Genomic DNA, 51473 nt, shown 5'->3' on the forward strand with positions numbered 1-51473 from the left:
GCACCCTGGAAGGGAACCCTCGCCGTGAGGGGGATGGTGACCTTGCATCTGGTCCGTACCGGTGACGAACCGGTCACCGCCCGCAGCCCCCTGCGCCTGCGGCTCGGCCTGGCGCTGTTCGGCCTGGTCTGGACGACGGCGGGCACCATCGCGTTCCTCCTGGCCCATCGTCCCTGGTGGGCGCTGGTCTGCGGAGCCCTCTGGCTGATCACGACGATCGACCCTTCATGATCACCCGCCATATCCGCCAGGGCCCCCACTACCAACCGGGCCGGGACGTCCCCCGTACCGGAAAGCCCCGTAAGGGCGCGGGGGAACGGCGCGAGCGGCGACGGCGGACCCGCACCGCCGCTCAGCGACCGGCCCGGGAGACGGCAGGCGCTCAGTCGTCGAACCGGGCCGCCGCGACGTACCCGGCTGCGGATCGAGCGCGGCCGCCAGCCGGAAGTGCCGGCGGGCCTGCTGCGGCTCTGGACCACCGCTCGTACGTCCGTGCTGCGCGAAGTGCGCGAACGCGTTGTCCGGTTCGCGCTCCAGCACGATGGAGAACTCCAGCTCGGCAGCGCAGTTGAGCGGCGGCGAAGAAGGCGCGGGCTCTCAGCAGCCGGGCCGCCGTGTTCTCCGGGTGGGGCTGCGATGACGTCGTCCAGAAGCTTCACCGCACCGGCGCGGATCGCGTGCGGCGAGCAGTTGCTCGGCGGCGCGGTAGTCGATGACGTGCGTCTCCGGGGTGGCGTCGGCACGGTGAACTCCCTTCTGGTGCCGACCTGTCGATCACGCCAACACCGTGGACCGCGCTGGCTCCTGCCCCCTCCTGAGCACGCGAACACGCGGCCCGGCGCACTGCGGCGGGGGCCCGGACCGGCTCGGGCAGCCTCGGTCCGGCTCAGCTCATGGAGACCGCGAGCACCATGCCCGTCAGCATCGAGGACACCGCCCGCGATCATGAATCCCTGGTCCACTCCGGGCCGTTCTGCCGAGGACGACTGGTCCCGCGCGGGTCCCGCACGTCGTAATGCGACGCTGACCAGGGCCGCGCTGGCGGGCAGCGGCCGCCGCTTGGTGGGCGGCACCGGCGAGACGACCTCTATGACCCGCTCCGTCGTCCGTCTCGCTGAACTGCAGCAGCGGCCGCTCGCTGCCCGGCTGCGGCGGCTTGACCAGCCCGACGATTTCGCTGCCTGCCGCCTGGATCGCGGCGGGTGCGCTGGAGCCCGTAGGCCCCGGCGAGTAGCAGGCGACGAGACCGCCCATGGCGCGAACGCGGCGAGGACGATCACGCCGACGCGAGCGCCCGGCGCACCAGGGTCCGCCCAGACCGCGTCGACCTGTACCCGTGGCCGCTCCAGGCGGCACGTCGCGTTGCCGATCACGACGTCGGCGATCTCGCGGCGCTTCTCCCGGGTGGCCTGCGCGGCCATCCGCCCTGGCGTCCTCCTCGTTCCATGCCGCGCAGCCGGGTCAGCCGGTCGAGCCAAGGTCTCCGGGCGGCGTCACTGACGATCACGAGTAAGGTCGTAGAGCGGGCCAGTCCGTTCTCGGCGAGCAGCGGTACGTCGTGGATCGCGACAGGTCAGGGCCGGCGGCGGCGCGTCGGCTCTGTCTTGCGAGCGGGCGCCGACCAGCCAGGGTGCACGCGTCTTGTTGAAGCACGGCCACAGCTTGTCGGCGTCGGCGAAGACGACGGAGCCCGAGTTTCGGCCGGCTCCGCGCTGCGTGCCGGCGCGAGCACCTTGCTCCCCGAAGGCCGCCACGACGGCCGCGAGCCCCGGCGAACCGGGCTCGACGACCTCCCGGGCCGATCCGGTCCGCGTCGATCAGGACGGCCTCCCGCGCTCCACCAGGAGCCGGGACACCTCGCTCTTGCCGGCAACCGATGCCGCCGGTCAGCCCCACCACCTTCAACATGAGCGGAAGCTTAGGGCCCTGTCAGGCCGTCGCCCCTCCCCGTTCGGCGGGAACTTCTCGAACTCGAGGCCGATCTCGTCCGCCGACAGGACTCTCCACCGGCTCGGCCCAGCATGTTCCTCCGGGACTCGGCGCCCGCGGCGGCGCGTCGTACTGGTGCTTTCAAGGCCCTGTGGACTGGCGAGGCGAGACGAGCTCCTCGTCGCCCTCCTGGATCTGCCGGTCGATCTCCGTCTGCGTGCGGTGCGCCCGGTGCGCAGACCGTGGGCGGCGCGCCGGGCAGCACGAGGCCCGGTCGCTCCCGGTGATGGCTTCGGCAGGACGCGAAGCGCGGCGTCCGGGTACGCGCGCCGCGACGTGGTGCGGGACGCGCGCTGCGACCCGGGGACGTCGTGCCCGGCCTCCATCGGAGGCGGGTACTCGACGAGCGCCTCGAGAGCCTGCGGCACCGGCGCCTCGCCGGACGGGCCGCGGTGCCTAGGCACAGGTCCATTAAGCTGCCGTGCAGGGTGAGGCCGACGCGCGCGCGCAGGACGCCCATCGGGATCCCGTGGAAGTTCACCGCGAGCCGCACGCGAGCCGCTCCACGATCTGCTTCGCGGCCTTCCGCGAAGCGCTCCCACTCGACGTCCGGGCTCGGGACCCGTCAGCAGCAGGAAGGGCGCCCCGGTGGCGTCCTGCACGAGTCGCACCTCGATGGAGGGCACCTCGTACTCCGGTCCAGCGGTCGCTAGCTAGAACGTGAGCAGCGGGCGCCGCGCTCCCGGTAGTCGACCAGCCGGTCGTGGTCAGAAGCGCGCCACGACCTGGTGGGACCCAGCGGTCGCACGGTCGACGATCTGGCCGCCGGTCTCACCCGCACGTCGATCGTATCCGTCGAAGTGGTAGAGCATGACAAGGCCGGCCGATTCCTGGGCGAGCGCCATGCCCACCACGGCGAGCCCCTTCGGCTCCCATGTGTACACAAACTCCTGCGCATCAAGCACTGTGACCGCTCCTCCTCGTGTTCACCAGAGAAGAACGCGTGAGGAGGGCGCGGGCGTTCCACGCCCGCGCCCTTTTCTCGGCCGTCTCTTACCGACGCTGCGGCACTCAGCTCGCGCATCACGCGCGCGCGTGCAGCCTGGTCGCGGCCCAGCGCGCGGACGTGATGAACGCGCCGTGCTTGCCGCGCGTCGGTGTAGCTGAGTTTCAGACACCGGCGAAAGTAGACGCGTCCGGCGGGCCTCGTTCAGCGGCTTGTGGCGCGGGTCGTCCGACCGCCGTGTCGTGCCAGGCGCCTTCGAGGTGCGCTCCGGCGCCCGGTGGTGCGAGAAGGCGACGAGGCGAGTTCCGGTCCGGGTACTTCTCGCCGTAGATCTTCACGCCCTGGGCGACGGCCCGCGCCTCCCAAGCTGCGGCGGCGTGAGCTTCGCGTACGCGTCGGCGTCTGACGGTCGTGGTTGGCGTAGCCGATCAGGACGCCGCGCTCGCCGTGGAAGCCAAAGAACGACGGGTGTCCAGATGTTGGCTTTGTCCAGGTCGGTCTCGGTGATGCCGCCGTAGATCCGGTGGTCGGTCTCCACCAGCGGGACCGGTACTCCAGGCCGATCTTCCCCGCGGACTGCGGCGTGATGGCCTCCAGGGCGCTCTGCATGCCGGAGCCGAGGTTGTGCGGGATCTGGCGAGGATGTTATGCAGCGCCGACGCAGAAGTCGGCCTCGACGGCCTTTGGTCCGGACCGCCTCTGCGTGTACGTGACGCGGACCCCGCCACCGGTGTTCGGTGATCCGGCTGACGACGCGCCGGTGTGCACCCGCCGCGTCCCGACGGCTCTGGTGAGTGCCTTGGGTGCCTGGTCCATGCCGCCCACCGGCTGGAACATCAGCATGGCCTGGTCGAAGCCGAACTCTCGAAGGAGCAAAGAAGCGTCCGACGCCGCTGGCGAACACCTTCCGACGCGGAGGGCACGTCACCGAGCAGCACACCGGGTGTGCCGTCGCGGCGGGTCGGTGGTAGCCGCGGCGTTCGCCGCCCCCGGTCAGCTTGTCCCCCAACGCGCCGAAGTCCTTGGAGGAACTCGACGAGCCGCCCCGGTCGCCGCCGGTCAGTTCCCGGTCCAGCGCCCCCTTGGAGGCCTTGGCGAGCAGCTCCGACACGTACCCGTAGTCGGCCTTGCGGTCCGGTACCGCATCGGTGCGGTCATGCCCGCCGACTCGTTGAAGAGGTAGGCGTCGGCGTTGGTGTTGGTGAACACCTCGATGGGGACGCCGAGTTCACGGCAGTAGTCGAGCGTACACCATCCACTGAGGCAGCCGCGCCGGCCCGGCGCGTTCACATGTACTCGCCCGCCGCCGAAGCGCGCGTGGTCTGCTCGTTCCCGCACGTGTCCACGGTGCGGTCGCCGCCCCGCACGGTGAAGTTCCGCCGCCCGTGCGGTCCCTGGGCCTTCCGCAGGGACCGTACAGTCGTAGCCCGCCTTGCCCAGTTCTGTATGCGGTGCGGCGAGTCCGGCGATGCTGCCGCGCGATCACCCACCTTCGCGGCTCGTCTCGCTGAGCGCGCAGTCGGCGCCGCGGTGCGCGGTACGGGAGTTCACGCTGGGCGGCCTGTCGCCGTCGGGCGAGTCCGAGCTCCATGCCGCGAACATCGCGCCCGCTCCCCGGTGACCCCTACGTTCCGCAGAAACGCCCGTCGACTGGTCCCCACTACCTGCCATGTCCGGGCTCCTCTCAGCATCGTGCGCGCGATCTTCGCTTGATCCGATGGTGGCAACGCCCTGCTAGCGGCACGGCAGCTACTGCCGTATCCACCCACGCTTTCTTCTTGCTCGAGGACGCGCCCGCCAGGGCGCGGGGAACGGCGCGTGAGGAGCCCCACACACAGCGCGCACTTGCTGCGCGGGGAGAAGCCTCCCGGCGGGGACGTCGCGGAAATACCCGGCACCGAAACGGTGCGGGCCCACTCGTCAACTCGCCACTTGCCAGCGCAGAGCGTTTCAGCTCTGGCCGCCGGCCAGCTTCTCGCGCAGCGCGGCGGGCGCCTCGTCCGACGCCAGCGCCGGAGTTGTCGTCCGACTCGAGGAGTACGAACCCGCCACCGGACGCGGGCCGGAGCCGCACTGGCGCCGGCGACGGCACCTCGGCCTCGGCCTGGGCGTCGGCCCGCGGGGACTTGATGACCTTGGCCTGGTGCTGCCGAAGCGCCGCCGCGCCTCGGCGTACTGGGTCTCCCAGGCCTTCGCGCTGGTCTCGGCCCGAGCCAGTCGTTGGTCTCGGGGTCGAAGCCCGGGTAGATGTAGTTGCCCTGGTCGTCGTACGACGCGGCCATGCCGTACAGGGTCGGGTCGAACTTCAACGGCCGAGGGTCGGCGCCGAAGCCCTGCTGGCCTGCACGCTCGAGGTCGATGTCGATGACCTTGACGAAGATCTCGTCGTTGACCTGGACGACCTGCCCGGGATCTCCACGTGGCGCTCGGCCAGCTCGGAGATGTGGACCAGACCCTCGATGCCCTCGTCCACGCGGGACGAACGCACCGGAACGGAACCAGCTTCAGTGACCTCACCCGACGACCTGGCCGATCTGGTGGGTACGGGCGTGAACTGCTGCCACGGGTCTTCTCCTGCGCTCTTCAGCGACAGGGAGACGCGCCGCGTCCATGTCGATCGACCCGATGGTGACTCCTGGCCGACCTCGACAACCTCGGACGGGTGGTCGATGTGCTTCCAGGAGAGCTCGGAGACGTGGACGAGACCGTCGACGCCACCCAGGTCCACGAAGGCACCGAAGTTGACGATCGAGGAAACGACGCCCGGAGCGGACCTGACCCTTCTGCAGGGTGGTGAGGGAACGTCTGGCGAACCTCGGACTGGGCTCCGCTCGAGCCAGGCACGGCGGGACTGGGACCACGTTGTTGCGGTTCTTGTCCAGCCTCGATGATCTTGGCCTCGAGCTCCTTGCCCACGTAAGGCCGGAGGTCGCGGACACGACGCATCTCGACGAGTGGGAGGCCGGCAGGAAGCCACGGAGGCCGATGTCGAGGATGAGACCACCCTTGACGACCTCGATGACGGTACCGGTGACGATGCCGTCTTTCTTCCTTGGATCTTCTCGATCAGGCCCCAGGCACGCCTTCGTACTGGGAGCGCGCTTGACAGGATCAGGCGGCCTTCCTTGTCCCTCCTTCTGAGAACCAGGGCTCCTCGATCTGTCACCAACCGCGACGACCTCGTTCGGGTCGACGTCGCTTGGATGGAGAGCTCGCGGCTCGGGATGACACCTTCGGTCTTGTAACCGATGTCGAGGGAGGACCTCGTCCCGGTCAACCTTGACGATGACGCCGTCGACGATGTCGCCATCGTTGAAGTACTTGATCTCGTCGATGGCGGTGAGGAAAGCTTCCTCGTTACCGATGTCGCTGGACTGCAACCTGCGTGGTATGTAGGCCCTGGTGCTGCCCGTCATGTGGGAAAGGGCTCCAGGACATTGAAAGTCGCAGGGTACTGCTACGCCGGGAGCCTGTTTCTGCACCGGAAGAAGCCGGACAGCTCTAGGAAGCGCCGAACCTGCGGGAGAACGGTGGCGCTCTCGACAACCGAGGGGACATGCAACAGATGCGAGCACAGCCTGCTATGCGTCTGAGGTGCGCAGGCCCGCAGCGCAACTTGTAAGCATACGGGGGCTGCCGGCAGGGGTCAAATGCGCGAAGGCGCACACCCGCGGATCGCCGCATACCCGGCACAAAAACCCTGTCGCACGAGGCTACGAGGGCCGCAGAGCCCGCAGATTAGTACCAGGGAGCCGATCATCAAGGGGTCCGACCAATGCAAGCGTACGAGCCGCCCGTCCCGCCGTCGGGCACGGCGGCCTCCTCGGTCGACGACGACTCGACGGCCACCCGCCGTGACGCGGGACACCACCGAGAGTTCGCGCCAACCTGCGGCTGGTGGGACCGGAACGCGGACGAGTACTCCGATCGAGCAGCACGGCATCGCTCCTCGGCGACGACCGTTTCGTGTGTCCCGAAGCGCCTCGACGAGGTGGGAGGCCGAGCTGCTCGGCCCGGCGGAGTGAGCTGGCCGGCAAGGACGTCCTGAGATCGGGGGCGGGCGCGCCCAGTGCCTCGCGCTGGCCGGCCGCGCAGGGCGCACGGCCCGTCGCCCTCGACCTCTCGCACCGCCAGCTCCAGCACGCGCTGCGCATCGACGGCGGCAAGGTGCCCCTGGTCCAGGCGGACGCGGGCGTCCTCCCTTCCGCGACGGCTCCTTTCGACCTGGCCTCGTTCCGCGTACGGCGCCCTCCCCTTCATCGCGGACCAGGTCCAGGTGATGCGCGAGGTGCGCCGGGTGCTGCGGCCCGGCGGGCGCTTCGTCTTCTCCGCCACGCACCCGATCCGCTGGGCGTTCCCGGACGAGCCGGGCCCGAGGGGCTGGACCGCTCCCGCCTCCTACTGACCGCACTCTATGTGGAGCAGGACGACGTGAGGGGCGGGCCGTATATGTGGGAGCACCACGGATCGTCGGCGACCGGGTGCGGGACGTGGTGGCGGGCGGCTTCCGGCCTCGTCGACGTCGTGGAGCCGGAGTGGCCGGCCTGGAACACGCAGGAGTGGGGCGGCTTGGTCAGCCGCAGGCGGGGAACCTGATCCCCGGTTCGGCGATCTTCGTCTGCGAACGCGACTAGGGCCTGGGAGACAGGCGCTGGCCGGGACCTCCTCCCGGCCGGGCGCCAGGGGAGAGACTGGGCGCGTGATCCGGTGACGAGACGCGCTCCAGGCTCTGCCCGGGTCCGCTCCGCGCTGCCCGCCCTGCGGTCCGCGCTCGACGCGGACGGGGCCGTGGTCCCGCCGCCCCGCCCGGCACCGGGAAGACGACGCTGGTGCCGCTGGTCCTCGCGGCTGCTCGACGAGGACGCGCCCGCCCGGCCGGGTCGCCGTCGCCGAGCCCCGGCGGGATCGCGCGGCACGGGCGGCCGCCCGGCGGATGGCGTGCTGCTCGGCGAGAACCTCGATCAGCGCGGCAGGCGCGACGAACACAACGCGGCCTGTCGGTGCACGGTGCGCGGCGAGCGCGCGCGTCGCCGCAGCACCCGGGTCGAGGTGGTCACGACGGGGTGCTGCTGCAGCGCTTCTGCAGCGGGACCAGGGAGCTGACCGGTGTCGACGCCGTGATGCTCGACGAGGTGCACGAGCGGCATCTGACGCGCGGACACGGTGGCCGCCTTCCTGTGGGACGCGGCAGGCGCTGCGCCCCGATCTCCGGCTGGTCGCGGCGTCGGCGACGACGGACGCCGAGGGTGGGCCGGGCTGCTCGGGGGCGCCCGGGTCGTCGAGGCCGAGGCGCCTCGCACCCGGTGGAGGTGGTGCGGGCGCCGCCCGCTCGTCCGAGTGCGGCCGCCGCACGGGATGCGGGTCGATCCGGCGCTGCTGACGCATGTGGCGGGGTGGTGCGGCGGAGCTGCGCGAGCGGGCCGGGGACGCTCTGCTTCCTTCCCGGGGTCGGCGAGATCTCCCGGGTGGCCGGGCAGCTGGGGGGCTCTGGGCGAGGACCTCGAGGTGCTTCAGGTGCACGGGCGGGCGCCCGCCGCAGTGCAGGACGCGGTGCTGTCGGCGCGCGCGGCGGCGGGTGGTGCTCGCCACCGCGGTCGCGGAGTCGTCCCTGACGGTGCCCGGGGTGCGGGTGGTGGTGGACGCCGGGCTCGCGCGGGAGCCCCGTGACCATGCGCGGGGGCTGAGCGCGCTGACGACCGTGCGGTCCTCGCGGGGCGGCCGACGCAGCGGGCGGGCCGGGCCGGGCGGGAGGCGCCGGGCACGGTGTACCGGTGCTGGGACGAGGCGGAGGACGGGGCGGCTCGCCCGGTTCCCTCCCCGAGATCAAGGTGGCGGACCTGACGGCGTTCGCGTTGCAGGCGGCGTGCTGGGGTGACCCGCCGCGGCGGGTCTCGCGCTGCTCGACGCGCCGCCCGCCGGGGCGATGGCCGCGGCGCGTGAGGTGCTCACGGCGGTCGGCGCGGTGGAGCCGGGTTCGGGGGCGGGCCACGGAGCGCGGTGCGGCTGGCCCGGCTCGGGCTGCACCCGCGACTCGGGCGGGCGCTGCTGGACGCGGCCCCGGTGGTGTCGGCGCGGCGGGCGGCCGAGGTCGTCGCGCTGCTGAGCGAGGAGCCGCCGCGGGAGTACGGGGACGATCTGGGCACGGCACTGCGGACCGCGCGGCGCGGCGGCGACGCCTATGCCGGGCGGTGGCGCATCGGAGGCCAGACGGCTCGCGGGGCTGCTCGGGGACGACGGAGGCGGCGCGGGCGGCGCGAGCGGCACAGGCAGCGCAGGCAGCGCGAGCGGCACAGGCGGCGGCGCAGGCGGCGCGATGCGGCGCGGGCAGCGCAGTCGGCACAGCCAGCACAGGCGTCACAGGCGGCACAGGCAGCACAGGCGGCCCAGGCGGCGCGAGCGGCACGAGCGGCGCGGGCAGCGCAGGCGGCGCGGCCACGCGGGCGGCTCAGGCAGGCGCAGGCCGCGGGCGTTCGGTGAGTGACGAGCACGCTGTGGGGCTGGTCGCCGCCCCTCGCGTTTCCCGGGAGCGGGTGGCGCGGCGGTCGGGCGGCTCGTGGCTGATGTAGCCGGACCCGGGCCGACGTCGGGGACGGTTCGGCGCTGCGGGACGCCGCCTGGGTCGCCGTCGCCGTGGCCGACCGGCCCGTCGGCGCCGGGCACGCGCGGGTGCGGGCTGGGGCCGTCGTCGACGAGGACGTCGCCCGCCGGGCGGCGGGCTGGCTACTCGCCGAGGGCGACGAAGTGACGTGGGCCGACGGCGAGTTGGTGGCCCGGCACGTCACCCGCCTCGGCGCGGTCGAACTCTCCGTACGGCCGCTGAAGGGACCCCGCCCCCCGGCCTCGTACGGGACGCTCTCCTCGACGGGCTGCGGCGGGAGGGGCTGGGGCTGCTGCGCTGGGACCGGGACGCCGAGGGGCTGCGGCAGCGGCTCGCCTTCGTGCACCGGCAGCTCGGGGAGCCGTGGCCCGACGTGAGCGACGAGGCGCTGTTCGCGCGGGTCGACGACTGGCTGGAGCCGGAGCTGAGCCGTGCGCGGCGCCGGCCGACCTGGGCCGGATCGACGCCGGGCAGGCGCTGAAGCGGCCTCTGCCGTGGGCGAGCGGGGATGCGGCGCGCTTTGACGAGCTGGCGCCGGAGCGGGTGGAGGTGCCGAGCGGTCGCGGGTGCGGGTCGACTACGCCGATCCCGGGCAGCCGGTGCTCGCCGTGAAGCTGCAGGAGATGTTCGGGCTGCAGCGGACGCCGCGGCTGGCCGGGGTGCCGCTCCTCGTGCACCTGCTGTCGCCCGCCGGGCGGCCCGCCGCCGTCACCGCCGACCTCGCCTCGTTCTGGCGCGACGGCTACCGGGCCGTACGGGGCCGATCTGCGCGGCCGCTACCCGAAGCACTCTGTGGCCCGAGGACCCGGCGGCGGCGGAGCCGACCCGGTTCACGAACGCGCGCCTCAGACGCTGACCGGTTCCGGCTCCCGTGCCGGCGTCCCTCCGGGTCGCCTGGCCTCCTGCCGCGCGCCTCCAGCCAGAGGGCGAGCGCGAGCAGCAGCGTGCCGAGGGATCAGGAAGCCCCAGGGCAGGTAGGAGGTGAGGAGGAGGACCAGGGTGCGCTGGGACTTGACCAGGTCGACGGTCGACCTGATGAAGTCCTCCCGCATCTTGACGTCGCCGGCGAACGCGGTGACCTTGTCGCGGTCACCGAGCAGGGTGCCGCCGCGCATCTCCCTCCTTGTGCTGCTCCTCGCCGTAGACGGGGGCGCCGGTGGTGGGGTCCACGAGGAAGGTGCGGACGGTCATGTACCACATCTGGGTGCCGGTCTTGGCGACGGATTCGGGGGTGATGCCCGCGACCGGGAGCTTTCTTGGGAGAGGCACCCTGGTCCAGGGGATCGTCTGCTCGAAGCGGTAGACGGTGACGCCGCGGAAGTCCTCGGTGCCCTTGTAGTGGATGGGGCGGGTGATGCGGGCGCGCGTCGAAGTACTCGTAGTCCCGCTTCTCGGTCAGGAAGGGCCACTTGAACTCGATGCCGTCGCGCTTGACCGCGTCGCCGTCGACGGACTCACCGGTGGCGTGCACGGGTTCCTGGCTGTGGGCGTCGAAGATGTAGCGCTCGGGGATCTGGGAGACGAACTTGCCGTCGGGGGCCCACGATGTAGCTGAGGCCGTCCCAGACGACGACGTCCCGCCCGGCGCTCTTCTCGATCTTCTCGGACTCCTCGACGTTGCCCTTGAGCGTCTGTACGACGGTGAGTCGGGGACCTTCTCGGCCTGCATGGTGCCGTGTAGTCGATGAGGGGTCGCGTCCTTCGCCTCCAGGACCATGGTCTGGTACTGGCTGGGCGGGATCTTTGGCGAGGCGCGGGAACGCGTACCAGCGCATCAGCGGGGACAGCGCCGTGAAGAACACGGCGAAGGCGAGCAGGATCAGCCGATCTTTGCGGCGCATCTCGGCGGCCTCCTCTACGGGTGCTTCGGAACGGTCGTGAGCAGCGGTTTCGGGGGACGTCTCGCCCGGCGGTGCGCCGATCGCCGTCATCGTGAGAACGAGGGCGAACGCCGCGGCCAGTCCGATCGCCGCCGCTATGAGGGCACGCATGTCCGGCCTCCCGAATCTGCATCTGATGGGGCGTCAGGCCTTGCGGTCGGTGCACCGTAGCAATGCCGGGGACAGATGAGAACACGTTGCACAGGACGTACCCGCGATGCACCGAGCCCCCGGCCGATCGTCGGCCGGGGCTCACGTGCGGTGCGTGCCGCGGGAGTTACGCGGAGGCCTCGCGGACTCCGTCGGGGTCTCGCTCGCGCCGCCGGACGGGGCCGCGGTCACCTTCAGCTCGACGGTGAGCGTCGCGCCGCCCGTGGTGTTGATCCGCAGCAGGAACGTGCCGGTCGCGTCGTCCGCGTACAGCTTCGGTAGCTCCAGGACGCCGTCGGCGTCCGTCGTGAGGTCCTTGAGGGTGCGGACCGCCTTGCCGTCGGCGTCCTTGAAGTAGGGGCCCTTGTCGGCCTCGGTGGCGTCGTCGGCCGACTTGATGAGCGTGGCCGTCGCCGCGACGCCGTCGGCCACGGCGCCCTTGTACGTCGCCTTCACCTCGACGGCGTCCGCGAACGTGCCGCCCGCGACGCAGCTGAGCTCCTGTCGCCGGTGCGGGCCAGGGCGTCGGCCTGCCGCGCGGTGACCGTCGCCTGTAGTCGAGCCCGGCCAGCGAGCGGCCGACGACGGTGGCGCGGACGGTGAACTCGCCGGTCTGCTCGCCCGCCTTGATCGCGGGCGCCGTGGCGACACCCGACGTGCTCGTGGTGACGGTGGCGCTCGTGCCGCCGCCGGAGAACGTCGCCTTCGTGTCGCCCACGATCGCGAACCGCACCTGGACGGAGCCGACACCCGCCCCCGACTTGTTCTTCGCGCGCACCTTGACCCGGTCGGCGAAGGTGTCGCCGGCCGTCGCGGAGAGCGTGCCGGTGCCCGCGCGTCGGCGAGCGCGGTGACCGACTGACGGGCGTGGTGGTGGGCGGGGGGCGTCGTCGGGTCCGAAGGGCCGGGGCTTCCCGTGCCGCCGCCGGATCCGCCGCCCGAACCGCCGCCGGGTGTCGAACCGCCGCCGCCCGAACCGGGCTTGACGCGCTGCCGCCACCCGGCGAGCTGGGCGACGGGGACGGCGAGGGGCCTCGACCCGGCGGTGCCGGTGCCGCCGCCGCTGGGGTGCTTGCAGGACGCCGGTGCCGTTCGGCACCCGTGCGTGCCCCTTGCGGTAGTACTCCAGCCACTTCAGGACCGTGGCGACGTACTCCGAGGACGGGTTGTAGCTGAGGATCGCCTTGTTGAGGTCCGAGGCGTCGGACAGGTCCCAGGAGTAGCGGCACAGGTAGTGGCCGGTGGCGAGGGCCGCGTCGTAGATGTTGTTCGGGTCCTTCTTCCCGTCCCCGTTGCCGTCGCGGCCCGCCCACTTCCAGGTGGAGGGGATGAACTGCATGGGTCCGACGGCCCGGTCGGACCGTGTCGCCGTCGTAGGAACCACCGTCGGTGTCGGTGATCTTCGCGAACCCGTTGCCGTTCAGGACCGGGCCGAGGATCGGGCTGAGCGTCGTGCCGTTCTCGTCGACGTTGCCGCCGCGGGCCTGGCCCGACTCGACCTTGCCGATCGCGGCGAGCAGCTGCCACGACATGTTGCAGCCGGGCTTGCTCGCCGCCAGCTCGGCGGCCGCCTTCTTGTACGCGTCCAGGACCGTGGCCGGGATGCCGGCCTCGGCGTCGCCCGTGTTCGCGCCGGGGCCGCCGGGGGTGGCGGTCGGGTCGTCGGTGGGGCTGTCCAGCGGCGGCAGATCGGTGAAGTAGTCGGGTCCGGTCGCCGCGTCGGGCGTGTCGTCGGAGCGGTCCGCCGCGGAGGAGTTGCCGTTGTCCGCCTGCGGGTGGTCACGCCCGGCGCCTGGGAGGCGGAGAGGGCCGCCACTGCCGCCGCGGCGACCGCGGCCGTCATGACACCCCCTGCGCAGCCGCTTGCCGAATACCGCCGCCATGCCGCGAACCCTCCCGTGGACACCGTTGTCGTACGCTCCCCCAGCGCACGGACGCAGCCGACACTACGACAACTTCCGCCGCGCAGGTACCTGTTCGTGCCCGGTATTTCCCGGTTGGCCGCGTACGCGTTCCCGTACCCTCTTTCGACGCTTGTCGCATTCGTCCAGAGGGGGGCCTCTTGCCGTTCACCATCAGTCATGCCGCGGCGGTGCTGCCGTTCGTCCGGCGGGACGGTTCGCCGGGGGCGGCTCGTGCCGTCGCTGCTCGTGGCCGGCTCGTCCGCGCCGGACGTCACGTACTTCGCGGCGAGCGCGGTGCCGGGCGCCATGGAGTTCGGTGCGTTCACGCACCCCTCCGCCGGTGTGTTCACGGTGGACGTGCTGCTCGCGTGCGCCCTGGTGGCGCTGTGGCGGCTGGTCAGGGAGCCGGTGCTGGCGCTGCTGCCCCGGCGGGTTTAGCAGGTGACGGCGGTGGCCGTCGGCCGGCCGGCCGGGCGGGACCGCCGGTGGCCGCTGTGGTGGCACGTCTCGGCGGCGCTCGGCGCGACGACCCACGTGGTGTGGGACGCCTTCACGCACCTGGACCGGTGGGGCACGAGGGTCCTGCCCGTGCTCGGCGAGAGATCGCGGGCTCACCGCTCTACTGGTACGCGCAGTACGGGGGTTCGGCCCTCGCGCTCGTCGTCGTCGGGGTGTTCCTGTGGTGGGCGGTGCGCGAGCGCCGCCGGCCGCGCCGACGCCGCCGACGGTCCCTGGCCGCCGTCCGGGGGCGAGCGGTGGCTGGCCCTCGCCCTGATCGGCGGGTGCGCGGCCGGCTGCGGGGCGGTGCGGGTGGTGCGCTGGCTGTCCTACGTCGACGGGGCCGGTCTCGCCTGGCGGCCCTGGGAGATCGTGCCGACGGTGTGCTTCGGGCGGGGGCGGGGCTCGTCCTCGGGCTCGTGCTGTACGCGGTGGTGATCAGGGTGCGGCGCCGTCCGGGCGGGCGGGGCGGTCCGACGGGGCGTACGGGTAAGGGAGTTGAGGCGCGTCCGGTGGCACCGAGCCGTCCGGGACCTCGCTGATCTCGTCGGCCGGGTGTAGCCGCGGCCGACCGCACGGCCCTTGTTGAGGGCGCGGTGGACGGCGTGGGCGACCCGCTCGACGGTGCGCACGCCGTACGTCATGGACGGGTTGTCTGGCTGAGCACGGCGAGGCGGTAGCTGCGGCCGCCGCCGGTGAACACGCCGATGCTGTGGATGCGCCAGCCGTGCGTGGCGCGGGGCAGCCAGCCGTTCTTCAGGTGGGCAGCGCAGTCCGCGCGGCATCCCTGGCGGGCACGCCCCCACCGCTGGTCCTGCGCACCTCGCTCATCAACTGGATCCCGAAGGCACGGGACTTGGCGCCGAGGAAGGAACGCGGGCCGCTGAGCGCGCCGAGCAGTCGCAGCTGGTCGGCGGCCGTGGTGCGGGTCAGTCCCCACAGGCCGTAGGGGCCGAGGCTGGTGCGGGTGGTGCCGGCGCGGTGCAGTGTCGAGGCGAGGTACGGGTGCCCCCAGGTCGTTCCACAGGCGGCTCGCGGCGGAGTTGTCCGAACTGCGGATCATGATGCGGACGTTGCGCCGCTCCCCTAGCCGGTGAGGGCGCGGCCCCGGGCGGCGGCTCGGCGCAGCGTCGCCTCCATCATCAGGACCTGACGAGGGACGCCGAGTCGTGGCGGGTGCCCTGGGCGAGGGTGCAGCTGGCCTTGGTGCGGTCGTCGCACAGGGCGAGCGAGACGGTGCCGCCGCGCCGGGCCAGCGCGGTGCGCAGGTCGCGGGTGAGCTGTTTGGCGAGGGCCGGGTTCTGGGGGCGCGGGCAGGTGCGCCCGCCGCGGCCGCGGGGGTGCGGTGCCGCCGAGCAGGGCTGTGGCCACCAGGAGGGCCGTCGTCGTAGATTCCGGCGGTGTGCATTTGCCCATGGTGGGGGCGGGGGTGGGGTGGGGGCGCGGCGAAGGGGCTGAACGGGCGGTTCGACTCACCGGGTGGGGAGTTCGCGGGGGCGGGGGCGTTCTGCGTGTGCCGCGTGGGGGTGTGGTGGTGTGTGTGTAGCTCGCGCAGTTCCCCGCGCCCCTGAAGGCCTCGCGGCTTCGCCGCTGCCTGCGAGTGCGCCTCGAGATCGCGCACGAAGTGCGCATCTCCCAGGGGCGCGGGGAACTGCGCGAGAAGCCCCCACGCACCCGCGGAGGACCACACGCGCGACCAGCCCGAGGACTAGTGGGGCCGCGGACTCCCAGTCCGCGCCGCACGCCCACCGAGACATCCAGCGGCGCCCGGAGGGTCGACCGCGTCGGCCATCTCCCGGCGCACCAGCTCCTCCAGCGCCGCGGCCTCCTCCGGGCGCCACCTCCAGCACGATCTCGTCGTGGACCTGAGCAGCAGCCGGGACGTCAGCCCCGCCTCCTGCGAGCGCCTTGTCCACGTTCAGCATCGCGATCTTCACGATGTCCGCGGCCGTGCTCCTGGATCGGCGCGTTCAGCGCCATCCGCTCGGCCATCCTCGCGCCGCTGCCGGTTGTCCGAGTTCAGGTCGGGCAGATAGCGGCGGCGGCCGAGCATCGTCTCCCGTGTACCCGGTGGCGCGGGCCTCGTCGACGACCCGCCGTGCAGGTAGTCGCGACCCCGCCGAACCGCTCGGGAAGTACGTGTCCATCAGCGCACTGCGCCTCAGCCCGCCTCGATGTTCAGCTGCTGCGAGAGGCCGAAGGCCGGGACAGTCCGTAGGCCAGGCCGTACGACATCGCCTTGATCTTGCGGCGCATCTCCGCGTCGACCGCGGAGCTTGCCCACGCCGAACACCTGCGAGGCGACCGTGTGTGCAGGTCCTCGCCGGAGGTGAACGCCTCGATGAGGCCCGCGTCCTCGGACAGGTGCGCCATCACGCGCAGCCTCGATCTGGCTGTAGTCGGCCGTCATCAGCGACTCGAAGCCCTCGCCGACCACGAAGCCGCGGCGGATCGCGCGGCCCTCGTCCGTGCGGACCGGGGATGTTCTGCAGGTTCGGGTCGGTCGACGAGAGGCGGCCGGTCGCCGCCACCGTCTGGTTGAACGTGGTGTGGATGCGGCCGTCGGCGGCGATCGTCTTGATCAGGCCCTCGACCGTGACGCGCAGCTTCGCCTGCTCGCGGTGGCGCAGCATGATCACCGGCAGCTCGTGGTCCGTCCGCGTCGCCAGCCAGGCCAGCGCGTCCGCGTCCGTCGTGTACCCGGTCTTCGTCTTCTTTCGTCTGGGCAGGTCCAGCTCGCCGAACAGCACCTCCTGGAGCTGCTTGGGAGCCGAGGTTGAACTGTCGGCCCACGGAGGCGTGCGCCTTCACCGCCTCGCTGGACGGCGCCCGCGAACATCTGCTCCATGGCCTCCAGATGGGCGCGGTCGGCCGCGATGCCGTGCCGCCCAGGCGCGGCGAGAGCGCGGACGTGGGCAGCTCGATGTCCTGAGGAGGTCCGCGCGCCGACCTCCTTCAGTCGCTCGCCGAACGCCTCGCCCAGGTCGAGGATGGCGCGGGCCTGGCACCATGAGCGCGTCGGCCCCGGCTCCGGTCGTCCTCGTCCGTGCCGAAGGCCAGCTGTCCGTCGGCCGCGCCGGCCGGGGCGAGCTCGCGGCCCAGGTACCCAGGGACAGCGCATCGAGGGCGAAGCTGAGCGCGCGGCCGGGCTCGACCAGGTACGCGGCGAGCGCCGTGTCCATGGTGATGCCCTCGACGCTCCAGCCGTGCTCGGCGAAGCACCCGCATGACGCCCTGGCGTTGTGCAGGACCTTCGGCTTCTTCGCGTCGGCGAGCCAGGCGGCGAACGCCTCTCGTCGGCCTCCGTCCAGCGTCGACGGGTCGAACCAGGCGGCCTCCCCCCGCGGCGGCGAGCGCGATCTCGCTGACCGTGCCCGATGCCCAGCGACCAGGTGTCGACCGTCGCGAGCACCCAGGACGGCTCCGGCGTGCCTGGTCAGCCACGGGCGACCTCGCCGGGTGCCGAGGACCTTTCCGTCCAGCCCACGCCGGGCCCGGCCGGCGCCTGCTCGGCCTCCTCCGCGCCCGGGTCGACGGCGAACAGGCGCTCGCGCAGCGACGGGTTCCGGATCTCCAGGGTGTCCAGGACCATCGCGATCGTGGTGCGGTCGTACGCCCGCCGCCCCAGGTCGCCGACGCCCTTTCGGCAGCTCTCGACGTCGCGCACGATCTCGGTGAGCCGGCGGTTGAGCTTGACGGCCTCCAGGTGCTCCCCTGCAGGTTCGCCCGGCCTTGCCCTTGACCTCGTCGGCGCGCTCGACCAGCTCGGCGAACGAACCGAACTGGTTGATCCACTTCGCGGCCGTCTTCTCGCCGACGCCAGGGATGCCCGGGAGGTTGTCCGACGGGTCGCCGCGCAGCGCCGCGAAGTCCGGGCGCTGGTTTCGTCAGGTCGTACTTCTCTCGGACCTTCTCCGGCGTGAACCGGGTCAGCTCGGAGACGCCCTTTGGGTCGGGCACAGCACCTGTCACGCTCTCCGTGACCAGCTGGAAGGAGTCGCGGTCACCGGTGACGATGAGACCTCGAAGCCCCCGGCCTCGGCCTGCGCGGCGAGCGTGACGATGACGTCGTCCGCCTCGAAGCCGTCGACGGCGAAGCGCGCGTGCATCGTCGATCGAGCAGCTCGCCGATCGAGCTCGACCTGCCCCCTTTGAACTCGTCGGGCGTCGTCGACCGGTCTCGCCTTGTACTCGGCGAACCCCTCGGAGCGCTACGTCTTGCGGGACACGTCGAACGCCACCGCGAAGTGCGTGGGCGACTCGTCGCGGGGTGTTCAGCCAGCATCGACGCGAAACCATAGATCGCGCTCGTCGGCTGGCCCCGCCGCCGTCGTGAAGTTCTCCGCGGGCAGCGCGAAGAACGCGCGGTACGCCAGCGAGTGCCCGTCCATGAGCATCAGCCGGGGCGCCCACCTGCACTGCCGCCCGTCGCCTTTCGTCGCGGTTGCTCTTCGCCGTTGCTGCTTTCTGCCACGCTCCCCGATCCCGCCACGCCCCACTGACAGTGCGCCCACCCCGACCAGGGCGGCGGCGCCGTCGGACCCCGTGCGAGGATCGGAGCACGTACCTCGCAGCACGCTCGCAGGACCGCTCGAAGGGGGAGCACGACATGGCCAGCAAGCCGCCCGCGTCAGACCCGGTCCAGGACGCGCCGCAGGTCGCGGCGCCGCAGCACCACGCCGCTGGGCTGCCGGGCCGTCAGCACTCTCAGATCTCAGTGAGCAGATGGGCGTGAAGCGCACCGCGCTGACACTGCTGAGGGTCAACCAGAAGGACGGCTTCGACTGCCCGCTGCCGCTCTGGCCCTGAGCTGGAGCACCCGGCACGCGGCGGAGTTCTGCGAGAACGGGGCGAAGGCGGTCGCCGAGGAGGCCACGCTGCGCCGGGTGACCCCGGAGTTCTTCGCCGCCCACCCGGTCGCCCGATCTCGCGATCGCGCTCGGCGTACTGGCTGGGCCAGCAGGGCCGGCTCACCCACCCCAGTGTACCTGGCCGAGGGCGCCACGCACTACGAGCCGGTGCCGTGGGAGCGCGCCTTCGACATCATCGGCGAGGAGCTCGACGCGCTTCTCCTCCCCGACGAGTCGGTCTTCTACACGCTCGGGCCGGACCAGTAACGAGGCGGCGTTCCTCTACCAGCTGTTCGCCCGCGAGTTCGGCACGAACAACCTGCCGGACTGTTCGAACATGTGCCACGAGTCGTCCGGTTCGGCGCTGACGGAGACCATCGGCATCGGCAAGGGCAGCGTCCTCCTGGAGGACCTGTACAAGCGCGGATCCCTGATCATCGTCGCCGGGCAGAACCCTGGGCACGAACCATCCGCGGATGCTCTCCGCCCTGGAGAAGGCGAAGGCGGGCGGCGCGCGGATCATCTCGGTGAACCCGCCGCCGGAGGCGGGCCTGAGAAGTTCAAGAACCCGCAGACGCCGAAGGGCCTCACCAAGGGCGCCTCGCTCACCGACCTGTTCCTGCAGATCCGGGCTCGGCGGCGACCAGGCCCTCTTCCGCCTCCTGGAACAAGCTGGTCCTCGAGACGGGGCGCCACCGACGACGCGTTCATCGCCGAGACACACCTCATGGCTTCGAGGAGTTCGCCGCTGCCGCGCGGGCGCCGACTGGGACGAGACGCTGACGGCGACCGGCCTGTCCCGCGCCGACATCGAGCGGACCCTGGAGATGGTGCTCGCCTCCAAGCGCACCGTCGTGTGCTGGGCGATGGGCCTCACCCAGCACAAGCACTCGGGTGCCGACACGATCCGCAAGTGGTCAACTTCCTGCTGCTGCGAGCAAAGCATCGGCCGCTCGGGCGCGGGCGTCTGCCCGGTGCGCGGCCACTCGAACGTGCAGGGGCGACCGCACCATGGGCATCTTCGAGCGCCCCTGCCCCGGCGTTCCTGGACGCCCTGGAGAAGTGGAGTTCGGGTTTCGTCCCGCCCGCGCGAGCACGGCTTTCGACGTCGTCCGCGCCATCCGCGCGCTGCGCGACGGCGAGGCGAAGGTCTTCTTTCGCCATGGGCGGCAACTTCGTGGCCGCTTCCCCGACACCGAGGTCACCGAGGCGGCCATGCGCCGGGCCCGCCTCACCGTCCACGTGTCGACGAAGCTGAACCGCTCGCACGCCGTCACCGGCGCTCGCGCCTCTGATCCTCGCCCACCCTCGGCCGCACCGCCGAGGCGCGACCTCAGGCAGCGGCGAGCAGTTCGTGACGGTCAGCGAGGACTCCATGGGCGTGGTGCACGCGCTCCGCGGCCGCCTCGACCCCGCGAGCAAGCACCTTCCCTGTCCTGAGCCCGCCATCGTGGCCCGCCTGGCCCGCCGCACCCTCGCCGGCGGACCCCCGCACGCGTGGGAGGAGTTCTGAGAAGGACTACGCGACGATCCGCGACCGCATCGCCCGCGTCATCTCCCGGCTTCGAGGACTCGACACGCGCGTCGCGAACCACGTCCGGCGGTTTCGCCTCTGCTGCACGCCCCGCGCGACGAGCGCCGCTTCCCGACCGCCACCGGCAAGGCCAACTTCGCGGCCGCCCCGGCCGAGTACCCGCGGCTGCCCGAGGCCGGCTGCTGCTGCAGACGCTGCGCTCGCACGACCAGTACAACACCACGATCTACGGCTCTGACGATCGCTACCGCGGGATCAGAACGGCCGGCGGGTCGTCCTGCGAAACGCCGAGGACGCCGCAGGACCTGTCCCCGGCCGAGGGTCGTACGTGGATCTGGTCAGCGAGCGGGAGCGACCCGGCGTCGAGCGGCGCGCGCCCGGCTTCCGCGTCGTGCACTACCCGACGGCCCGCGGCTGCGCGGCGGCGTACTACCCGGAGACCAACGTCCTGGTGCCGCTCGACGCCACCGCGGACACCGCCAGCAACACCGCGAGCAAGTCCGTGGTCGTCCGCCTGCAATCACCGAGGACCGACTGAGCGTTTGCTCAGCCAGTTGTCTACCTCCCGCACGCAGGCACGACGGACGGAGCCGGCCCCCCCATGGGCGAGCAGAACCACGTGAAGCTCCCGCAAGAGGTCATCGACGAGTACGCGGCGCTCGGCGTCGACCTGCCCGCCCCTGTTCTCCGCCGGGCACCTCGGCACCCGGATGGGCATCGAGATCAAGGGAGGCCTCGGCCGACCGCGTGGTCGGCACGATGCCCGTCGAGGGCAACACGCAGCCGCGGTACGGCCTGCTGCACGGCGGCGTTCCTCCGCCGTCCTCGCCGAGACCCCCGGCTCGGTCGGCTCGATGCTGCACGGCGGGCCTCCGGCAAAGATCGCCGTCGGCGTCGACCTGAACTCGCATCGCACCACCCGCGCGCGCCCGCTCCGGCCTGGTCACGGGCGTGGCGACACCCGTGCACCGCGGCCGCTCCACGGCGACGCGCGAGGTCGTCATCACCGACGAGCAGGACAGACGGGTCTCGCACGGCCCGTCTGACCTGCCTCCGTCGGCAGCCCTGCGGCGCCTACCGCGTGGCGGGCGCCGTCGGCAGCGTCACCGAGCCGGCCCCGGCGCGCACGGTCATCGTCGTGCCCGCCGGGTACCGCAGGGTGTAGTCGTAGTCGGTCGAGATCAGCACCAGGCCGAGCCGGTGCCCGGCCTTGAAGACGTAGTCCTGCGGCTGCAGGTCCCAGCGCAGCCGGTACCTCCCGGCCCTCGACGACCTTGCTCTGGCGCGCGTACGAGTCGCGGTTGCGGGCGTCGAGCCAGCCCCGCGTCACGATCTTGAAGTCCGCGCTCTGCGTGGCGTGCCTCGTCCGGTAGGCGCAGCCGGTCTCGCCGGGCAGTCCGGGCACGCTCGCCGTCAGCAGACCTGCTGCGTGGTGTCGGTGACCGTCCCGGACGTCGCGGGTGTCCTTTCCGCAGTCGACGAGCAGCTGCCGTCACGTAGGGCGACGTACCGAGAGTGACGAACGCATCGTCGACCTCGGGCACTCCGGTTGAGCCGTACGTCACGGTCGAGGCCCGGTCGTGTACGCGAGCCGGTCCGTTCGCCGCGTCCGGTGACGTCACGAGCTGCTCGGCGGGGGATGCGGCTCCGCGTCGGTCAGCGACTGCACGGTGGCCGGGCCCGCGGAGCGGCCGAGGGAGCCGTCGGCGCGCAGCCGCAGCGTCGTGTCCCGGGTGCCGGGGGCGGGCCAGTCCCGCTGCTGACGCCAGCTGAAGTCGGCCTGCTCGACGTCGACTTGGGGGTTCCTTCGTGATGCCGTTGTCGATGCCGTAGAGGTAGTGGTCGAACCAGTGGTGGACCTGGCGCAGCCACTCCTCCATGCGCAGCGGCATCGGGTTGGTGTGCCCGGCCTGGTGCAGCCACAGCTTGCGCGGGACGTGGTTCTTCTTGAGCGCCTCCCACAACTGGCCCGCGTTCTTGGTCTTCACGTTCCAGTCGCTGAGCCCGTGCACGACGAAGACGCCCGCCTTGATCTTCCGGACGTTCCTGAGGTAGTCGCGCTCGGCCCAGTACGGGGATCCAGTCACCAGTCACCCGGTCCTGGTCGCGCCCAGGCCGGCTCAGGACGGGCTGCAGACCTCCCGGTCGGCGCGCGAGTACACATACTTGGCGAGGGCACGTCGGTGTCCTCGCCCTGGAACGTGCCGGGGGCGACGACGCCGCCGTTCGCACGGTAGTAGTCGTACCAGGAGGAGATCCCGGAGATCGGCTACTGATCGCCTTGAGGCCCTCGACTCCGTACTGGCGACGGCCGTCGGCAGGGTGCCGTTGTAGGAGATGCCCATCATCGCGGCGTTGCCGGTGGATCCAGCCGGCCTCGACGGGACGGCCGTCGAGGTCCCAGCCCGCGCGCGGCCGTTCAGCCAGTCGATCGCGGCCTTCGCGCCCAGCGTCTCGTTGCGGCCGCCGGAGGTCGGGCAGCCGGTGGACCCGCCGGTGCCGAGGCTGTCGACCTGGGTCACGGCGTAGCCACGGGGCAGGAAGTAGTTGTCGTAGTAGCCCGAGTACGCGACCGCGGGGCCGGTCAATCCCGGTTTGCCCGCGGCCCGTCGGCGCTTCGCGGGCAGTCCGTCCTCGTCGAGGTCGACGCCGTGGTTGGGGACGTCGTTGCCGCCCGCCCAGTACGGGCTGGCCTCGACGATCGTGGCGACCTTCAGGCCCGCCGTGTCCGTCTCCCTTCGGGCGCAGGATCCGCATCCGTACGGTGTCGCGCGTGCCGTCGCTGTCACTGTCGACCTCCGTGCGGATGTCGACCTGCTGGTAGACGGCGTCGGCGCGGGAGAAGACGGGCTGCGTCTCCCTGGCCCGTCACCGTCAACCCGGCGTGCGGCTGCGGGGGTTGGGCGGCGTACGCCGAGGGGGCGGCCAGGGCCGCCGTCAGCGCGCACACCACGGCCAGGCCGCGGACGCGGCGCCGTCTCTTGCCGGGGGATCTCACCATCGTGCCCAGGGGGCGCGGTGAGTTCACTCGCGGGACGCGTGTATTGCACCGCGCCGCGCCCCGACCCACCAGAGGGGCCTGCCCAACTCACGTGATCGCCCGACCGTTGGCGGACGGCGGCGCTCCGGCTTACCGTCGAGCATGACCGGCATCGGGCCCGTGGAGAGTACGACCCCGGCGACGACTCCCCCGCCCTCGGCCGACGCGACCAGGCGCCGACTCCCCACCCCCGGCCGACGTGACCGGCGCCGACTCCCGCCCCCGGCCGACGTGATCGGCGCCGACTCCCCACGCCTGCATCGAGCGTTGGGCCGCGCTGCCCGCGCGCAGGCGCCGCACCGCCTCTGCTGCTCGCGGCGGTCGCCGCCGCCGTGGCCGTCCTGCTCCTGCTGCGCCCCCACCTCGGCCGACCCCCGCGCCGTCGCCGCCGCCCGCCGACGCGACGCTGCTGGACTACGACGGTCCCGGCATGGAGAACGGAACGTTCCGGTTCACCGTCCGCGGGTCAGCTGAGCAGCCTGGTGACCCTGCGCCAACTGGACGCCTGGATCCCCCGAATTGGGAGCCTCCACCACACCGCGGCTGCCACTGACAGTGAAGGCGGGCGAGCCCCCGGTTCCTCGTCGCTCTGGCTCTCCGTCTACCACTGCCCCGGGACTCCCCCGCGACCTCGACCAGCCGCGCCTGGAACTGACCCTGCGCAACCACGCGGGCACAGCAGCAGCACAGCTTCGTCTTCGGCGACCCGCTCAGCCGCGACCTGCTCGCCTTCCTGCGCGTAACCGGCCCGGCGATGCCGCCCCGGCACTCCCGCCGCCGCCGCCGGGACCCTCCGGCCGATCTCTATGGCGGTAACACTCAGTTACCTCTGTCGCAATGAAGCAATGCAAGCCTCACGCCATCGCGCGCGCCCCCAAATCCCCATCACACACCCCGGCGCGCGGCGCCCCCGCGCGCGCCCCGTAAGGGATCAAGATCAATTCAAGTTCGCTTAGCGGAACTGGGAGTTCTCGGTATGTGAACAACTGGTTGCCGTCCACATAAGTCCCATTCGCCCACACTGCACCCACCCGAACTCGCCCCCGGCATAACAAGAGCGTCACAGCCTGCACCTCCACCGGTCCCCCACTCCCCCACCTGCGCTTATAGTCACGGCCAGTCACCGCGCCGCCGGGCGCGTTCATTGCACGGCCCCTGTACCACCCAGTACGGCCTCGGCGAGACTCACGGCTTCCGATCCCGGAAGCCGCGCCGGAGAGGAATGATCGTGCGACACCGTTCTCTGCTCATACTCACGACCGTGCTTCACCACCGGAGCACTCACGCTCACCGCCTGCGGATCGCGCGACGACAACGGGCAGTGACGGCGACAAGGGCGGGGGCAACACCACCGTCGTGATCGGCGTCGACGCGCCCCTCACCGGCCAGAACTCCGCCACCGGCCTCGGCATCAAGTCCGGCGTCGAGTCGCCGTGAAGGACGCCAACGACAAGAAGCTCGTCCCCGGCGTCACCTTCAAGGTCAAGGCCCTCGACGACAAGGCCCTGCCGCCGACCGGCCAGCAGAACGCCTCGGAACTGGTCGCCAACAAGGACGTCCTCGGCGTCGTCGGCCCCTCAACTCCGGTGTCGCCCAGACCATGCAGAAGGTCTTCGCCGCCGCGAACCTCGTCGAGATCTCGCCGTCCAACACGGCCCCCGAGCTCACGCAGGGCAGAACTGGGTCTCCGGCGACAAGACCCGCCCCTTCAAGACCTACTTCCGTACCGCCATCACCGATGAGGTACAGGGCGGCTTCTCCGCCGACTACGTCTACAAGACCCTCAAGAAGAAGAAGGTCTTCGTCGTCGACGACAAGCAGACCTACGGCGCCGGCCTCGCCGGCATCTTCGCCAAGAAGTACAAGGAAGCGGGCGGCAAGGTCGTCGGCACCGACCACGTCAACGTGGGCGACAAGGACTCGCGACCCTCGTCACCAGGTCAAGAACTCCGGCGCCGAACTGCTCTACTACGGCGGCCAGTACGACGAGTCGCAGGTCCTCACCAAGCAGCTCAAGGACGCCGGGGCCAAGATCCCGCTCATGGGCGGCGACGGCATGTTCACCCCCGACCTACATCAAGACCGCCGGCAAGGCCGCCGAGGGCGACCTCGTCACCTCCGTCGGCGTCCCGGTCGACACCCTGCCGGCCGCCAAGGAATTCATCGACAAGTACAAGTCCGGTGGCTACAAGGGCGACTACGGCACCTACGGCGGCTACTCCTACGACGCCGCCACCGCCATCATCACGCCATCGGCAACGTCGTGAAGGACGGAAAGCGTCCCCCGCCGACGCCCGCCAGAAGGTCGTCGACGAGGTCCAGAAGATCAGCTTCGAAGGCATCGCAGGCCCCGTCGGCTTCGACGAGTACGGCGACACCAAGAACAAGACCCTCACCCTGTACCAGGCCACCAAGGGCGAGTGGAAGTCCGTCAAGATCCGGCTGACGCCACACAGCAGCACCGCATGAACCGAGCACCGCCCAGGGCCGCGCGGCCACGACGACCCGTCACCGCGCGGCCCTACTCTACCCCCAGTCACTCTCCGCACCCACATGGAGGCCATGCGGTGCACACTCTGCCGCAACAGCTGGCCAACGGGCTGATCCTCGGCTCGATGTACGGGCTCATCGCCATCGGCTACACGATGGTGTACGGCATCGTCCAGCTCATCAACTTCGCCCACGGCGAGATCTTCATGACGGGCGGCTTCGGCGCCTCACCACCTATCTCATCCTGCCCGACGGCATATCCATGTGGATTGCCCTCCCCTCATGCTGATCGGCGGCGGACTCGTCGCCGTCCTCATCGCCGTGGGAGCGGAACGGTTCGCCTACCGACCACTCGAGAGGCGCACCACGCCTAGCACCCCTCATCACCGCCATCGGCCTCTCCCTCGCACTCCAGCAGGCCGTCTTCAACTGGTACCCCGGGACGCCGAGAACCCCCGCGTCTTCCCACCCTGCCCGGCGGCGCCTTCTGACATCACCGACAACCCAAGATCCAGTCCGGTGAACTGTTCGTCCTCATCGCCGCCCCCGTCTGCATGGCCTCCCTCGCCTTCTTCGTCCGCACCTCCCGCACCGGACGCGCCATGCGTGGCCACCGCACAGGACCCGGACACCGCCCAGCTCATGGGCATCGACACCAACCGCATCATCGTGATCGCCTTCGCCATCGGCGGCTTTTTCGCCGCCGTCGCCGGCGTCGCCTACGGCTTCCCGCGTCGGCTCCGTCACCTACGACATGGGCTTCGTCGCCGGACTCAGGTCTTCACCGCCGCCGTCCTCGGCGGCATCGGCAACATCTACGGCGCCATGCTCGGCGGCCTCGTCCTCGGCCTCGCCGAAGGCCTCGCCACCGCCTGCATCGCCGACATCCCCGGCATGGACCAGTTCGGCGGCCAGGGCTGGGCCTCCGTCTGGGCCTTCATCCTGCTCATCCTCGTCCTCCCTCTTCAGGCCACAAGGCCTCACTCGGCGAACGCGTCGCGGACAGGGCGTGACCACGATGACCGACACCACGAAAACGACCGGCGCCCCCCAGGGCGCCCGTTGCACCCCGGTCATCCCGCCTCCCCGCAGGCGCCGCCCGCATCCTCATCGCCGTCGGCGCCGTCGCCACCATGGCCAGCACCATGCTCGCTCTGGACCTGGACCAGCGAATTCCCCCGGCGACCTCACCGTCACCGGCTACCCCGCAGGCCTCCAGCTCCTCACCCTCACCGGCGGCATCCTCACCCTCCTCTACGCCCTCACCCTCTGGAACGTACGAGGACTGCGCTGGCTCAACCCTCGCCCGCGCAGGCGGCCCCGTCTTCCTGATGGCCCTGGCCGCCTTCGCCGTCACCTGGTACACGGTCCTCGCCATCACCATCGAGCTCGGCGGCCTCGCCAACTCGAACCAGGCGGCTACGTCGCAGCCATAGCCAGCCTCTCCTCCCCGTCCCTCGGCGCACTCGCACTCCCTCGCCCCGGAGACACCTGGAAGTCCTACTTCGCCAAGGCCGACGACATCCCGGCCGCCCACGAAGTCCCCCGCCTGGGCCGAACGCATCATCATCACCCTCTGCCTCGCCCCTCGGCCTCATCGTCTTCACCTACGGCATCGGCACCCCCGACGACGAATACGGCGAGACCTTTCAGCGGCTTCATGCTGCTCGTCCTCTTCGCCACCTGGGCCGTCCTCGCCGCCGGACTCACCGACCGGTTCTCCGCCCTCAACGCCCGCCACAAGTGATTCGCCACCTCCATGGCCTTCCTCGCCGCGGCCGTCTTCCCCTTCACCCAGTCCGAGGACCACAACGCCAACATCGGCGTCAACATCCTCATCTTCGCCACCGTCGCCCTCGGCCTGAACATCGTCGTCGGCCTCACCGGCCTCCTCGACCTCGGCTACGTCGCCTTCCTCGGCGTCGGCGCCTACGCGGCCGCACTCGTCTCCGGATCCGAGTACTCCCGCTTCTCCGGCACCCAACTCCCCTTCTGGGAGCCGTACTCGTCGGCATGGCCGCCTCACTCATCTTCGGCGTCCTCATCGGCGCACCCCACCCTGCGACTGCGCGGCGACTACCTGGCCATCGTCACCCTCGGCTTCGGAGAGATCTTCCGCATCGCCGTCAACAACCTCGACGGCTCCTCCGGACCCGACATCACCAACGGCCCCAACGGCATCGCCAACATCCCCGACCTCGAAATCCTCGGATTCAACCTCGGCGAACCCCACGTCATCGCCGGCTTCACCCTCGGCCGGTTCGCCAACTACTTCCTGCTGATGCTGGTCTTCACGGCCATCGTCGTCCTCGTCTTCACCCGCGCCGCCGACTCCCGCATCGGCCCGCTCCTGGGTCGCCATCCGCGAGGACGAGACCGCCGCCACCGCCATGGGCATCAACGGCTTCCGCGTCAGCTCGTCGCCTTCGCCCTCGGCGCCGCACTCGCCGGACTCGCCGGCACCGTCAGCGCCCACGTCAGCTACCCGTCGTCCCCACCCCCTACCAGTTCGCCGGCGCCGCACCGCCCAACTCCGCGTTCCTGCTCGCCGCGGTCGTCCTCGGCGGCATGGGCACCCGTCAGCGGACCACTCCTCGGCGCCAGCCTGCTCTACCTCATCCCCGAGAAGCTCAGCTTCCTCAAGAACTACGAGCTCCTCGCCTTCGGCATCGCCCCTCATCCTCCTCATGCGCTTCCGCCCCGAAGGCATCATCGCCAACCGCCGCCGCCAACTCGAATTCCACGAGACCGGCCAACTCGACATCCCCGAACAACAGAGCCTGCCCGAAGGCACCATCGGCGCCACCAAGGCGACCAAGGCAGGGGCGTGACCACCATGACCAACACCGTCCTCGAAGCCAGCGGCGTCACCATGCGCTTCGGCGGCCTCACCGCAGTCCGCTCCGTCGACCTCACCGTCTCCGAAGGCGAGATCGTCGGCCCTCATCGGACCCAACGGCGCAGGAAAGACCACCTTCTTCAACTGCCTCACCGGCCTCTACATCCCCACCGAGGGGCAAGGTCTCCTACAAGGGATCCGTCCTCCCGCCCAAACCCCCACCTGGTCACCCAGGCAGGCATGGCCCGCACCTTCCAGAACATCCGGCTCTTCGCCAACATGACCGTTCTGGAGAACGTCCTCGTCGGCCGCCACACCCCGCACCAAGGAAGGCCTCTGGTCCGCTCCTCCTGCGCGGCCCCGGCTTCAAGAAGCGCCGAAGCCGCCTCCGAGGAACGCGCCATGGAACTCCTGGAGTTCATCGGCCTCGCCCACAAACGCGACCACCTCGCCCGCAGCCTCCCCTACGGAGAGCAGCGCAAGCTGGAGATCGCCCGCGCCCTCGCCAGCGAACCCGGGCCTCCTCCTCCTCGACGAGCCGACCGCCGGGCATGAACCCCCAGGAGACCCGCGCGACGGAGGAGCTCGTCTTCGCCATCCGCGACAAGGGCATCGCCGTCCTCGTCATCGAGCACGACATGCGCTTCATCTTCAACCTCTGCGACCGCGTAGCCGTACTGGTCCAGGGCGAAAAGCTCGTGGAAGGGACCAGCGACGTCGTCCAGGGCGACGAACGCGTCATCGCCGCCTACCTCGGCACTCCCCTTCGAAGGCGCCCCCGAGGACGCCGCGCCCCAAGAGGTCGAAGCGGCCGAAGTCCACGCCGCAGAAGGCTCCTCGGAAGGGAACGACCAGTGACCGCACTCCTCGAGGTCGAAGACCTCAGGTCGCCTACGGCAAGATCGAAGCCGTCAAGGGCATCTCCTTCAGCGTCGAAGAAGGCCAGGTCGTCACCCTCATCGGCACCAACGGCGCCGGCAAGACGACCACCCTGCGCACCCTCTCCGGACTCCCTGAAACCCCTCAGCGGCAAGATCATGTTCAACGGCCAGCCACTGAACGGCGTCCCCGCCCACAAGATCGTCGCCATGGGCCTCGCCCACTCCCCCGAAGGCCGCAGGATCTTCCCCCGCCTGTCCATCGCCGAGAACCTCCAGCTCGGCGCCTTCCTCCGCAAGGACTCGGCAGGCATCGAGAAGGACATGCAGCGCGCCTACGACCTCTTCCCCCATCCTGGGCGAACGCAGGAAACAGGCCGCAGGCACCCTCTCCGGCGGCGAACAGCAGATGCTCGCCATGGGCCGGGCCCTCATGTCCCAGCCCAAACTCCTCATGCTGGACGAGCCCTCCATGGGCCTCTCCCCCATCATGATGCAGAAGATCATGGCCACCATCGCCGAACTCAAGGCCCAGGGCACGACGATCCTCCTCGTCGAACAGAACGCCCAGGCCGCACTCTCCCTGGCCGACCAGGGACACGTCATGGAAGTCGGCTCCATCGTCCTGTCCGGCACCGGCCAGGACCTCCTCCACGACGAATCCGTGCGCAAGGCCTACCTCGGCGAGGACCGAGCCCCTCTCCTCCGCTCACGACTGAGGCCCGCACCCCCAACCGGGGCGCGGGCCTCATCGTCGTACACGGCCACACACGGCCACACACGGCCGCACAGGGGCAGAAGGTCAGCCCTTCGCCGCCTTCTTCTCCGCAGCATCCTCGATGACCGCCTCGGCCACCTGCTGCATCGAAAGCCGCCGGTCCATCGACGTCTTCTGAATCCACCGGAACGCCGCCGGCTCCGTCAGCCCGTACTCCGTCTGCAGAATCGACTTCGCCCGGTCCACCAGCTTCCGCGTCTCCAGCCGCTGCGTGAGGTCCGCGACCTCCTTCTCCAGCGTCTTCAACTCCGTGAACCGCGACACCGCCATCTCGATCGCGGGCACCACGTCACTCTTGCTGAACGGCTTCACCAGATACGCCATGGCGCCGGCGTCACGCGCCCGCTCCACCAGATCACGCTGCGAGAACGCGGTCAGCATCAGCACCGAGCGATCGACTCTCGGCGATCTTCTCCGCCGCGCTGATCCCGTCCATCTTCGGCATCTTCACATCGAGGATCACGAGGTCCGGCTTGTGCTCACGGGCCAGCTCGATGGCCTGCTCACCGTCACCGGCCTCGCCCACGACGGTGTAGCCCTCTTCCTCGAGCATCTCTTTGAGATCGAGGCGGATCAGGGCCTCGTCCTCGGCGATGACGACACGGGTCGTCAGCGGAGGCACGTGCGACTTGTCGTCGTCGACGGCGTCAACGGGCTGGGGCGACTCGGGGGCGGTCACGGGGGCGCTCCTTGGTTGAGCAGGGCGGGGGTACTGCTCCAAGAGCCTACCTAGCTGCGGTAAGGTGGATGAGCAGCGGGTCGGGGCGCTCCTTCGATTCGCAGGAGCTCCGGTAGCCCAATCGGCAGAGGCCATCGTCTCAAACACGATCCAGTGTGGGTTCAAGTCCCACCTGAGCACTTTTCCTTCGATTCGAAGGCTCTTGATCCCAAGCGGATGCTCACGTTCTCGTGAACATCCGCTTTTTGCTGCGTGTCGGAGCGACCGATCTCACAGGCTGCCCGCATGTACGACGTGAGCACACGCAAGCGAGCACTGGCGCTGGTGGAACAGGGACGCAGCCTGAACTCAGTCAGCAAGGAGACCGGAATCTCGCGGGCCACGATCCGGTCCTGGCAGGTCAGCGTCGAACCGCTCGGCCGGCACCGGGCCAGCCCGTGCCCCAGATGCGACGGGCGCCGCGTGCCCCGGAGGACTCGGCCGCGTACTCCCGTACTCCTCGGCCTCTACCTCGGTGATGGCTGCATCAGCCACCTCCGGCGCGGGCATACTTCCTCCGCATCGCCTGCGCCGACGCGTGGCCCGGTCTGATCGACGCACGCGCCGCAGCCATACAGGCAGTACGCCCGGCCAACAAGGTCTTCCGGGTACAGCGCCAGGGCTGCCAGTACGTGACCTGCTACAGCAATCACTGGCCGTGCTTCTTCCCCCAGCACGGCCACGGTAAGCACGCACGACCGCAAGATCGCGCTCGAACCCTGGCAACAGGAGATCGTCGATGCTCACCCGTGGGAGTTCATTCGGGGGTCTCGTCCACCTGACGGCTGCCGCATCACGAACTGGACCACCCGCCTGGTCCTCGGCGAGCGGAAACGCTACGAGTACCCGCGGTACTTCTTCACCAACCTGTCCGCCGACATCACCGGCCTCTTCACCGATACCCTCGACAAGCTCGGGCGTCGCCTGGAAGCAGGCGAACCGCCAGAACATCTCCATCGCCCGCAAAGAAGCCGTGGCCCTCATGGACACCCACGTAGGCCCTAGGGCACTGACCCGCGCAATGTGACCCGTCACAGCGCCCCGCCCCCACCTCCCAGGGACCTGCCCCAAATCCCCCGGGAAGCCTTGACCGGCCTGTCGCCCTCGGACGATCTTCGGGATCACACCCACCCCCGTCGCCCGAAGCGAAGAGGTACGCATGAGCCCGATCAACCGGCGCCATTTCATCGCGGCAGCGGCCGGTGCCGCCGCCGCTGCCGTCGCGGTGAGCCCCGCTGCCGGGCTCGGCGGCGAGGCCACCGCCGAGGCCGATGACGTGGACTTCACCAACGCCGACCGGGGCTTCATCGCCGCCCTCACGCCCGGCGTGGTGAAGAACGCCGCCGGCAAGGTGGTCTGGGACAACGACGCGTACGACTTCCTCAGCAGGACGCGCCCGGCACGGTCGACAAAAAGCCTGTGGCGGCAGTCCCAGCTCGTGCGCAAGCAGGCTGTACAAGGTCACCGACCGGATCTACCAGGTCCGCGGGCTCGATCTCTCGAACATGACGATCGTGGAGGGCGACACCGGCCTCATCGTCATCGACCCGCTGATTCTCCGCCGAGACGGCCGCCGCCGCGCTGGAAGCTGTACCGGGACCATCGCGACGCCGCCGGCAAGAAGGTCACGGCGCTGATCTACACGCATCCGCACGTCGACCACTTCGGCGGCGCGTACGGCGTGCGCTGCCGGACGGGGCCGGGGACGTCCCCGTGGTGGCGCCGGAGGGGTTCCTGGAGCACGCGGTGTCGGAGAACGTGTATGCCGGTGACGGCGATGACGCGGCGTTCCGGGTACATGTACGGCGCGCATCTGCCCAAGTCGGCGAAGGGGCAGGTGGGTTGCGGTCTGGGTCAGAACTGTCGCTGGGGACGGTAGGGCTGATCGCGCCGACCAGGAGCATCACGCGGACCGGGCAGGTCGAGACGTTCGACGGGGTGCGGATCGAGTTCCAGATGACGCCGGGGACGGAGGCTCCGGCGGAGATGAACTTCCCTCTTCCGGATCTGCGGGCGGTGTGCATGGCGGAGAACGCGACGCACACGATGCACAACGTCATCACGCTGCGGGGTGCGCAGGTGCGGGGACGCTCGTGAGTGGGCGCACTATCTGGACGAGTCGATCGGGTTGTTCGGTGGCCGTGTCGACGTGGCGTTCGCTTCGCATCACTGGCCGACGTGGGGCGGGGGACGAGATCACCGAACTGCCGACGCAGCAGCGGGACTTGTACGCGTACATGCATGACCAGACGTTGCGGATGATCAATCTGGGGATGACGGGTCGGGAGATCGCGGAGGAGATCGAGTTGCCGCCCGCGCTGGAGGGGGTGGGCGAACCGTGGGTACTACGGGTCGCTGAGTCACAACGTGAAGGGGATCTATCAGCGGTACATGGGGTGGTTCGACGCGAATCCCGCTCATCTCTGGGAGCATCCTCCGGTCGATGAGGCGAAGCGGTACGTGAAGGCGATGGGTGGGCGGTCGGCGACGGTGGCGAAGGCGAGGGCGTTCGCGCGGGAGGTGGGATCTGCGGTTCGCGGCGACGTTGCTGAACCATGTCGTGTCCGCCGATCCGGGGCATCGGGCGGCGAAGTCCGAACTGGCCCGGGTGTACACGAGGTTGGGGTATGTGACGGAGAACGCCGTGGCGAAACTTCTATCTCACGGGTGCTCTGGAGCCGACGGAGTGGCGTGCGGCGGGGTGAGTCGTCGACGGTGAGTCCGACGATGATGACGGCGTTGAGCGTGGATCAGCTCATCGATTCGGTGGCCATCCGGATCAATGGTCCGGAAGGCGTGGGATCTGCGGATCGCGATGGACTGGCGTTTTCCGGCGCTCGGTGTGGTGTATCGTACCTGGACGGTGCAGAACGGTGTGCTTGACGTATCGGAGTGATGCCGAGGGCGATCCGGGTGCCGGGGGCACGCTTCACCATGACCAAGGCGCAGTTGTTGGCCTTGTTGCGGGAAGGGGTTGACATCGGGGTCGAGGGTGATGTGTCGTTGTTGCAGAAGTTGCTCTGCCGTCGTGGACAAGCCGGATCCGAATTTCGCGATCGTGACTCAGTGCAGGGGCCGCACCTGTGGTTCTTCGGGTGCGGCCTCAACTGCGTACTGGAAGTGTCTACTTTCGTGTCGTCCTCGCCGATGCGGTGGACGCGGACGAGGTTGGTGGAGCCGGTGACGCCGGGCGGGAGCCGGCGGTGATGACGACGATGTCGCCCTTCTTGCAGCGGCCGATCTTGAGGAGTTGCTCGTCGACCTGGGAGACCATCGCGTCGGTGGAGTCCACGTGGGGGCCGAGGAAGGTCTCGACGCCCCAGGTGAGGTTGAGCTGGGAGCGGTGGCGGGGACCGGGGTGAAGGAGCAGGGGGATCGGGGAGCGGTAGCGGAGAGGCGCTTGACGGTGTCGCCGGACTGCGAAGGCGACGAGGAACTTGGCGCCGAGGAAGTCGCCCATTTCGGCGGCGGCGCGGAATGCGACGGGCGCCGCCCTGGGGTGCGGGGTTTGTTGCGTTCGGTCAGGGGCGGGAGGCCCTTGGCGAGGATGTCTTCTTCGGCGGCTTCGACGATGCGGGCCATCGTGGCGACGGTTTCGACGGGGCATTTGCCGACGCTGGTCTCGCCGGAGAGCATGACGGCGTCGGTGCCGTCGATGACGGCGTTGGCGACGTCGCTGGCTTCGGCCCTCGTGGGTCGCGAGTTGTCGATCATCGAGTCGAGCATTTGTGTGGCGACGATGACGGGCTTCGCATTGCGTTTGGCGAGTTTGATGGCGCGCTTCTGCACGATCGGGACTTGTTCGAGTGGCATTGACGCCGAGGTCGCCGCGGGCGACCATGATGCCGTCGAATGCGGCGACGATGTTCGATGTTGTCGACGGCCTGGGGCTTTTCCACCTTGGCGATGACGGGGAGGTGGCGGCCTTCCGGTCATGATGCGGTGGACGTCCTCGATGTCGCGGCCGCTGCGTACGAAGGAGAGCGCGATGATGTCTGGCTCCGGTGCGCAGGGGCCCAGCGGAGGTCGGCCTCCCGTCCTTGTCGGAGAGTGCGACGGAGACGGCGACGCCGGGGAGGTTGAGGCCCTGTAGGTCGGAGACCATGCCGCCTTCGACGACTTCTGGTGCGGACGCGGGGGCCGTCGACGCCGGTGACTTCGAGGCTCACTTTGCCGTCGTCGACGAGGATGCGTTCGCCGGGGGTGACGTCGTCGGCGAAGGCCGCTGTAGGTCGTTCCGCAGGTCTGGCGGTCGCCTGATGCCGTCTTCGACGCTGATGGTGAACCCGTCGCCGCGTTCAAGGAGTACGGGGCCTTCGCTGAAGCGGCCGGGAGTCGGATCTTCGGGCCTTGAAGATCGGCGAGGATGCCGACGCTGCGGCCGGTCTCGTCGGAGGCCTTTCGCACGCGCTGGTAGCGCTCCTCGTGTTCGGCGTAGGTGCCGTGGCTGAGGTTGAAGCGGGCTACGTCCATTCCGGCTTCTACGAGTGCCTTGATCTGCTCGTACGAGTCGGTGGCGGGGCCCAAAGTACAGACGATCTTTGCTCGGCGCATGCTTCGAGCCTAGGCCCTACCGGTGGGTAGAGAATTGGATGGGTATGACTACTCAACCACCTTTGCGTGAAGGGTTATTGACAACGGCCGCCAAGTTTTGAATTTGCGCGGCGGGGTGCTCTGATGAGCGATTTCCGAGGGTAATGCGTTGCTCACAGGTCGGTGTCACAGCGTGGGCGGGTGGAGGGGTGAAGCGGGCGTTGACGGCCGCGTGGACGTGTTGCCGTCCGGGTTCGAGGTCGAGTTCGGCGGGGGTGTCGTCGACGGGGCCGGCGAAGGCGGCGGAGGTGGGGACCATGGCACGGTCGAAGCGGGCGACGCGGCCTTCGGCGCCGATGTCGGCGAGTTCGACGAGGGCGGCAAGGGTGGTGCCGAGGGCGTCGGCGCATTCGCGGGCGCGCTGGACGGCTTCGCGGACGGCTTGCTGCCGCGCCTGGGCGTGGATGGGCGGGGTGGGGCGCAGGGACCACCAGGGGCCGTCGACGCGGGTGAGGTCGAGGTCGGCCAGGCGGGTGGTGAGTTCGCCGAGTGCGGTGAAGTCGGTGAGTTCGGCGGTGATGTGGACGCGGCCGTGGTAGGTGCGGATAGCGCTCGCCGCGGCCGTGTTTGGTGAGTTCGGGGGGTGATGGAGAAGGTGCCGGTTTCGAGTTTCTCCACGGCTTCGCCGTAGGACTCTCACCAGATTCAGGGCGGTCGTGTTGCGGTGGGTGAGGTCGTCGAGGGCGGTGCGGCGGTCGGTGCCGCGGGCGGTGACGGTGATGCCGATGCGGGCGAGTTCGGGTTCGGCTTCGAGGTGGGCTTCGCCGCGGACGGCGATGCGGGGGGCCTGTGGTGTGCCGTAGGGGACGGCGGTGGTGTCGGTGTTCGTCGTCGTTGGCCATGGGTCCACTGTCGCACCGGGCCGTGGTGCGGTCCGGGTTCGACGTCAGGTCACCTGATCGAAACCTTCCGGGTCTGGTTTACGGCGGCTGGAGGGGGCCAGAATCTACGCGCGTTACATCTGTTGTCGAGCGTTGCTCCAGGGGAGATCCGCGATGCCGTTGAACCGCCGTAAGTTCCTTTCGAGATCCGCCGCGACGGGCGCGGGTGCCGCGCTCACCGGTGCGGTCGTCGCACCGGCCGCCGAGGCCGCTCCGGCGCACAAGCCGAAGAAGCGGAAGCGGTACCGTTCACGGTCATGGGGACGACGGATCTGCACGGGCACGCCTTCAACTGGGACTACTTCAAGAACGCGGACTACGCGGACGCGGCGGGCAACGCGCAGGGCCTGGCGCGGATCTCGACGCTGGTGGACCGGGTGCGCAGGAGAAGGGCCGCGGGAACACGCTGCTGATCGACGCGGGTGACACGATCCAGGGCACGCCGCTGACGTACTACTGCGCGCGGGTGGACCCGATCACGGCGGCGAACGGGCCGGTGCACCCGATGGCGCAGGCGATGAACGCGATCGGCTACGACGCGGCGGCGCTAGGCAACCACGAGTTCAACTACGGCATCGACACGCTGCGCAAGTTCGAGTCGCAGCTGCGTTTCCCGCTGCTCGGCGCGAACGCGGTGAACGCGAGACGGAGCAGCCGGCGTTCCGTCCGTACGTGATGAAGACGATGCGTACGCCGCACGGCAAGGGACGTGAAAGGTGGCGATCCTGGGGCTGACGAACCCGGGGATCGCGATCTGGGACAAGGCGTACGTGCAGGGGGTGCTGAAGTTCCCCGGTCTGGAGGAGCAGGCGGCGAAGTGGGTGCCGAAGCTGCGCTCGATGGGTGCGGACGTGGTGATCGTCGGCGCACTCGGGTGCGTCGGGCACGTCGTCGTGGGGTGACCAGCTGCCGTACGTGGAGAACGCGGCGGCGAGCGTGGCGGCGAAGGTGCCGGGATCGACGCGATCCTGGTCGGGCACGCGCACGTGGAGATCGCGCAGCAGCTGGTGACGAACGAGCGGACCGGCAGGCAGGGTCGTGCTGGCGGAACCCGCTGTGTTACGCGGAGCGGCTCGCGCTGTTCGACTTCGAGCTGGAGTGGGACAAGGGCCGGTGGACGGTGGTGTCGGCGTCGTCGAAGCTGCTGAACTCGAACTCGGTGGCGGACGACCCGAAGATCACGAAGCTGCTCGCGGATCAGCACGCGCTGGTCGTGACGTACGTGAACCAGGTCGTGGGCCGGGCGACGACGACGCTGACGACCGTCGATGCCCGCTACAGGGACGCGCCGATCATCGATCTGATCAACAAGGTGCAGGCGGACGTGGTGACGGAGGCGCTGAGGTCGACGGAGTACGCGTCGCTGCCGGTGCTGCAGTCGCAGGCGTCGCCGTTCTCGCGCACGTCGGAGATCCCGGCGGGCGATGTGACGATCCGGGACCTGTCGGGTCTGTACGTGTACGACAACACACGCTGGTCGCGAAGTTGCTGACGGGTGCGCAGGTGCGGGCGTACCTGGAGTACTCGGCGGAGTACTTCGTGCAGACGGCGGCGGGTGCGGTCGTCGACGTGGAGAAGCTGACGAACGCGAACGACCGGCCGGACTACAACTACGACTACGTGTCGGGTCTTTCGTACGACATCGACATCGCGCAGCCGGCGGGTTCGCGGATCAAGAACCTGATGTTCCAGGGTGCGGCTCTGGACGGCGCGGCGAAGTTCGTGTTCGCGGTGAACAACTACCGGGCGAACGGTGGTGGCGCGTTCCCGCACGTGGCGTCGGCGCAGGAGCTGTGGTCGGAGTCGACGGAGATCCGGACGCGGATCGCGGAGTGGGTGACGGCGAAGGGCGTCCTCGACCCGGCTGATTTCGCTTCGGTGGACTGGAAGCTGACGCGGGACGGGACGCCGGTGTTCGCGTAGGCGGCTGCCTGTCGACCGCGCCGGGGGCGGTTGAGTGGGGACGGGTTCCGTGTGGCAGCTGCCGCATGGAACCCGTCCCCAACTCCGGCCTTTCGTCATGCCGTTGGGTCGTTGCCCCTAGCATGTTGTGTGTGCTGCGATCGCACGGACGGTACGGGGGTTCCGATGGCGGAAGAGGTTCCCGAGGAGGAGCCGGAGGCGGTGCCGGACAGTGCCGCCCACGTACTCGGTGGTCACTCTAGGGACCTTCCGGTGCAGGAAAGACGGGTTTTTCTCGCCACGCCGTAGGGCGCAGTTGCAGGCGAACCCCGACTTCCAGCTCACGCTCGCGAACCGGCACGCAGGCCGACACACTGATCAGAGCCTTCGAGGAGGTGGCCTCGCCGACCGAGGGCTGGCTGTCGCCGACGGACGGATCGACCAACCCGACGTGGGAGTTCGGCTGCCGGGTCAGCGGCCCGTACGGGCAGTTCGAGCCGATGCGCGTGCGGTACGTCGACTACTCCGGGGAGCGGCTGACAAAGCCTCAGCTGGGGAGTGCGGAGCAGGAGGAACTGGAGTACACCTTCAGGAATGCCGATGCGCTGCTCGGACTGCTCGACGGGCGGAAAGTGCTCGCGATGATGCGCGGCGACCGTCAAGAGCTCGACTAGAACCTGCCGCACATGCTGAATCTGATGTACGGCTGTCAGGGTCAATTCATTTCGTCATCACGAAGTGGGACCTGTTGCAGGCCGGGGCCGAGCCGTACAGCCTCGCGGCGGTGAAGGAGAGGCTGCTCACTGCACGACGGCTCCGCGCTCTCGTGAACAGCCGGAAGCAATAGGACACGCATCGGGCTGCGCGTGCCGCCGGGGCGAGATCCGGCTGATCCCCGTCAGCTCGGTCGGGGACGATTTCACGCCGTCTCGACGGCGGGGGCACCGTTCGCAAGCTGGAGAACAGGACGCCCAAGCCGTACAACGTCGAGGTGGCGTTCGCCGCGGTTCTGCCGGATCTGCTCGCGCGCATGCACTACATCCTGCGGGAGCAGAACAGGCAACGGCGGCGGAGCCGGTCGTCGAGTGGGGCGGCCTCCTCGGACGTGGCGCCCCAGACGGGTCAGGGGGCCGGTCCCAGCAGCTTCGGGCAGTTCATCAACGCTCTGCTCCAGAGCGTCGCCTGGGACCCATCACGACGACGAGGGCTCTGCCTCGCTTCACCATCCCGGTGAGCCTCGGCACCGCGATCGTCGCCCTCAGGCTGCCGAGATTCAGGAACAGAGACGTCTCATGGCGACGTCTCGCGACATGCCGAAGCTGCAGCGCAGAATCTGGCTTTGAAGAATCAACGCGGTGCGCGATGACGAGTCGGCCGCGCACTTCATTCTGTTGCGGCTCGTCCAGAAGCTGCGGAAGTTCGAGGAGACCCAGGGACATGACGCCAGCCGCCTCTCCTGACGGTGACTCCCCGAGGAGGAGGCCTTCTGGCCCTTTCTGATCTGCCGGGGTCACCGCGTCGGGTTCACCGTCGTGGCGGCACTCGGACTTCCTGGTCGCCGCTCGACTGCCGGGGCTCCTCTTCGACGTCGCGGGGGCGACCCCACGGGGGCAGGACGAGCGCGGTACAGGCTGGTCACCGGGACGCCGGTCGGTGATCTTTCTCGTCATGTTCACGGTGCGGAAGGCGAATACGTCGCACCTCCGGGGTGGATGCGCCGCCGGGTGCGCCGCTGCTTGACGAACACTCACGCCAGGTGCCTGATCGAGGGCGTCGTGGGGGCGGGCTGCCGGTCTCGCCCCGGACTCGGGCGATGGGCCGCTGATGGCGGGTCGTGACGTGCCTGCCGCTGTTCGTGGACTTCTGGAACGCCGACACCGAACAGGAGCCGACGGCCACGGAGACGTTCGGATGGACCGGCGGGCCGGGGCCGCGGTGGACTGGGAGTCACGAGATGCCGGCCCGCGGGTCCCGCGCGCTTCGCCCCGCAGGACGGAGACTTCGGGTTTCCGAGGGCCTGCGGCGCCACCTCCTGCCGTCCGTGACGCGGGGCCGCTCGGGCGACTGCTGCGGAAACTGTTCGGGTGGGCCCTGAAGGACTAGCTCCCGCGCGGCCACCGGCGTGGAGGAGGAGCCGGCCGGGTGGCGGACTCCCTCTCGGTCGACGAGCCTGACGAGTTTGCTGCGCTCTCCTGCCTGGTGCTGTCCGGGCCGGGGGCCGCGGTCTTCGTGTCCAGTGAGGCCGAAGGTGGTGAAGGCGGTGCGCCGGGGCTGGGGTAGGGTCCTTGCCGGTGAGGGTGTTGAGGATGGTGGCGCTGCGCCAGGCGGCGAGTCCGAGGTCGGGGGCGCCGACGCCGTGGGTGTGGCGCTCGGCGTTCTGTACGTAGACGGCGCCCTGGACGCTGTTGTCGAGGACGGAGGCGGAACTGTTCGTCGATGCGGGGGCGTTTGGCGCTGTCGCGGCAGAGGTAGGGGTCGAGTCCGGCGAGCATCCGGCCGAGGGGCGCTCCTTGTAGCCGGTGGCGAGGACGACGGCGTCGGTGGTGAGCAGGGAGCGGGTGCCCTGGCGGCGGTGCTCCAGATGGAGTTCGATCCTGGTGGTGGCGACGCGTCCCGCGGTGCGGACGGCGACGCCGGGGTGGTGGCGTCGGGCCAGCCGCCGTGCAGAGTGCGCCGGTAGAGCTCTTCGTGGATGGCGGCGATGGTGTCGGCGTCGATGCCCTTGCGGAGCTGCCACTGGGCGGGGACAGGTGGTCCCGCTCGCTTTCGGGCAGCTGGTGGAAGTAGTGGGTGTAGTCGGGGGGTGAAGTGTTCGAGGCCGAGCTTGCTGTACTCCATGGGTGCGAACGCCTCGGTGCGGGCGAGCCAGTGGATCTTCTCGTGGTCCCGCGGGGCGGGCGCGGAGCAGGTCGAGGAAGATCTCGGCGCCCGACTGTCCCGAGCCGATGACGGTGACGTGGTCGGCGGCGAGGAGGCGGTCGCGGTGGGCGAGGTAGTCGGCGGAGTGGATGACGGGCACGGTGGGGTGCGTCGGCGAGGGGTTTGAGCGGTTCGGGGACGTAGGGCTCGGTGCCGACGCCGATGGCGATGTTCCTGGTGTAGGTGCGGCCGAGGGCTTCGGCTTCCCGTCGGTGTCGAGCTGGGTGAAGTCGACCTCGAACAGGCTGCGTTCGGGGTTCCAGCGGACGGCGTCGACCTGGTGGGAGAGGCGGAGTCCGGGGGAGGTTCTCGCTGACCCAGCGGCAGTAGGGCGTCGTACTCGGCGCGCCGGATGTGGAAGCGCTCGGCGAAGTAGAAGGGAAGAGGCGCTCGCGGGTCTTGAGGTATTGAGGAACGTCCAGTGGCTGGCCCGGGTCGGCGAGGGTCACCAGGTCGGCGAGGAACGGGACTTGGAGGGTGGCGCCGTCGATGAGCAGGCCGGGGTGCCAGTGGAAGGCGGGGGCGCTGGTCGTAGAAGGCGGTGTCGAGTTCGGTGAGGGTGGGCGAGCGCGGCGAGGAGAGGTTGAAGGGCCGATGCCGTGCCGACGAGGTCGCGGGGTGCTTCGGTGGGCGGGGTGGCGGGGTGCGAGGCTTCGGAACGCGGCGGCCTCGGGCTTCATCGGGGGTGTGTCCTTCCACCGGATTTTCGGGGAGCGCGGCGAGGTCGCCCGCTCGCGTGCAGGTTGAGAGCAGGAGTGGCCTTGAGCCGTGAAGGCGGCCGTCCATGCGGGCCCGGCCGAGGACGGCGCGCCTTCGTGAGCAGGTCGCGGCGGATGGTGGCGACGGTGTGTCGCCCGCGCACGGTGGCCGCGGAACAGCGACGGTGGGAGGCGTGTCGTGCAGCGCAGCGGTGTGCGTCGACGAGGCGGGCCAGGTGGTGGGCTGCCCGCGACGACGTGGTCGGCGAGGTGCCGAGTCCGGTGCGGCCGAGTGCTTTGAGGGTGACGGCGGTCTTGAGGACGTCGGGGGCGGCGGTGCGCGAGGGAGCGGCCGAGGAGGGTCGGGCAGTCCCGCTTCGGTGTCGTCGTCGGCGCTGAGTGCAGGTCGGCGGTGTGGGTGAGCGTGGGGCCTCGGTGTAGTCGCGGACGGCGAGGAGTCCGGCGGCGACCGGTATTGCCAGCGCTGAGTTTGCGCAGGTTCGAGGGCGACCGTGTGCGCGGGTGAGGCCCGTGGAGGCGGGCGGCGTGGCGGGCGCTGAAGAGGAGGCCCGCGCCGTAGCGCGCGTCGATGTGGAGGCGGGCGCCCAGTGTCGTTCGCAGATGTCGGCGATCTCGGGAGCAGCGTCGATGAGGCCCGCGTCGGTGGTGCCGGCGGTGTTGGCGGCGAACAGAGTCGGGGGCCGGGGAGGTCGGTGAGGGCGTCGTCGAGGGCGGCGGTCGAGTTGCCGGTGACGGGTGCGACTGAGCCTCGGGAGGCCGAGCCGAGGCTGGCGCTAGCGAGGCCGTGGTGGGCGTTCTCGACGAGGAGCTAGGACGGCTGCCGTGGCGGCCGAGTGGCGTCGTGGGTCTCGCGGGGCGAGGAGGACGCGAGTTGATGGCCCTCGAGTGCCGCCGAGTGGTGACGAGGGCGCCGGGCCGGCGGGGCGTCCGGGTGAGGTCTCGCGGGCGAAAGTGTGCCGGTCAGCAGGGCTTCGAGGGCGGAGGCGGCGGGGCCTGAGTCCCAGGAGTCCATGGAGGAATTGAGGGCGCTAGCAGCAGAGGTCTATGCAGCGGTGAAGCGGCCATGCAACGAGCTGCAGTGCAGGTGGGCCGCGCACAGCGGAGTCGGCGAGTCGGCGAGCGCTCGGCGACGGCGGTGACGAGGGGCGCAGCGCGTCGTCCGGTCCTGTGCCGTGCTCGGGGCAGCACAGCTGCCGACGCGGTCGTGGAGTTGTGCGGTGACGGCGTCCCGGGGGCCGCCGGCCGGGAGGGAGCCGCCGCGTCGTGTGGCGCCTTTCGTGGAGGTGCGTCGAGGACGGTGGCGAGCAGTGGCCGCAGGGCGTCGGGGCCTTGGAGCCTCGGCGAGGGGCGGCAGTGTGTCTCATGCGGGTCCCTTCGGGTACAGGTGTGCGGGACGCACGGGCATACGGGCGGCCGTGCTGCACCTAGTCGGTCTTTTGTCTGCTGGTGCGCCCGATGTACCAACGAAGGGAACCAAAGTGCTGATGGGTGTGTGTGCGAGTTCGCGGTGAGTGGTACGAGATCGGCGCAGGTGCGGGTCGGGCCTGCGCCCCGGGAGGCGCCTTCCGGGGGTCAGGCTCTGCGACTCTTCAGTGCCCTGGCCAGGTCGTCGAGCCGCCGGCGAGCTTGCGGCGGAGGCGCGGGGGTGGGGTGCCTTCGGTGAGGCACTGGCTGCCGAGGCGAGGGTGTCGTGTCGATGGCGTGGACGGGAACGCGTGGCGGCCGGCGGCTTCGGCGATGGCGAGGGCGGCGGGCGGCCAGCGCGGTGGCGTCGGTGAAGTAGCGGGGGGACGTAGCCGCGCAGCAGGTCGCCCTGTTCGGGCTGCCAGAAGCCCTGGGCGGTGGCGGTGAACAGGTAGTTGGAGAGTTCGCGGTCGGGGTCGGTGGTGAACAGGGCGTCCCAGGCGGTGGCCTTGGCCTGCGGGTCGGGCAGGGCGGCGTGGCAACGGGCGGCGCCTTCCCGTCCGTGTGGCGCTGGGGTCGTGGGCGAGTTCGGCCTTCGATGACGGCTTTCGTCGACGGCGCCGAGACGCTCATCCGGCCGAGGATGCGCCAGCGCAGCTCGGGGTCGAGCTCGGGGCCGCCGGGGACGGTGCCGGAGTCATACCAGCCGCGGATGACGTCGGCGTACTGGGCTGGCGTCGATGAGGGTGGCGGACGGCGGTGAGGCGCAGGCCGGGGCTGCTGCCGTCCTCGGTGCGGCGGAGCAGGTCCTCGCACAGGGTGGTGAGAGGGTGAGGGCGGCGGGCAGCTCCGCGGGGGTGCGTAGGCGGTCGGCGACCTGGGTGTGGGCGAAGGTGAGGACGCCCTCGGACGGGCGAGGTCGCTCTCCTCGGCGAGGTGGGGCGCCGGCGGTCTCCAGGTAGGCGGCGGGCTCCAGCTGGCCGTCGTGACCAGCGTCGCGCAGCGTGTTCACAGCAGGGCGCGGGTGAGGCGGGTCGGGGATGCCGGAGAGGCCGCGCAGGGGCCGCTTCTCGGAGGCGGGGTCGAGGCGGATCTTGGCGTAGGTGAGGTCCTGGTCGTTGGGGACGATCAGGGCGGGGCGGGGGCCGTGGAAGGTGCGGCCCGGCGTGGCGCGTCGACGTCCGAGGCGCTCGCGCAGGACGAAGGCGCGGCCGTGCAGCGGTCGCGGTCAGACGCACAAGAACGGCTGCTGCTCTGTAGCGCTGCTGCCCTGCTGGAATCGACGGTAGAGTCGCAGGTGGTGCACGGTGTCGGCACCCGGGCAGTAGGCATATCGACCCGGTGGCGCGCAGCCAGGCGTCGGCAGCAGGCGTGGACGTCGCGGTCGGCGGAGGCGCCGGAGGCCAGCGAGTCGTGATGAAGTCGGCGAGGGTGGCGGTGTGGCGAGGCCTAGTGGCGCTGGAAGTGGATGCTGATCCCGGCGAGGAAGTCGCTCTCGCCGAGCCAGGTGTACGAAGCTGGCGCAGGGGCGCGGAGCGCGCGCACGGCGTAGGAGGCTCCTGTCGAAAAGTTGAGGGAGGGCAGAGTGCAGTGCCCCTCGGCGGCTTCGGGGGCGACGGGGTGGAGTGGAGGCGCTGGTCCGCGTCGTAGCAGGCCTTGCGGGCGGCGCCGAGAGTCGGCCAGGTGTCGGTGAAGCAGGTGGCTTTCGGTGAGGGTCCTGGTAGCCCATGTACTCGGCGAACGGCTCGTTCAGCCAGATGTCGTCCCACCAGCGGAGGTGTACGAGGTCGCCGAGACCGCCATGTGTGGAGCCATCTCGTGCGCGACGACCATGGCGCAGGTCTGCCGCTCGGCGTCGGTGACGGCCGAGCGGTGGACGCAGCCCGTCGCGGAAGGTGACGAGGTCCGTTCTCCATCGCTCCGGCGTTAGAACCCGCGGGACGAACGCCTGGTCGTAGGAGTCGAAGGGTAGGGCTCGGTGAACTTCTCACGTGAAGTAGCGGTCGAAGCACGCGCGCGTGATGCCGAGGATCTCCCTCGGCGTCGGCGTCGAGGTGGGGCGCGAGGAGCGGCGGCAGTGCAGGCCGAAGCGCGGCGCTCGGTGCGGACGGAGTGCCAGGGGCCGGCGGCGACGGCGACCAGGTAGGTCGACAGGAGCGGGGTGGTGGCGGCTCGCTGCGCTTCCCCTCCCCAGGTGCTCGGTGACGCTGTTGGCGAGGACCGTCCAGCCTTTCGGGGCGCGGTGACGGTGTGAGGTCGAAGAGCGCCTTTCAGGTCGGGCTGGTCAGCGCGACGAAGACGCGCTGGACGTCCTCCATGAACAGCTGCGTGTGGGCAGTACGTCTCGCCGTCCGGTAAGGGTCGGTGAAGCGGTGCATGCCCTCGCCGGTGTGCAGTAGCGCATGGCAGTGTCGGCGACGAGAAACTCGTGCGGGCCTTCAGTGAGGCCAGTGAGCAGCAGTCGGTTGCCGTCGAGGGCAGTGGGGTCAAGGGCTGCCGTCGAGGGTGACAGGCGCAGATCGGCGGGCTTGAGCTCGACGAACGTGTCGCCACCTGCGGCGCGCGCGCGGTGAACCGATCACGGTGCGGGAGTCGAAGGTGTCGGCGCCGCAGGTGAGGTCGAGGTCCACGCGTACCGCTGGACGTCGATGAGCCGGGCTCGGAGTCTGCGCTTCGTCGCGCGTCAGTACGCATGGGTTCATGCTGCCTCGATGGCACTGGACATCGGGACAGGGCTGCTGGCCCGTGGGGTCAGCGTCTCGCGTCCTCGGCGATCTGCTCGTGGTGGCGGATGACCTTCGCTGATGATGAAGTTGAGGAACTTCTCGGCAGAAGGCAGGGTCAGGAGTTTGGCGTTCTCGGCGAGCTGGCGCAGGCGCTCGATCTGGCGGGCCTCGCGCCGGGGTCCGCCGGGGGCAGTGCGTGGTGGGCCTTGAGGTGGCCGACCCGCTGGTGCGCTGAAGCGCTCGGCGAGCATGTGGACGACGGCGGCGTCGATGTTGTCGATGCTGTCGCGCAGGCGGCCGAAGTTCGGCGCGTACCCTCCGGGTCGACGGCCGGCTGTTCCGCAGGGCGGCTTGCTGGTGGTCATGACGGGATCAGCCTACGTGGAGCATGGGCGGGTCGTCGGTCGGGGATCTTGAGCGGACCAGCCGCCGGGTGCCGCGCGGCCCCTGCTGCTCGCGGAAGCGGACGGGGGCAGTACCGACGCGGCGGAGTGAAGAGGCGGGTAGAAGCAGGCGGGTCGTCGTAGCCGACGCGGCGAACGTGGCGACGGCGGCCACGGGAGTTCGGTGGCGGCGAGGAGTTCCCATATGGCGCGGCCGAGGCGGATGCCGAGGAGGTCAGTCCTGAGCTGCAGCCGGCGCCGCAAAGGCGGACGGCGGTGCGCAGGTCGGCGGGGGTCATGCATGCCGGGCGGCGTGTTCGGCGGCTGGACAGCGGCTGGAAGAGCGTCGCGAGCGAGGGCCTGGAGGATCGAGGTCGCAAAGTCGGGGCCGCGTCGGCGCAGGCGCGGCGCAGGGGCGAGCGAGGGTTCGTGGACAGCAGCACCAGTCTCCGGCACTCAGGAAGAGGTGCCCGCAGCAGGCAGCACCAGGCAGTGCAGCCAGCACAGCAGCACCAGGCCTGAAGCAACGTCAGAGAAGGCACAACAAGGCCAGTCAGAGTTCAATGTAGTCGAGTTCGGCGTACGTGGTGGTGGCCGGGCCGGTGAAGTCGACAAGCCTCGTCCCAGCCGGTCAGTCGGGTCCGTAGTGTAATGGCCGGGGTGAGCCAGATGAGGCGGGTGCGGTGACGGTGGCGCGGCGGCCCTGGGCGTCCGGTACCAGCCGCCGCCCGCGGTGACGACGACGGCGACGTGGTGGTCGAGGGTGCGCGGTCCGGACGGTGGGCGGCAGCCCGTGCTGGAGTCGCCGAGGCAGACCAGGCCGAGGCGGTGGTGGCGGGCTGGGTGTGAAGTACCGCATCCAGGTGGTGTGGTACGTGGACATGTGTCTCCCGTGGTGCTTTCAGGTCGGCGTCCCCGTCCAACACCAGCCGACTCCATGGACCCCGTCTCGCCCGCCAGAGGTGATGGTGGCGATGTGGGTGATGCGCCGTCAGGCAAGAACACGTAGATGGCCGAGTTCAGGGTGGGCGAGGACGACTACAGGTGGACGGGCGGCCGGTGCGGCATTGTCGGTGCCGCTCTTCCGGGTGCGAGGAGCAGTGGGCGCATCGGCTGCGGATGCTGAAGGCGATGGGTCTGAACTGTGTGGAGACCACCGTCCCGTGGAACCTGCACGAGCCGCGTCCCGGTGAGGTGGCCGACGTGGCGGCGGTGGGCCGGTTCCTGGGCGCGGCGCAGGAGAGGCGCCAGAGGCATGGGTTGATCGCGGCCAGGTCCCATCTGTGCCGAGTGGGGAGAACGGTGGGCTGCCTCGCACTGGCTGACAGCAGGTCCCCTGGGGTCGCCGGATCCGTACGCGTGACGCGGAGTTCCTCGCGCCGCCGTGGAGCGCTGGTTCGGGGTGCTGCTGCCGTACATCGTGGAGCGGCAGGTGGACCGAAGGGCGGCCCGGTGATCATGGTGCAGGTGGAGAGCGAGTACGGCAGTTACGGCTCGGACCATCTCTACCTGCGGGCGGTCGCCGATCTGCTGGTCGAGCTCGGGGTGACGGTGCCGCTGTTCACGTCGGACAGGCCCGGGACCACATGTTGTCAGGGGGTTCGGTGCCGGGGTCCCTTTGCGACGGTGAACTTCGGCTCCCGCGCGCGCGCGAGGGCTTCGCGACGCTGCGCAGGCACCGTGCCAAGGGTCCGCTGATGTGCATGGAGTTCTGTGCGGCTGGTTCGACCACTGGGGTGCGGGACCACGCCGTGCGGGACGCGCGGCGGAGGCGACCGACGCGCTGCGGGAGATCCTGGGTGCGGTGCGTCGGTCAATCTGTACATGGCGCACGGGGGACGAGTTTCGGGGCTGGGCGGGCGCGAACCGGGGCGGCGGGGCGTTGCACGACGGACCGCTGGAGCCTGATGTGACGTCGTACGACTACGACGCGCCGATCGACGAGTTCGGCCGGCCCACCGGAGAAGTTCTGGCTGTTCCGGGAGGTGCTGGGCCGCTACGCGCGGAGCCGGTGCCGGACGTTCGCGGGCGCCCGCGGCTGCTCGGGGCGCCGGTGGAGGCCGAGCTGACGTCGTTCACGCCGCTCGACGGGGTCCTGGCGGCGCTGGGCGGCCCCGAGTCGGAGTCGGCGACGCCGCCGTCGTTCGAGGCGCTGGACGTGGGACCGTGGTCTGGTGCGGTACGCGGTGACGGTGCCGGGACCGCGGCAGGCGTAATCCCGCTGCGGGCGGCCGGGCTGCGGGGACATCGCCGTGGTGTACGTCGACGGGGAGCGGGCCGGTGTGCTCACGGAGGCGGGAGCCGGAGCTCGCGGAGCCGGTGGCGGGCGGCACGCGCGTGGAGCTGCGTGGGCGGAGTCGCTGGGCCGGGTCAACTACGGGCCGCGTACCGGGAGCCGAAGGGCATCACGGGCGGTCTGCTGCACGAGCGGCAGTTCCTGCACGGGGTGCGGGCGCGGGGGCTGCGTCTGGACGCGTTCGTGCCCGAGCGGGCGGCGGCGCTGCGCTTCGGAGGGGCCGGGCGAGGGGCGTGCGGGCCCTGTACCGTTCGTTCGAGGTGGCCACGGCGCGGGGACGCGGCGCTCGGGCTGCCGGGGCTGGGCGCGGGGGTTTCATTGTGCGAACGGGTTCTGTCTGGGCCGCTACTGGTCGGCGGGTCCGCGGGAGGCGTTGTACGTGCCGGGTCCCGTGCTGCGGGAGGGGACGAACGAGTGTGGGTCCTGGAGACCGACCGGGCGGCGCCGAGCCGTGGTGCGGTGCGCTGGCGCCGGGCCCTGAGGGGTCGCGGGTGGCGGAGGGGCCGGTCCCGGGTCGCGGGACCGGCCCCTCGTGTTGTTCGGTGGGTCAGTCGAGTCGGTCACGGTGAGACCGGTCGATGACGACCGCGCCGCCGTCGGAGGGCGTTCGGGGTCGGTCCCACCCACGCGTCGCCCTGTTCGGGCGCCGTGAACTCGTAGGTGAACTCGGCGGTGCCCGAGGTGGTCCCCGGCAGCCCGTCCGGCGCCTCCACCCGCCCCCCGAAGGGCCGGTGACGCGACGGCCGCGGGCGGGGGCCGTCCCCGCGGTCGCTCAGCCTGTGGTGACCTCGGTGACCTCGAAGGCGTCCAGGGCGAATTCGGCGGTGCCGTGGTCGCCGGTCTTGCGCAGCCCCACCCAGGCCTCGCCCTCCTCGGGTGCGGTGAACTCGTAGGCGAGGGTGGCCGGGTTGGGTGGCGACCGGCGGAGTCCGTGCGGTCCAGCTCGCGCGGTCCGGGTGCGTCCACCGCGGCGATCCAGGCGCGCTGGCCGGCCAGCTCGCACTCGTAGCGCAGGCGGACGCGGTACCGCTTGCCGGGGGCGAAGCGCGCGGTGTGCGGGACGGTGCGGTGGACGAGGCCCGTGTTCTCGCCGCGCGACTTCAGGGACTGGGTGCCGTCGATGACGTCGTCGATCGCCTTGCCGTTCCAGCCGCGCTGGGTGAAGGGCGCGTGGCGTTGCGCGATGTGGGTGCGCAGGTCGGTGGCGCCGCCCGCGTCGCCCTTCACGAAGGGGCCCCGGCCCTGCGGCACGTGCTCGAAGTCTCGCTGACCAGGGTTCGGAGGCGTGGTGGGCCTGTCGGCCCGCACGATGCGCACGATTGTCAGAAGCGGACGCGCCGGCCGGCGGCGGCAGCGCCTCAGGAGCGAGTGACAGGGCCCGCCGCCCTCAGACGGTGAAGTACGTGAAGAGGCGCTGGAAGCGGGTGCCGTGCTTGCAGTCGGCGGCGTGGTGCCTGCGGTGGACGTCTCGGTCGGTTGGCCCGCGGTGACGCCGTCGGCGGGTGCGGACCTCAGGGTGGCCGTGGGTCTCCCCGCTGACGCCGACCTCATTATTCGACCTGGACGGACGCGGGCGTAGTCGCCAGGCGCAGGCGGGCGAGCCGCGCTGGGGAGACGGAGGCCCGGCGGGCCCGCGCCGATGACGGTTCGTGGTCGCCGAGGGCGCGTTCGGTCGCGGGCCGGAGACAGGTCCAACCCTTCAGGGCCGGAGTTGAAGCCGGGGTCGTACAGGGCGTGCCCTCTCTCCCACTGCGGCGCGCGGTCAGTCAGTGCGCGTCTTAGCCAGACGACGTAGGGCTGATCATCGGCGTCCAGCGTCACCTTGCCACCCACCACCGACACGTAGGAGACGAACACCCGCCCCTGATCGGTGAGCCGGTACAGGGCGACCCGGTTCCTGCTGGCCCACGCGCGGAAGGGCCCAACTCGTCGTGCCGCCTTGGGGTGTAGTGGTACAGCTTCGCCCGGATCGGTGGCCTTGCGGGGCTCCCAGGGCGCTTAGTGGTGCCGCCGTCGTACGCAGGCGGCTGTCGGCTAGTGATGCGGCGGGTGCGCGATCCCGCGTCGCTGACGCTGGTCCTCGTGGCGCCCGGAGAACGTGATCTCGTGCTCGCCCCACGTCTTGACCGGTTGCGCCTGGAGAGGTACTTGGCGGGGCAGCGAGGTCCGTCCAGATGAGGCGGTAGAAGGACGACCGGTCGGTGCTTGCCGGTCCAGCCCTCGTGGTTGCCCATGCGGAGCTGATGCCCAGGAGGGTGGGCCGCTTGTCGGCGAAGACACATTGTCCTTCTGGTGGTGGCGGATGAAGCGGATCAGTTTGCGAGTTGATGCCGCGCGACGTGTCAGGGCCGTAGTCGGTCTCGGTGGCCCCAGATGCGACCACAGGGCGGACCGCTCGAAGCCGTGGCCCCATTCGGTGGTGACGTTCCAGCCCTGTTCGCGGAAGGTGCGCTGGAGGCGGTCGGAGGTCAGCCGGACTCGCGGAACACGTCGATGTAGAAGTGTTGGGCCCGGGTCCGTGTCGCGGCGCAGGTCGGCGAAAGCGCTTGACGTGTCGC

General features: G+C 70.5%; 21 protein-coding genes, 1 tRNA gene and 32 pseudogenes. 24 read left to right on the plus strand and 30 right to left on the minus strand.

All coding sequences use genetic code 11. The features are described from left to right. Nucleotides 1-33: 33 nt before the first annotated feature. Nucleotides 34-284 (plus strand): annotated as a pseudogene (locus RBJ77_RS58240) (DUF6343 family protein); the annotation flags it as partial. Nucleotides 285-382: 98 nt separating this feature from the next. On the opposite strand, the pseudogene RBJ77_RS58245 reads toward RBJ77_RS58240, so the two are convergent. The 5 genes and pseudogenes from RBJ77_RS58245 to rpsA form a co-directional block, all read right to left on the minus strand. Further along, a pseudogene (locus RBJ77_RS58245) lies at nt 383-714 on the minus strand (tetratricopeptide repeat protein). A gap of 599 nt (nt 715-1313) precedes the next feature. Further along, nucleotides 1314-1908 (minus strand): annotated as a pseudogene (gene coaE / locus RBJ77_RS58250) (dephospho-CoA kinase); the annotation flags it as partial. Further along, nucleotides 1902-2894, minus strand: a pseudogene (locus RBJ77_RS58255) (PAC2 family protein). The pseudogenes coaE and RBJ77_RS58255, both read right to left, overlap by 7 nt. A gap of 1100 nt (nt 2895-3994) precedes the next feature. Then, the gene (locus tag RBJ77_RS58260) at nt 3995-4273 is read right to left on the minus strand and encodes a hypothetical protein (RefSeq protein WP_372352370.1); all 279 of its coding nucleotides are present in this window, start codon (nt 4271-4273) and stop codon (nt 3995-3997) included. A 612-nt stretch (nt 4274-4885) separates the two neighbouring features. Further along, nucleotides 4886-6351 (minus strand): annotated as a pseudogene (rpsA, locus tag RBJ77_RS58265) (30S ribosomal protein S1). Nucleotides 6352-6710: 359 nt separating this feature from the next. Between rpsA and RBJ77_RS58270 the strand changes: the two are divergent. Continuing rightward, nucleotides 6711-7569, plus strand: a pseudogene (locus RBJ77_RS58270) (class I SAM-dependent methyltransferase). 95 nt (nt 7570-7664) lie between these two features. Next, nucleotides 7665-10389, plus strand: a pseudogene (locus RBJ77_RS58275) (ATP-dependent RNA helicase). Here RBJ77_RS58275 and RBJ77_RS58280 read toward each other — a convergent pair. The 5 genes and pseudogenes from RBJ77_RS58280 to RBJ77_RS58300 all read right to left on the minus strand — a co-directional run bounded on the left by RBJ77_RS58280 (nt 10379) and on the right by RBJ77_RS58300 (nt 12019). Continuing rightward, nucleotides 10379-10648 carry a hypothetical protein gene (locus RBJ77_RS58280; protein WP_372352385.1) on the minus strand — a complete coding sequence of 90 codons (270 nt, stop codon included), beginning with the start codon at nt 10646-10648 and terminating at the stop codon, nt 10379-10381. The pseudogene RBJ77_RS58275 and the gene RBJ77_RS58280 overlap by 11 nt on opposite strands. Then, nucleotides 10623-10889: a porin PorA family protein gene (locus RBJ77_RS58285; RefSeq protein WP_372352376.1), complete on the minus strand. Its 267-nt coding sequence runs from the start codon at nt 10887-10889 to the stop codon at nt 10623-10625. Before RBJ77_RS58285 ends, RBJ77_RS58280 begins: the two co-directional genes overlap by 26 nt. Before the next feature lie 67 nt (nt 10890-10956). Then, a pseudogene (locus tag RBJ77_RS58290) lies at nt 10957-11374 on the minus strand (porin PorA family protein); the annotation flags it as partial. Between the two features lie 14 nt (nt 11375-11388). After that, nucleotides 11389-11524 (minus strand): annotated as a pseudogene (locus RBJ77_RS58295) (SPW_0924 family protein). Between the two features lie 141 nt (nt 11525-11665). Beyond that, nucleotides 11666-12019, minus strand: a complete 354-nt coding sequence (locus RBJ77_RS58300) for a hypothetical protein (protein ID WP_372352386.1) — start codon at nt 12017-12019, stop codon at nt 11666-11668. Nucleotides 12020-12204: 185 nt separating this feature from the next. On the opposite strand from RBJ77_RS58300, the gene RBJ77_RS58305 reads away from it, so the two are divergent. Then, nucleotides 12205-12417: a hypothetical protein gene (locus RBJ77_RS58305; protein ID WP_372352387.1), complete on the plus strand. Its 213-nt coding sequence runs from the start codon at nt 12205-12207 to the stop codon at nt 12415-12417. A gap of 416 nt (nt 12418-12833) precedes the next feature. Here the strand turns inward: RBJ77_RS58305 and RBJ77_RS58310 are convergent. Next, nucleotides 12834-12902: pseudogene (locus tag RBJ77_RS58310) on the minus strand (hypothetical protein); the annotation flags it as partial. Nucleotides 12903-13713: 811 nt separating this feature from the next. On the opposite strand from RBJ77_RS58310, the pseudogene RBJ77_RS58315 reads away from it, so the two are divergent. Then, nucleotides 13714-14403 (plus strand): annotated as a pseudogene (locus RBJ77_RS58315) (DUF4184 family protein). A gap of 1277 nt (nt 14404-15680) precedes the next feature. On the opposite strand, the pseudogene polA reads toward RBJ77_RS58315, so the two are convergent. Further along, nucleotides 15681-18449 (minus strand): annotated as a pseudogene (gene polA, locus RBJ77_RS58320) (DNA polymerase I); the annotation flags it as partial. Nucleotides 18450-18574: 125 nt separating this feature from the next. On the opposite strand from polA, the pseudogene RBJ77_RS58325 reads away from it, so the two are divergent. Next, nucleotides 18575-20887, plus strand: a pseudogene (locus RBJ77_RS58325) (FdhF/YdeP family oxidoreductase). A 63-nt stretch (nt 20888-20950) separates the two neighbouring features. Then, nucleotides 20951-21409, plus strand: a pseudogene (locus tag RBJ77_RS58330) (PaaI family thioesterase); the annotation flags it as partial. A 14-nt stretch (nt 21410-21423) separates the two neighbouring features. Here RBJ77_RS58330 and RBJ77_RS58335 read toward each other — a convergent pair. The 4 genes and pseudogenes from RBJ77_RS58335 to RBJ77_RS58350 all read right to left on the minus strand — a co-directional run. Continuing rightward, a complete protein-coding gene (locus RBJ77_RS58335; RefSeq protein WP_372352377.1) occupies nt 21424-21597 on the minus strand; it encodes a CocE/NonD family hydrolase C-terminal non-catalytic domain-containing protein in 174 nt (57 codons plus the stop codon). Then, nucleotides 21531-22436: a CocE/NonD family hydrolase gene (locus RBJ77_RS58340; RefSeq protein WP_372352371.1), complete on the minus strand. Its 906-nt coding sequence runs from the start codon at nt 22434-22436 to the stop codon at nt 21531-21533. The genes RBJ77_RS58335 and RBJ77_RS58340 overlap by 67 nt, the downstream gene beginning before the upstream one ends. Beyond that, nucleotides 22433-22615, minus strand: a complete 183-nt coding sequence (locus RBJ77_RS58345; protein ID WP_372352378.1) for a hypothetical protein — start codon at nt 22613-22615, stop codon at nt 22433-22435. Before RBJ77_RS58345 ends, RBJ77_RS58340 begins: the two co-directional genes overlap by 4 nt. Nucleotides 22616-22694: 79 nt before the next feature. Further along, nucleotides 22695-23642, minus strand: a pseudogene (locus RBJ77_RS58350) (CocE/NonD family hydrolase); the annotation flags it as partial. Nucleotides 23643-24611: 969 nt separating this feature from the next. On the opposite strand from RBJ77_RS58350, the pseudogene RBJ77_RS58355 reads away from it, so the two are divergent. From RBJ77_RS58355 to RBJ77_RS58390, 8 genes and pseudogenes are all read left to right on the plus strand, one after another. Continuing rightward, a pseudogene (locus tag RBJ77_RS58355) lies at nt 24612-25858 on the plus strand (branched-chain amino acid ABC transporter substrate-binding protein). Beyond that, a complete protein-coding gene (locus RBJ77_RS58360) occupies nt 25855-26253 on the plus strand; it encodes a hypothetical protein (RefSeq protein WP_372352372.1) in 399 nt (132 codons plus the stop codon). The pseudogene RBJ77_RS58355 and the gene RBJ77_RS58360 overlap by 4 nt, the downstream one beginning before the upstream one ends. Before the next feature lie 268 nt (nt 26254-26521). Then, on the plus strand, nt 26522-27211 hold the full coding sequence (locus RBJ77_RS58365; protein WP_372352379.1) for a hypothetical protein: 690 nt from the start codon (nt 26522-26524) through the stop codon (nt 27209-27211). A gap of 427 nt (nt 27212-27638) precedes the next feature. Then, nucleotides 27639-28292: pseudogene (locus RBJ77_RS58370) on the plus strand (hypothetical protein); the annotation flags it as partial. Nucleotides 28293-28824: 532 nt separating this feature from the next. Further along, a complete protein-coding gene (locus tag RBJ77_RS58375; protein ID WP_372352380.1) occupies nt 28825-29001 on the plus strand; it encodes an ATP-binding cassette domain-containing protein in 177 nt (58 codons plus the stop codon). Then, complete coding sequence (locus RBJ77_RS58380; RefSeq protein ID WP_372352381.1) at nt 28998-29273, plus strand: hypothetical protein; 276 nt, start codon at nt 28998-29000, stop codon at nt 29271-29273. The genes RBJ77_RS58375 and RBJ77_RS58380 overlap by 4 nt, the downstream gene beginning before the upstream one ends. Before the next feature lie 83 nt (nt 29274-29356). After that, a pseudogene (locus RBJ77_RS58385) lies at nt 29357-29446 on the plus strand (ABC transporter ATP-binding protein); the annotation flags it as partial. A gap of 126 nt (nt 29447-29572) precedes the next feature. Then, a pseudogene (locus RBJ77_RS58390) lies at nt 29573-30287 on the plus strand (ABC transporter ATP-binding protein); the annotation flags it as partial. A gap of 111 nt (nt 30288-30398) precedes the next feature. Here RBJ77_RS58390 and RBJ77_RS58395 read toward each other — a convergent pair. Beyond that, nucleotides 30399-31053, minus strand: a pseudogene (locus RBJ77_RS58395) (ANTAR domain-containing response regulator). Between the two features lie 106 nt (nt 31054-31159). Here RBJ77_RS58395 and RBJ77_RS58400 point away from each other — a divergent pair. The 3 genes and pseudogenes from RBJ77_RS58400 to RBJ77_RS58410 all read left to right on the plus strand — a co-directional run. Then, nucleotides 31160-31232, plus strand: a tRNA-Leu gene (locus tag RBJ77_RS58400). A gap of 106 nt (nt 31233-31338) precedes the next feature. Beyond that, a pseudogene (locus tag RBJ77_RS58405) lies at nt 31339-32119 on the plus strand (transcriptional regulator). Nucleotides 32120-32251: 132 nt separating this feature from the next. Then, nucleotides 32252-34156, plus strand: a pseudogene (locus RBJ77_RS58410) (alkyl/aryl-sulfatase); the annotation flags it as partial. Nucleotides 34157-34223: 67 nt separating this feature from the next. Here the strand turns inward: RBJ77_RS58410 and pyk are convergent. Together pyk and RBJ77_RS58420 are read right to left on the minus strand one after the other, a co-directional pair. Then, nucleotides 34224-35646: pseudogene (gene pyk, locus RBJ77_RS58415) on the minus strand (pyruvate kinase); the annotation flags it as partial. A 52-nt stretch (nt 35647-35698) separates the two neighbouring features. Further along, the gene (locus tag RBJ77_RS58420; protein ID WP_372352373.1) at nt 35699-36535 is read right to left on the minus strand and encodes an SIMPL domain-containing protein; all 837 of its coding nucleotides are present in this window, start codon (nt 36533-36535) and stop codon (nt 35699-35701) included. 145 nt (nt 36536-36680) lie between these two features. Here RBJ77_RS58420 and RBJ77_RS58425 point away from each other — a divergent pair. From RBJ77_RS58425 to RBJ77_RS58435, 3 genes and pseudogenes are all read left to right on the plus strand, one after another. After that, a pseudogene (locus RBJ77_RS58425) lies at nt 36681-38489 on the plus strand (bifunctional UDP-sugar hydrolase/5'-nucleotidase). 374 nt (nt 38490-38863) lie between these two features. Continuing rightward, complete coding sequence (locus tag RBJ77_RS58430; protein WP_372352374.1) at nt 38864-39142, plus strand: hypothetical protein; 279 nt, start codon at nt 38864-38866, stop codon at nt 39140-39142. Nucleotides 39143-40610: 1468 nt separating this feature from the next. Next, on the plus strand, nt 40611-40748 hold the full coding sequence (locus tag RBJ77_RS58435) for a hypothetical protein (RefSeq protein ID WP_372352388.1): 138 nt from the start codon (nt 40611-40613) through the stop codon (nt 40746-40748). 429 nt (nt 40749-41177) lie between these two features. On the opposite strand, the pseudogene RBJ77_RS58440 reads toward RBJ77_RS58435, so the two are convergent. The 7 genes and pseudogenes from RBJ77_RS58440 to RBJ77_RS58470 form a co-directional block, all read right to left on the minus strand. Next, nucleotides 41178-41306: pseudogene (locus RBJ77_RS58440) on the minus strand (hypothetical protein); the annotation flags it as partial. 109 nt (nt 41307-41415) lie between these two features. Continuing rightward, a pseudogene (locus RBJ77_RS58445) lies at nt 41416-41487 on the minus strand (hypothetical protein); the annotation flags it as partial. A 64-nt stretch (nt 41488-41551) separates the two neighbouring features. Beyond that, nucleotides 41552-42067: pseudogene (locus RBJ77_RS58450) on the minus strand (SidA/IucD/PvdA family monooxygenase); the annotation flags it as partial. A 2140-nt stretch (nt 42068-44207) separates the two neighbouring features. Next, complete coding sequence (locus tag RBJ77_RS58455; protein WP_372352375.1) at nt 44208-44522, minus strand: hypothetical protein; 315 nt, start codon at nt 44520-44522, stop codon at nt 44208-44210. A gap of 744 nt (nt 44523-45266) precedes the next feature. Further along, nucleotides 45267-45392, minus strand: a pseudogene (locus tag RBJ77_RS58460) (hypothetical protein); the annotation flags it as partial. Nucleotides 45393-46261: 869 nt separating this feature from the next. Further along, a pseudogene (locus RBJ77_RS58465) lies at nt 46262-46601 on the minus strand (chorismate mutase). A 12-nt stretch (nt 46602-46613) separates the two neighbouring features. Beyond that, nucleotides 46614-47502 (minus strand): annotated as a pseudogene (locus tag RBJ77_RS58470) (AraC family transcriptional regulator). 248 nt (nt 47503-47750) lie between these two features. Here RBJ77_RS58470 and RBJ77_RS58475 point away from each other — a divergent pair. Together RBJ77_RS58475 and RBJ77_RS58480 are read left to right on the plus strand one after the other, a co-directional pair. Next, nucleotides 47751-48317: a beta-galactosidase gene (locus RBJ77_RS58475; protein WP_372352382.1), complete on the plus strand. Its 567-nt coding sequence runs from the start codon at nt 47751-47753 to the stop codon at nt 48315-48317. A gap of 1 nt (nt 48318) precedes the next feature. Next, nucleotides 48319-48519: pseudogene (locus tag RBJ77_RS58480) on the plus strand (beta-galactosidase); the annotation flags it as partial. A gap of 96 nt (nt 48520-48615) precedes the next feature. Here the strand turns inward: RBJ77_RS58480 and RBJ77_RS58485 are convergent. Further along, on the minus strand, nt 48616-48909 hold the full coding sequence (locus RBJ77_RS58485) for a hypothetical protein (protein ID WP_372352389.1): 294 nt from the start codon (nt 48907-48909) through the stop codon (nt 48616-48618). Between RBJ77_RS58485 and RBJ77_RS58490 the strand changes: the two genes are divergently transcribed. Beyond that, entirely contained in the window at nt 48902-49396 is a 495-nt protein-coding gene (locus RBJ77_RS58490) for a hypothetical protein (protein WP_372352383.1), read from the plus strand. The two genes, RBJ77_RS58485 and RBJ77_RS58490, sit on opposite strands and share 8 nt — an antisense overlap. A gap of 291 nt (nt 49397-49687) precedes the next feature. On the opposite strand, the gene RBJ77_RS58495 is transcribed toward RBJ77_RS58490, so the two are convergent. The 3 genes and pseudogenes from RBJ77_RS58495 to RBJ77_RS58505 form a co-directional block, all read right to left on the minus strand. Continuing rightward, nucleotides 49688-49918, minus strand: a complete 231-nt coding sequence (locus RBJ77_RS58495; RefSeq protein ID WP_372352390.1) for a hypothetical protein — start codon at nt 49916-49918, stop codon at nt 49688-49690. Nucleotides 49919-49971: 53 nt separating this feature from the next. After that, nucleotides 49972-50466 (minus strand): annotated as a pseudogene (locus RBJ77_RS58500) (hypothetical protein); the annotation flags it as partial. Nucleotides 50467-50949: 483 nt separating this feature from the next. Continuing rightward, the gene (locus RBJ77_RS58505) at nt 50950-51447 is read right to left on the minus strand and encodes an endo-alpha-N-acetylgalactosaminidase family protein (RefSeq protein WP_372352384.1); all 498 of its coding nucleotides are present in this window, start codon (nt 51445-51447) and stop codon (nt 50950-50952) included. Nucleotides 51448-51473 lie beyond the last annotated feature (26 nt).

This window comes from Streptomyces sp. KL116D (assembly GCF_030766975.1).
Classification (GTDB): Bacteria; Actinomycetota; Actinomycetes; order Streptomycetales; family Streptomycetaceae; genus Streptomyces; species Streptomyces longispororuber_A.

Coding starts and splice junctions, on each gene's coding strand:
- RBJ77_RS58365 (WP_372352379.1), top strand. CDS start 26,522: ATGGGCATCGACACCAACCGCATCATCGTGATCGCCTTCGCCATCGGC.
- RBJ77_RS58360 (WP_372352372.1), top strand. CDS start 25,855: ATGAACCGAGCACCGCCCAGGGCCGCGCGGCCACGACGACCCGTCACC.
- RBJ77_RS58475 (WP_372352382.1), top strand. CDS start 47,751: ATGGGTCTGAACTGTGTGGAGACCACCGTCCCGTGGAACCTGCACGAG.
- RBJ77_RS58380 (WP_372352381.1), top strand. CDS start 28,998: ATGACCGTTCTGGAGAACGTCCTCGTCGGCCGCCACACCCCGCACCAA.
- RBJ77_RS58280 (WP_372352385.1), bottom strand. CDS start 10,648: ATGCGCGGCGGCACCCTGCTCGGTGACCGCGACAAGGTCACCGCGTTC.